The 41,671-nt window shown below is 74.5% G+C and carries 35 protein-coding genes; 12 read left to right on the top strand and 23 right to left on the bottom strand.

The genetic code is table 11. The features are described 5' to 3' along the window. Positions 1–318: 318 nt before the first annotated feature. On the bottom strand, positions 319–774 hold the full coding sequence (locus tag O4U47_RS25670) for a MaoC family dehydratase (protein WP_270680544.1): 456 nt from the start codon (positions 772–774) through the stop codon (positions 319–321). Positions 775–1,017: 243 nt separating this feature from the next. On the opposite strand from O4U47_RS25670, the gene O4U47_RS25665 reads away from it, so the two are divergent. Then, positions 1,018–1,383: a hypothetical protein gene (locus O4U47_RS25665; RefSeq protein ID WP_270680543.1), complete on the top strand. Its 366-nt coding sequence runs from the start codon at positions 1,018–1,020 to the stop codon at positions 1,381–1,383. 209 nt (positions 1,384–1,592) lie between these two features. On the opposite strand, the gene O4U47_RS25660 is transcribed toward O4U47_RS25665, so the two are convergent. From O4U47_RS25660 to O4U47_RS25640, 5 genes are all read right to left on the bottom strand, one after another. Next, entirely contained in the window at positions 1,593–2,078 is a 486-nt protein-coding gene (locus O4U47_RS25660; protein ID WP_270680542.1) for a hypothetical protein, read from the bottom strand. Between the two features lie 47 nt (positions 2,079–2,125). Then, complete coding sequence (locus tag O4U47_RS25655) at positions 2,126–3,283, bottom strand: enolase C-terminal domain-like protein (protein ID WP_270680541.1); 1,158 nt, start codon at positions 3,281–3,283, stop codon at positions 2,126–2,128. A 95-nt stretch (positions 3,284–3,378) separates the two neighbouring features. Beyond that, complete coding sequence (locus O4U47_RS25650; RefSeq protein ID WP_270680540.1) at positions 3,379–3,981, bottom strand: class I SAM-dependent methyltransferase; 603 nt, start codon at positions 3,979–3,981, stop codon at positions 3,379–3,381. A 296-nt stretch (positions 3,982–4,277) separates the two neighbouring features. Next, positions 4,278–5,393, bottom strand: coding sequence for an alanine dehydrogenase (ald, locus tag O4U47_RS25645; RefSeq protein ID WP_270680539.1), 1,116 nt, complete (start codon positions 5,391–5,393; stop codon positions 4,278–4,280). Positions 5,394–5,521: 128 nt separating this feature from the next. Next, positions 5,522–6,814: an amidohydrolase family protein gene (locus tag O4U47_RS25640; protein WP_270680538.1), complete on the bottom strand. Its 1,293-nt coding sequence runs from the start codon at positions 6,812–6,814 to the stop codon at positions 5,522–5,524. Positions 6,815–7,315: 501 nt separating this feature from the next. Here O4U47_RS25640 and O4U47_RS25635 point away from each other — a divergent pair. Continuing rightward, a complete protein-coding gene (locus O4U47_RS25635; RefSeq protein ID WP_270680537.1) occupies positions 7,316–9,349 on the top strand; it encodes a cytochrome c oxidase assembly protein in 2,034 nt (677 codons plus the stop codon). A 124-nt stretch (positions 9,350–9,473) separates the two neighbouring features. Next, on the top strand, positions 9,474–10,373 hold the full coding sequence (locus O4U47_RS25630) for a TIGR03621 family F420-dependent LLM class oxidoreductase (RefSeq protein WP_270680536.1): 900 nt from the start codon (positions 9,474–9,476) through the stop codon (positions 10,371–10,373). Positions 10,374–10,409: 36 nt separating this feature from the next. Here the strand turns inward: O4U47_RS25630 and O4U47_RS25625 are convergent, their stop codons facing one another. From O4U47_RS25625 to O4U47_RS25590, 8 genes are all read right to left on the bottom strand, one after another. Next, positions 10,410–10,811 (bottom strand): hypothetical protein, encoded by a 402-nt coding sequence (locus O4U47_RS25625; protein WP_270680535.1) that lies wholly within the window; start codon positions 10,809–10,811, stop codon positions 10,410–10,412. 12 nt (positions 10,812–10,823) lie between these two features. After that, positions 10,824–11,537 (bottom strand): AAA family ATPase, encoded by a 714-nt coding sequence (locus O4U47_RS25620; RefSeq protein ID WP_408639028.1) that lies wholly within the window; start codon positions 11,535–11,537, stop codon positions 10,824–10,826. A 1,530-nt stretch (positions 11,538–13,067) separates the two neighbouring features. Beyond that, positions 13,068–14,297, bottom strand: coding sequence for an amidohydrolase family protein (locus O4U47_RS25615; RefSeq protein WP_270680534.1), 1,230 nt, complete (start codon positions 14,295–14,297; stop codon positions 13,068–13,070). Positions 14,298–14,374: 77 nt separating this feature from the next. Beyond that, a complete protein-coding gene (locus tag O4U47_RS25610; RefSeq protein WP_270680533.1) occupies positions 14,375–14,818 on the bottom strand; it encodes an Rrf2 family transcriptional regulator in 444 nt (147 codons plus the stop codon). A gap of 78 nt (positions 14,819–14,896) precedes the next feature. Next, positions 14,897–17,875: an AAA family ATPase gene (locus tag O4U47_RS25605; protein WP_270680532.1), complete on the bottom strand. Its 2,979-nt coding sequence runs from the start codon at positions 17,873–17,875 to the stop codon at positions 14,897–14,899. Positions 17,876–17,960: 85 nt separating this feature from the next. Beyond that, a complete protein-coding gene (locus O4U47_RS25600) occupies positions 17,961–19,112 on the bottom strand; it encodes an exonuclease SbcCD subunit D (protein ID WP_270680531.1) in 1,152 nt (383 codons plus the stop codon). Between the two features lie 82 nt (positions 19,113–19,194). After that, positions 19,195–19,869, bottom strand: a complete 675-nt coding sequence (locus O4U47_RS25595; RefSeq protein ID WP_270680530.1) for an O-methyltransferase — start codon at positions 19,867–19,869, stop codon at positions 19,195–19,197. A 16-nt stretch (positions 19,870–19,885) separates the two neighbouring features. Further along, positions 19,886–20,599 (bottom strand): metal-dependent hydrolase, encoded by a 714-nt coding sequence (locus O4U47_RS25590; RefSeq protein WP_270680529.1) that lies wholly within the window; start codon positions 20,597–20,599, stop codon positions 19,886–19,888. A gap of 252 nt (positions 20,600–20,851) precedes the next feature. Here O4U47_RS25590 and O4U47_RS25585 point away from each other — a divergent pair, with 252 nt between their 5' ends. The 5 genes from O4U47_RS25585 (at position 20,852) to O4U47_RS25565 (ending at position 26,938) form a co-directional block, all read left to right on the top strand. Further along, positions 20,852–22,726 (top strand): ABC transporter substrate-binding protein, encoded by a 1,875-nt coding sequence (locus O4U47_RS25585; RefSeq protein ID WP_270680528.1) that lies wholly within the window; start codon positions 20,852–20,854, stop codon positions 22,724–22,726. A 144-nt stretch (positions 22,727–22,870) separates the two neighbouring features. Next, a complete protein-coding gene (locus tag O4U47_RS25580) occupies positions 22,871–23,938 on the top strand; it encodes an ABC transporter permease (protein WP_270680527.1) in 1,068 nt (355 codons plus the stop codon). Beyond that, entirely contained in the window at positions 23,935–24,843 is a 909-nt protein-coding gene (locus O4U47_RS25575; protein ID WP_270680526.1) for an ABC transporter permease, read from the top strand. The genes O4U47_RS25580 and O4U47_RS25575 overlap by 4 nt, the downstream gene beginning before the upstream one ends. 56 nt (positions 24,844–24,899) lie before the next feature. Then, complete coding sequence (locus O4U47_RS25570) at positions 24,900–25,880, top strand: ABC transporter ATP-binding protein (protein ID WP_270680546.1); 981 nt, start codon at positions 24,900–24,902, stop codon at positions 25,878–25,880. Next, positions 25,877–26,938 carry an oligopeptide/dipeptide ABC transporter ATP-binding protein gene (locus O4U47_RS25565; RefSeq protein WP_270680525.1) on the top strand — a complete coding sequence of 354 codons (1,062 nt, stop codon included), beginning with the start codon at positions 25,877–25,879 and terminating at the stop codon, positions 26,936–26,938. The genes O4U47_RS25570 and O4U47_RS25565 overlap by 4 nt, the downstream gene beginning before the upstream one ends. Before the next feature lie 44 nt (positions 26,939–26,982). Here O4U47_RS25565 and O4U47_RS25560 read toward each other — a convergent pair whose 3' ends face one another. The 4 genes from O4U47_RS25560 to O4U47_RS25545 form a co-directional block, all read right to left on the bottom strand. Beyond that, positions 26,983–27,561: a hypothetical protein gene (locus O4U47_RS25560; RefSeq protein WP_270680524.1), complete on the bottom strand. Its 579-nt coding sequence runs from the start codon at positions 27,559–27,561 to the stop codon at positions 26,983–26,985. Between the two features lie 96 nt (positions 27,562–27,657). Continuing rightward, complete coding sequence (locus O4U47_RS25555) at positions 27,658–28,296, bottom strand: hypothetical protein (RefSeq protein ID WP_270680523.1); 639 nt, start codon at positions 28,294–28,296, stop codon at positions 27,658–27,660. A 521-nt stretch (positions 28,297–28,817) separates the two neighbouring features. Then, complete coding sequence (locus O4U47_RS25550; RefSeq protein WP_270680522.1) at positions 28,818–29,348, bottom strand: GNAT family N-acetyltransferase; 531 nt, start codon at positions 29,346–29,348, stop codon at positions 28,818–28,820. 10 nt (positions 29,349–29,358) lie between these two features. Beyond that, entirely contained in the window at positions 29,359–30,336 is a 978-nt protein-coding gene (locus O4U47_RS25545) for a LysR family transcriptional regulator (protein WP_270680521.1), read from the bottom strand. Between the two features lie 93 nt (positions 30,337–30,429). Between O4U47_RS25545 and O4U47_RS25540 the strand changes: the two genes are divergently transcribed. The 3 genes from O4U47_RS25540 (at position 30,430) to O4U47_RS25530 (ending at position 32,572) form a co-directional block, all read left to right on the top strand. Next, positions 30,430–31,470, top strand: coding sequence for a threonine ammonia-lyase (locus tag O4U47_RS25540; RefSeq protein WP_270680520.1), 1,041 nt, complete (start codon positions 30,430–30,432; stop codon positions 31,468–31,470). A gap of 185 nt (positions 31,471–31,655) precedes the next feature. After that, the gene (locus tag O4U47_RS25535; protein ID WP_270680519.1) at positions 31,656–32,027 is read left to right on the top strand and encodes a hypothetical protein; all 372 of its coding nucleotides are present in this window, start codon (positions 31,656–31,658) and stop codon (positions 32,025–32,027) included. A gap of 125 nt (positions 32,028–32,152) precedes the next feature. Then, positions 32,153–32,572 carry a DoxX family protein gene (locus tag O4U47_RS25530; RefSeq protein ID WP_270680518.1) on the top strand — a complete coding sequence of 140 codons (420 nt, stop codon included), beginning with the start codon at positions 32,153–32,155 and terminating at the stop codon, positions 32,570–32,572. 64 nt (positions 32,573–32,636) lie between these two features. On the opposite strand, the gene O4U47_RS25525 is transcribed toward O4U47_RS25530, so the two are convergent. The 5 genes from O4U47_RS25525 to O4U47_RS25505 all read right to left on the bottom strand — a co-directional run bounded on the left by O4U47_RS25525 (position 32,637) and on the right by O4U47_RS25505 (position 40,809). Next, positions 32,637–34,733 (bottom strand): ABC transporter ATP-binding protein, encoded by a 2,097-nt coding sequence (locus O4U47_RS25525; RefSeq protein ID WP_270680517.1) that lies wholly within the window; start codon positions 34,731–34,733, stop codon positions 32,637–32,639. Beyond that, complete coding sequence (locus O4U47_RS25520; protein ID WP_270680516.1) at positions 34,730–35,647, bottom strand: ABC transporter permease; 918 nt, start codon at positions 35,645–35,647, stop codon at positions 34,730–34,732. Before O4U47_RS25520 ends, O4U47_RS25525 begins: the two co-directional genes overlap by 4 nt. After that, a complete protein-coding gene (locus O4U47_RS25515) occupies positions 35,640–36,650 on the bottom strand; it encodes an ABC transporter permease (protein ID WP_270680515.1) in 1,011 nt (336 codons plus the stop codon). The genes O4U47_RS25520 and O4U47_RS25515 overlap by 8 nt, the downstream gene beginning before the upstream one ends. Before the next feature lie 24 nt (positions 36,651–36,674). Continuing rightward, positions 36,675–38,456, bottom strand: a complete 1,782-nt coding sequence (locus O4U47_RS25510; protein ID WP_270680514.1) for an ABC transporter family substrate-binding protein — start codon at positions 38,454–38,456, stop codon at positions 36,675–36,677. A 403-nt stretch (positions 38,457–38,859) separates the two neighbouring features. Continuing rightward, entirely contained in the window at positions 38,860–40,809 is a 1,950-nt protein-coding gene (locus O4U47_RS25505; protein WP_270680513.1) for an endonuclease/exonuclease/phosphatase family protein, read from the bottom strand. Positions 40,810–41,013: 204 nt separating this feature from the next. Here O4U47_RS25505 and O4U47_RS25500 point away from each other — a divergent pair, with 204 nt between their 5' ends. After that, on the top strand, positions 41,014–41,613 hold the full coding sequence (locus O4U47_RS25500; RefSeq protein WP_270680545.1) for a hypothetical protein: 600 nt from the start codon (positions 41,014–41,016) through the stop codon (positions 41,611–41,613). Positions 41,614–41,671 lie beyond the last annotated feature (58 nt).

Here is a 41,671-nt window from a genome sequence, read left to right as displayed (position 1 = left end):
CCCGGCCCGGGCCCGTCAGCGGGGAACCAGCCGAGCCGCCCGACCACCCGGACCGCGAGGGGCCCGCCGGACGGCAGGCAGGCCCGGGGAACCGGCCCGCTTCCGCCGTCGCCGCCAACCACCCCGACCACGCACACACCCGGCGGCCGACAGCGTTACCGCTTGGGTCTCCGACCTCCGTCGTCGCCGCCTTCTACCCCGCACCCCGGTGGCCCGGCGGACGGCCAAGGCCCGTCAGCGGGGCGCCGGCCGAGCCGTCGCCTGGAGCGTGAGTAGCCCGCCGGACGGTGGGTCCGGCGGGGCCCGTGCGGGGAGTGCTCAGGGCACGATCAGCACCAGCGCTTCGGCGATCAGGGCCGGGCGCTCCTCGCCCTCGATCTCCACGGTGTGCTCCATGGTCAGCACGACGCCCTTGTCCGTGGTGCGCGTCCCGGTCAGGCGGACGGTGTCGCGCACGCGCGACCCCTCCTTGACCGGCTGCAGGAAGCGGACCTTGTTCAGGCCGTAGTTGATCCCCATGGTGGGGGCCTTCTCCAGCGTGTACACCTGCGGGCCGAAGTGGGCCAGCAAGGACAGCGACAGGAACCCGTGGGCGATCGTCGTGCCGAACGGGCCTCCGGCGGCCTTCTCCCGGTCGACGTGGATCCACTGGTGGTCGCCGGTGGCGTCGGCGAAGCGGTCGATGCGGTCCTGGTCGATCCGGAGCCAGTCGCTGCTGCCGAGCTCCTCGCCCTCGGCGGCGATGAGCGCGTCAAGGTCGGCGAACGTGCGCATGGGCGGCACCTTCCTGATCGGTGGCGGTCGGTAGGGAGTGTGTCCCGGGTCACGACTCTAGCCCGTGACCGACCGATCGGTATGCCCGGGGCGCCCCTGGCTGCCGGAGGACCGCCGGAGGGCCGCCGACCGGCCGCCGACCGGCCGCCGACGCCCGGGGCGTCTGCGGTTCCGACGGGCCCGGGGCGGTCCCGGGCCCGGTGCACCATCCGTTCGTGGGATCGTCGTGCGCATGACCGAGTCGTGGGTGATCGAGGACGGCGGCGGTGCTCCGGTGTCGTCGGGCGCGGTGCGGGAGCGCTTCGGGCGCGGGTCGCCGAAGGGTGCCATGAGACGTGGCTGGCGAGCTCGTCCGGACGCCTTCTGGCCTTCGTGGCCAACGGGGAGCGGGTGATGGTGTCCCTGCTCGACGAGGAGGGCGACCCCGGTGAGCACGCCGTTGATCCGGGAGCCGAGGGGACGAGCGGCGGCTTCGTCCTCTCCAACGGTCAGCACGACGAGTACCGGGACGAGGACACCGTTCCGCTCGAAGAGGCGCTCAGGATCGTCGGCCACCTCGTGGGCGAGGGTTCCTGGCCGCCCGACGCGTCCCGTGCGGTCGACCGCTGACGCGGCGCGCCGACGTCGGACCCACGGGTTCCCCAGGGCGACGACCTCGACGGCTGTGCCACCGAATCCGCTGGTGAGTTCGAGTGTTCAGCGCACCTTCTTCAGGCGTGCCTACCGCTGAGAGGGGTGTGCGGTCGGACTCGCCGCGTGGGCCCCTAGCCGCGCTCGCCACCTCCCCCGGCCGCCGGAAGGGCGGCGCTCACATCGGGTCATCGGGGGGTCCGTGGGTCCGGCGGCCGGTCGGTCCCGGCCTCCGCGGACGCGGTGCGGTCCTCCTCGGCGGGTGTCGGGCGGCCGCGTGGCGGCGGGACCCGGCGCAGCGGCGGACGCTCCTCCGGGGCGGCCTCGGCCGCCAGTTCCCGCACCCGGGCCAGGGTGAGGCCCAGCAGGCGGGCGGTGTCGTTCTCGTCCACCGCCGCCCCGCGCAGCGACCGCACGGCCTCGGCCACCGCGTCCGCGGCCCCTCGGCGCGCCTCGTCGGCCGTGTCCACCCGGCGCCTCGCGCGAAGGATCAGCCGGTCGGCCTCCCCGCCGACCGTGGGGACCACCTCCACCCGGGCCGCCGGGTCGCCCACGAACGCCCGCGCGACCGGAACGGCGTGCGCCAGATCCGGCGCCCAGGTCACCCCCGCGCCGACGATCCGCAGCTCCCAGCCGCCGTCCCATTTGCGGGCGTGAACGGTGTACGTCCCCATGCGTCCAGGCTACGCCGTGGTCGCGGAGCGTAGCCCCGCGTGCGCGCTCAGCCCGAGCGCTCGGGTGCCGCCGGGCGCGCCCGCACGAGGGTCGCCGAGTCCAGCGCCACCGACCGCAGCACCCGCGTGTCGACCTCGTGCCCCAGCCCCGGCGCGGCCAGCGGCACCGGCGCGATGCCGTCGTGCGCCCGCACCGGCGGGTCGACCAGCTCGCGGGGCGCGCGCACGCCCGCCCCGGGCATCTGGCTGGGGAAGGTCACCGAGGAGAGCGAGGCCAGGGCCACCGTGGCCGCGCGGCCCACCCCGGAGGCCTGCTCCTCGCCGCACCACACGTCCCACCCGGCATCGGCCGCCCGGTCGGCGGCCCGCCGCGCCGGGGTCAGCCCGCCCAGCCGCGACGGCGACAGGTTGAGGGCGCCGCCCGCCTCGGCCTGCACCGCCGCCTCCAGGGACTCGGAGGAGTCCACCGAGGCGGCCAGCGCGACCGGGGTCCCCATCTCACGGTGGAGCCGGGCGTGCGCGGCCAGGTCGTCGGCGGCGAACGGCTGCTCCAGGCAGAGCATCCCGTACTCGTCCAGCGCGCGCAGCGCCTCCAGGTCCTCGTCGGACTCGGTGTACCTGCCCCCGGCGTCGGCCTGGAGCGCCAGGAACGGGTAGCTCTCGTGCACCGCGCGCACGGGCTCCAGGTCCCAGCCGGGGCCGATGCGCAGCCGCACCGCCCGGAACCCGGCCCCGACCTGCCGGTTGACCTCCATCACCAGCGACTCCAGGGAGGGCTGGCGGCCGACGGTCACCCCCGCGGTCACCGCCGTGCGCACCCCGCCCAGGGCGTGCGCCAGCGGGGTGGAGCGGCGCCGGCTCCACAGGTCCCAGCAGGCGGTGTCGAGCGCGGCGGCCGCCGCCGGGCAGGGGGCGAGCCCCGCCCAGGCGTCCGGCGCCTCGGTCGGCCGGTGCCAGGGGTGGCGCAGCAGCGCGGGGGCGAAGTCCTCGACCAGGCGCCGCCAGGAGTCGGCGTCGGCGTCGGGCATCTCGCCCCAGCCGCTGACCCCCTCGTCGTCGGTCACCCGCACCAGCGCGTGTCTGGCGCGCGGGGGGCGCCCGCCGCCGGTGCCGCCGCCCGAGCGCGACTGGGGCCGCGGGAGCCGGACCAGGGTCGCCTCGATCCCGGTCAGGCCCGCTCCGATCGCAGATCCGGTGGGTGACACGCGCGCTCCGCCTCCAAGGTGGCTCTGGTGGTGCGAGGGGAATCCCCCATAACGAAGGTATCCGCTCAGCACCGGCGGAACCACCGCGCAGACCGTCATCGCTGTGCGAAGAACACCGCACCGTGGCGCAGATCGCGGGTGTCGGCCGTGCCGAACCGGTGTGCCAGGGCCTCCCGCACCTCGGTGCGCTCGTGCGGCGCCAGGGCGAAGCGCGCGGGGGACAGGTGCCAGGAGAGCACCAGGCGCCCGCCGGGGCGCAGCACCCGGTGCAGTTCGTCGACGGCCGCGTCGAGGCGCGGCCACATGGCGACGGTGTTGACGCTCACGACGAGGTCCATGGACGCGTCCGGGGCGCCGGTGCGGTCGGCGGACCCGACCCGCACGCGCACCCGCCCTGCCCGCACGGCCGCGAAGTTGCGGCGCAGGGCCATCCGCACCATCTGCGGGGACGGGTCGACACCGGTCACCGTCCGCGCGCGCTCGGCCAGCATCCCCAGGAGCACGCCGGGCCCGTGGCCGACCTCCAGCACCTCGTCCTCGGGCGTGACGCCGCAGTAGGCCAGGACCTCGGCGTTCTGCCTCCGGTTGCCGCGGGCCATGAGCAGCCCGGCGAGCGGGCCGAGCGGCCCGCGCGGCAGGGCGAACGGGTTGCCGCTCGGGGCCTCTCCGGTCCAAAGCCGCCTGCGCTCCGACCCCACGATGGTGCCGCCCCTCCCTCGTGTCCGCCATGCCCGCCGTGTCCACGCGGAGAATCCGTGCTCTCGCCCATACCCGCGCACGGGGCGCGCCGCACCCGACAGGCCGCTCCTTGTTGATCTCGGGAGAAACGACCCTAAAACCGCGCCGGTAGCGTCGTTTCTCCCGAGATCAACGGGGAGGGCGCGGGACGGAGAAGGGCCGTGCGTCCGGGGCGGTGGACCCCGGGCGCACGGCCCCGTGCGGCCCCTCGGCGCCGCTCGCCCAAGACCTCTTCTAGGCCAGGACCTCCTCGCTTCTAGGCCAGGACCTCCTCGACGGTGCGGAACTTCAGCCCGTGGGCCTCGCCGACCGCCTCGTTGGTCAGGTCGCCGCCGACCGTGCTCAGCCCCTTGGCCAGGGCCGGGTCGTCGCGCAGCGCGTCCTTCCAGCCCTTGTCGGCCAGCGCCACCGCGTACCGCAGCGTGTCCTTGGTCAGGGCGTGGGTGGAGGTGTTGGGAACGGCGCCGGGCATGTTGGCCACGCAGTAGAACACCGCGTCGTGCACCGGGAACGTCGGGTCGGCGTGCGTGGTCGGGCGCGAGTCCTCGAAGCAGCCGCCCTGGTCGATGGCGATGTCCACGAGCACGGCGCCCGGCTTCATGCGCGACACCATCTCGTTGGTCACCAGCTTGGGCGCCTTGGCCCCGGGGATCAGCACCGCGCCGACCACCATGTCGGCCTCCAGCACCGCGCGCTCGAGCTCCAGCTTGTTGCTGGACAGGGTGCGCACCCGGCCCCGGTAGAGGTCGTCGGCGCTGCGCAGCTTGTTGACGTTCAGGTCGAGCAGGGTGACGTCGGCACCCATGCCCACGGCGATCTGCGTGGCGTTCATCCCGGACACCCCGGCGCCGATGACCGTGACCTTGGCCGGGCGCACGCCGGGCACGCCGCCCATGAGCACGCCGCGCCCGCCGTTGGGGCGCTGCAGGGTGGCGGCGCCCACCTGCGGGGCCAGCCGTCCGGCCACCTCCGACATGGGGGCCAGCAGCGGCAGCGAGCCGTCGGGGAGCTGCACCGTCTCGTAGGCGATCGAGGTGACCCCCTGCTCCAGCAGGGCGTCGGTGCAGGGGCGGGAGGCCGCCAGGTGCAGGTAGGTGAAGAGGGTCTGGCCCTCCCGCATCCGGTGGTACTCCTCGGCGACGGGCTCCTTGACCTTCAGCACCAGGTCGCCCTCGGCCCAGACGTCGTCCGCCGTGTCGAGGATGCGGGCGCCCGCATCCTCGTACTCCTGGTCGGTGATCGACGACCCCAGGCCGGCGCCGCGCTCGACGGCGACCGAGTGGCCGCGGGCCACCAGCTCGTGGACGCCTGCGGGGGTGATCGCCACCCGGTACTCGTGGTTCTTTACTTCGCGGGGCACGCCGACGCGCACGTGACTCCTCCTTGCATCGTCGTTGATACCCCTCAACTGTGGCGCGCCCGGTGACGGGGCGATATCTCCAACATGGCTACTCATCCCAGGTCATCTTGACACCTTGTAAAGTCGGGGTGTTGCGTGCGTCACGGACTGGCCGGGAGCGGGCCGCCGTGCTCGGCCGCGCGCGCCCGCGGGGCGGCCGCCGGGGCCGGGAACACCGACCGCCCGCCGACCCACGTCCGCTCCACCCGCCCGGTCAGCGTGTGGCCGGCGTAGGGCCCCGGGTCGTCGCCGGGCACGGTCTGGGCGGCCTCCGGGGCGAACGCCACCAGGTCGGCCTCGGCCCCCGGGGCGATGCGGCCCTTGTCCGCCAGCCCCAGCAGCTCCGCCGGGTTCGCCGACGTCCACCGGGCCACCGCGGCGAGGTCGAGCCCGCGCCGCCGCGCCGCCGTCCACAGCGCCGGCAGCGTCCACCCGATCGCCGCCACCCCGGTGCCCGGCCGGTGGCCCGACCCGATCGTGCGGATCGGGCAGTCGGCGTCGGACAGCAGCGCGGACCACAGCGCGTCCCGGTTGGCGCCCGAGCGCAGCGGCGGGCGGCACCGGAACGCGGGCGAGCCCTCGGGGACCGCCTCGACCGGGAGGCACAGGTAGTGCGGGCACGTGTGCGCGCTGAGCGCCACCCCGATCGCGCGGGCCGCGCCCAGGACCGCCGCGCACTCGGCCGCGGTGAACGGGGACACGTGGGTGCGGGTGCCCGCCACCCGCGCGGCCGCGATCACCCGCTCCAGCCCGCGCCGCTCGGCCCGCGCCGGGCGTGCGGCGGGCGCCGGGGCGGGCCCGCCGGGAGGCGCCGGGTCCAGCTCCCCGGCGTCCTCGGCGTGCACCAGCAGCGGCGCCTCCATCGCGGCGACCTCCATCATCGCCTTGCGCAGCGGGGCGTCGCCGATCGGTCCGCCCCCGGGGGCGCCGCCGTCCGACAGCGAGCAGTGGAACCCCGCCGCGCCCGCCGACCGCAGCTCGGCCAGGTCGGCCGGGGTGCTGCGGTCGGTGACCGCGCCCAGCAGGGCCACGTGCAGCAGGACCCCGGCCGCGGCGCTCTGGTGCTCCTGCAGCCCGGCCTCCCCGGTCAGCGGCGGCCCCACCGGCGAGGGCGCCACCGCCACGGCGGTGACCCCGCCGCGCACCGCGTCGGCGGCGGTGCGCAGGTAGCACTCGCGCAGCGGACGGCCCGGGGCCTGCACCACCACGTCCGGGTCGACCAGGCCCGGCAGCAGCGCGGCCTCCCCCAGGTCGACCTCCTCGCGGGCGGGCAGGCGGGCGCCGGGGGGCGCGACCGCGGCGATGCGGCCGCCGCGCAGGCCGACCGCCGCGGGGGCGGTGCCGTCGGGGGTGACGACGCGGCGGGAGCGGATGACGGTGTCCAACTGGGGCACGGAAACCCCCTTCGTGGTCGGTTTCGCGTTTCATGCTCGGTGCGCGGTCCGCCGTTCCCGGCGCGCGTGCGCGACGATTGCACGACGGTACCGCGATTCCGGGCGCCCCACCTTCGCCACCAGGGATTTCCCGCATTCCGTAGGGAGATGGGGGGACAAACGGGAATTGTCGTTCTCCGGAGCGGGAAAAGGGAAAGGGATACACGGAGGCGGGCCGTGGGACGATTCTTTCGCCGGGCCGCCGCCGGGCGGGCGCGGTGCGGAACGGCGGACGAGGAGGAGACCGTGGTGCGAACGGGGCCGGAACGGACGGCAGGGGCATGTCCGACACGGCGTAGTAGTGGCCGTACCCTGGTGGCCGGTGGCGGACGCGGATGACCGACCTCGCCCCCTGGCTGTGGAGCGGCCTCGGCCTTCTGGTCGGGGCGGCCGTCGCCGTCGTGGTCATCGCCCGCGTCCTCCGCTAGCGACACCGGCACCGAACCACGACGGAGTGGCCCTGTGGCTCCCCCACAGAAACCGAAGACGACGGACGCGGCGCGGCGCGGCGGCGACACCGCCGCCATCATCGGCGTGGCCGCGGTCGCGGTGTGCGCGATCGCGCTGATCGCCTCCCTGGTCGCCGGGGGAGCGGTCACCGCGCAGGTCATCCCCGGCCTGCCCGACCCCGGCTCGCTCACCCGCTGGGGGCTGCCGCTGGCCCGCAACCTCACCGCCCTGACCGGGGCGCTGACCGTGGGCCTGCTGCTGCTCGCCGCCGTGCTGCTGCCCTCCGAGCGCGGGCGGCTGGGCGCGAGCGCCACCGGGTACGTGCGCGCCGCCTCCTGGACCGCTCTGGCCTGGGCGGCGGCCGCGGCGGCGCGGCTGGTCTTCGAGCTGTCCAACATCCTGGGCCGGGTGCCCTCCGACGTGGTCGGCAACGAGCTCACCAGCTACGCCGGGCAGATCGCCGAGGGGCGCGCCCTGATGGCGGTGGTGCTGATCGCCACCGCGATCGCCCTGTTCGCGCGCACCGTCACCTCGGCCGCCGGGACGATGGGGCTGCTGGCCGCCGCCGTCGCCGCCCTCGTGCCCCCGGCGCTCACCGGCCACGCCGCCGCCTCGGGCAACCACGAGCTGGCCGTCACCGGGCTGGCGCTGCACCTGGTGGCGATCTCGGTGTGGGTCGGCGGCCTGGCCGCCGTCACCTACCACGGGCTGGTCCGCTCCGGCGGCGACGCGGCCGAGGCGGTGCGCCGGTTCAGCGCCGTCGCGCTGTGGGCCTACACCGGGGTCGCGGTCAGCGGGGTGGCGAGCGCGCTGAGCCGCCTCTACAGCCTCGACCAGCTCGTCAGCACCCCCTACGGCCTGATCCTCATGCTCAAGGTCGTGCTGTTCGCGGTGCTGGGCGTGCTGGGGTGGCGGCACCGGCGCTCCACCGTGCCGCGCATCGCCGAGGAGGGCGGGCGCGCGCTCTTCGCCCGCCTGGCCGGGGTGGAGCTGGTCATCATGGGCGCGGTCATGGGGCTGGCCACCACGCTCAGCCGCACCGCGCCGCCCGCGCCGGACGTGAGCGAGGTCGACGCGGCCACCGCCATCCTGGGCTTCCCGATCCCGCCGCCGATGAGCCTGCAGAGCCTGCTCACCCTGTGGCGGCCGGACCTGTTCTTCATCCTCGTCATCGCCGCACTGGGCGGGCTGTACGCGGCCGGCGTGGTGCGGCTGCGCCGCCGCGGCGACGGCTGGCCGGTCGTGCGCACCGTCTTCTGGTTCGCCGGGCTGCTGACCATGGTCGCGGTGATGCTCAGCGGGTTCGCGACCTACGCGATGGTGCTGTTCAGCACGCACATGCTGCAGCACATGATCACGTCGATGCTCATCCCGATCCTGCTCGTCCTGGGCGCGCCGGTGACGCTGGCGCTGCGCGCGCTCAAGCCCGCGCGGCGGCGCGGCGACCGGGGGCCGCGCGAGTGGCTCAACGCGTTCCTGCAGAGCCGCTTCTCCAAGGTGGTCACCCACCCGGCGGTGGCGACGGCGCTGTTCGTGCTCGGGCCGTACGCGGTGTACTTCACCCCGATCTTCCCGGCGCTCATGAGCGACCACATGGGCCACCTGCTCATGAACGTCCACTTCCTGCTGACCGGGTTCCTGTTCTACTGGACGATCATCGGCATCGACCCCGGCCCGCGGAAGCTGCCCTACCTGCTGCGGTTCGTGCTGTTGCTGGTCACCATGGGCATGCACGCCTTCTTCGGCATCACGATCATGATGCAGTCGGAGCCGCTGGCCATGGAGTACTACGGCCAGTTCGACATCCCCTGGAGCGAGGACGTGGCCGGGGACCAGTACCAGGGCGGCGGGTTCGCCTGGGCGGTGGGGGAGATCCCCACCCTGCTGGTGACGGTGATGATGATGCGCCAGTGGTCCCAGGACGAGGAGCGCACCGAGCGGCGGCGCGAGCGGCACAGCAGGCGCGACGGCTCCGACGACGCCGACCTGGACGCCTACAACGCCTACCTGCAGGAGCTGGAGCGGCGCTCCCGGAACGGGGGCTGAGCGCGCGCGGGAGGGCGGGGCCGACCGGGTCCGCGCTCCCGTCTGTCCGCCGTTCTCGTGTCGGCCGTTCTGCCCGCCGCAGAAACCCTTGGGGCCGCGGCGGCCGGTGCGGTTGGCTCGGGCCATGAACAGGTTCCGATTCGGAGTGAACTTCCGGGCCGCCGACATCGGCGACTGGGCCGAGGAGTCCCGCAGGACCGAGGCCATGGGGTACGACACCCTGGTCGCCCCCGACCACCTGGGGCACCCCTCCCCGTTCGGCATGCTGGCGGCGGCCGCCGCGGCCACCGAGCGCGCGCGGCTGGGCACGCTCGTCCTCAACAACGAGTTCTGGAACCCGGCGCTGCTGGCGAGGGAGGCCGCCACCGTCGACAGGCTGTCGGGCGGGCGCCTAGAGCTGGGCCTGGGGCTGGGCCACATGAAGGCGGAGTTCGAGGCGGCGGGCATCCCGTGGCGGGGGCACGCCGAGCGGCTCGCGGCCCTGGAGTCCTCCCTCGACGCGCTGGACGGCCTCTTCGCCGGGCAGGAGCCGCAGCCGGTGCAGAAGCCCCGGCCGCCGCTGCTCATCGGCGGGCACGGGGCCGCGACGCTGCGGCTGGCGGCCCGCCGTGCCGACATCATCGGCTTCGGCGGCCTGAGGCAGCGGCGCGGGGCGCGCATGGGCGTGTTCGACATCGACGGCCCCGCGGAGGTGCTGCGCCGCGTCGAGCTGGTGCGCGAGGAGGCCGGGGAGCGCGCCGCCGAGCTGGAGTTCAACGTGCTTGTGCAGGCGGTCGTGGTCACCGGCGACGCGGAGCGCGAGGCGGCGCGGCTGGCCGAGCGCTACGCGGGCGGAGGCGGCCTGGACACCGCGGCCGACGTCCTGGCCAGCCCGTTCGTGCTGGTGGGGACGGTCGACGAGATCGCGGCCGAGCTGCTGGCGGCCCGTGAGCGGTACGGCTTCTCCTACGTGACCGTGCACGGGGAGAGCCGCGAGGAGATGGCCCGGGTCATCCCGCGGGTGCGGGAGCTGGCCGGGGAGTGAGGGCGCGGCCCGGCACCGGTGCCGGCTCCGTAGGTCTCAGCTCAGGGCGAGCGCCAGCAGGGAGGCCGCCAGAGCGAGCACGGCGCTGACGGCCAGGCCTCCGAAGAGCACGGCCGCCGACGGGCGGGGGCGGTCGGCCGTTGACCGGCCCGCGCGGCGCATCACGGTGGGCAGCAGGGCGATGTTGGCGGCGTAGATGATGATCTCCACCGCCAGGGCGCTGATGAACGCCGTCCCGTACCCGGCGCCGGCGGCCAGCTCGCCCAGGGCTGCGGAGGCCGGGACGCCGAGGAGCACCGCGACCGAGACCGCGCCGAAGGCGACCCGCACCCCCTTGCGCGGGGCGCGGTCGCCCGCGACCAGCAGGAGCCCCAGGAGGGCCGCCATCATGACGGCGCCGACGATGCCGAAAAGGACGATGTTGACCAGCGAGTTCACAGCGTCATTGTCTCAGCTCCGCGCGGACCGGCCGACCCGCCCCGAGGTGAGCTGGACCGCACTGCCGAACCGGACCCCCACCAGCCGCCGGACGTCGTGCCGGGCCAGCACGGTGAGCGAGGCCGCGCCCGGCACCAGGGCGCCGGGGCCGCGCTCGCGGGCCCGGCACAGGCGCCGCCAGCGCCGGGTCTGGGCGCGGTGGCTCCTCGCGGTGACGGCCCGCCCGCGCGAACGCTGGGCGGACAGCGCTTCGTCGGGGGAGGCGTCGATCATCACCCCGTGGACGGTGTAGCCGCGCAGGCGGCCCAGCAGGGCCAGCAGCAGGCGCACCCACCGCCGGGTCCCGCTCTCGTGCACGGCGACCGGGCCGCCGCGCAGGGCGGCGGCGACCCGCAGCAGGTGCAGGACGTGCACCAGCCACCGCCAGAGGGTGTAGGGCAGGGCGGCCAGGGCGGGGGTGAGGCGCAGCCGGGACTGGTGGGAGTCGACGACGCGCACCTCGCCGCGCAGCACGGTGCGGTTCTCGGCCCCGGTGAGCCCGAAGAGGTGCCGGAGCAGCGTGCTCTTGCCCGCCCCGGGCACCCCGCAGACGAGCACCAGTGACCGCGCGGGGAAGGAGAGCACCCGGCCGGTGGTGACCGCAGAGGGCACGACGGAGGCGGCACCGGCGGAACCGGCACTCGGCACGCGTCCGACGGGCTCCGGACACTCGATCAAGGTGCTCATGCCTCTCAACCTCGCCAATGAGAGTAAGCCGCGAATAAGCCTGCCATGGGGGAGATGGAGGATTCGCCCGCCATCATCCTGCGGGCAGCGGGCGGAGTGAAGGGCGGTTTGCAGATGGGGAGGGGGACCATCGAAACGTTTTTTGGGATGGTTCGGGTTCTATTCCACCGTCCGTGTTCGTGGGTGCGTGGTGACTGGTGCTTGGTGGGGCCCACCCCGCCCTAGGGGGCGCGGTGGTCGCGGGCGTGGGGCCGTCCCCGGCGTCCGAACGGTGCGAGGAGCCTGCCCCAGCACGGACGATCCGCGGCGAGGACGGCGACGGCGACAGCGGGCGCTTCCGGGTCTTGCTTGCCGGGCGGCGGGTCGTTCGCGGTGCGGGTGGGTGGGGCGGCTGGGCAGGTCCCCCGCTCAAGGGCCCCGGCCGGGCGGCAGCCTGCCGGGGTGTCAGGGAGGAGGCGGCGACGAGGAGAGGTCCGCGGCACGTCCGGTAGCGCTGTCGGGTGGCAGGCGTGCGGGTGGTCGCCGTGTTGGGCAGCAACGGCGACAGCCGGGCGGTTCCCCGGCCCTGCTTGCCGGGCGGCGCGCCGCTCGCGGTCGGGGTGGGCGGAGCGGCGGGCAGAGGTCGCGCTCTTCGACACCCGGGGCGACCCCCGGGACCGCACCACGACCCCTGGCAGGCCCGTGACCTGGGTAAACACTCCGCGTTAAGGGTGTCAGGGGGCGGGAAGCGCGCTCAGCGACGCCTGCGGAGGCCCCGAGCGCACTAAGACGACGATTCCAGAACAGGTTCTCGAAGCGAGATGCCCGTTTCCTGCGCGAATGAGAGGTGCGGGCCGGGCGCGGGGGCGCCCCGCGAGGCACTCGAGGGGGCACGTCGGTCCGATATCGGCTACAGGGAGTGATGTCGGGCCCGCCAATCGGGTCAGGTGCACCGTTGAGGGGCCTTCTGGTGGCAGAACGTGTTCTGGAATCGCGATGACCGCACGCCCGGCCCCCTTCCGGGCTCTCCCTGGGTGTCGGGCAGGGGGCGAGGGGAGTCCCGGCGCCCCGGGAACCAGGCAAAGCGGGCACCGGACCGGAAACCCCCGATCCGGACACCGCGGGCGGGTCAGGGGCAGCCTGCGTGGCGGAATCGCCACACGATCACGCTTAGAGTGTCGATTTCACCCCACGGGACGGCCGGACCCTCCTTGCTGTGCCCGGTGCGCCCGGAATGTCCGGGATCCCGGTGTCGTGCGGGCCGGGGGCGAGGAGGGTGGTGGTTCCGCCGCCTGATCGCCTCTGAGACGGACCTTTCACCACGCTGGGCGGCGGTGGATTGGGGCCGGTCCCGGCGGATCCGTCAGCGTCGACCCGACGGGCTGCGGATAGTCCATCAAGGCACTCATTTGCCGACCGACTTCAGGACGCGAACAACCCTGGCATGAGGGCGGGAACGGCCGGTGTCTCGCTCCGAGCTGTTCGCCCCCCGGCGATGATCTTGGCGAAAGTGCTGTCATTCCGGTGGCTTCGGCAGCACCTCTGTCGAGGTCATCGCGAGGGTGGCTCGTGCTCGTCCACCGCGCCGTTCAGGATCACCGTGGAGAGGTCGCGGAGGGCCCGGATGTCCGCGGTGGGGTCGGCGCTGAGCACGAGCAGGTCGGCGCGCTTGCCGGGGGCCACCGTGCCGAGGTCGGAACGGGCGAGCTGTCGTGCCGCGCCGCTGGTGCCCGCGGCCAGCACTTGGGCGGGCGCCATCCCTGCCGCCGCCATGAGTTCGGCCTCCTCCAGGGTGTTGGCCCCGAAGAGGCCCCGGCCGCTGAAGGTGTCGCTGCCGAGGGAGATGGGCACGCCGGCATCGGCGACCTTCTTGAGATTGCCGCGGGCGTCCGGGTGGGCGTCGTCGATCCAGAGGGTGGGCGTGTAGGTGGTGCCGTGGTCGAGCATCAGGTCGATGAGCGACCGGTCCGTGAGGGGGTCGACGGTGACGCCGTGCTCCAGGCCGTCCGCGCCGGCCTCGACCGCCTCGCGTGCCGCGGCCTGCTGGGTGGTGTGCACGGTGACCCGAAGGCCCCGCTCGTGCGCGGCCTCGATCCCCGCTCGGAGGAGGGCGAGGGGGAGCCGTTCCAATGCGACACCGTCCGGGAAGGCGGGGTTCCGCCACAGGTACTCCGGGCCGCCGGAGTGGGCACACGCGCCCTCCGACAGGAGTTTGACCGCGTCCACCCCGCGGTCGGCGAGGTCATGCACCAGGTCGCGGATCTGCTGGACGCTCTCGACCTCTCCGGTGAAGCGCTCGCGTGCCCACGGGTTGCCGCTGAAGACGGTGGAGGCGGGGTGCCCGTCGCGTCCGGTGATGCCGCATCCGGTCGCCAGCAGTCGCGGGCCCCGGAGTGCGCCTGCGGCGATTCCGTCCCGCGTGGCGAGGATGCCGTCCGTCGGGTCGCCGACCGACTTGATGGTGGTGACCCCGTGGTCGAGGAACAGGCCGAGCTTCTCGGGGAGCTCGTGCTCCTCGAAGGCCCGCATCGAAGCCGGGTCGGAGACCCTGAGCACGTCGTAGAAGTGGATGTGCGTGTCGATGAGGCCGGGCACGACCCATCCTCCGGCGGCATCCACCTCGTGTGCGCCCTGGAGCGGCTCGGTCGAGACGGAGGTGATCTCACCGCCGTCGACGGCGATGTCGTGCAGGCCGTCGAGCGTTCGGCGGCCGTCGAATACATGTGCGCGGCGGACCACGAGGTCATGGGCCGCTGAGGCCGTGCTGAACCCCTGGGGCATCGCTCTCACTCCTCATGAACTGTAATTGTTGTAGTTACAGTTTTGTCGTGCGTCGCGGTGCCGACGTCACCGCTCGGTCAGTGGTCCGCCGGTTCCTTGTCGGCGGCCAGGATCCGCTGCAGCAGGTCGGCGACCGTCGTTCGGTCGAGCCGCTCCTCCAAGGCCCGTTCGGCGCTCTGGAACTCGGCGTCGAGCAGGTCGCCGATGTTGCGCCCGACCTCGCACGCCCCGCTGGGCGGACGGGTATGCCGGGAGAAGATCCGCCCCTCCTCGACGGCGACGTACGCGTCATAGAGGGTGATGTTCCGCGGCGGGCGGGCGAGGGACCAGCCGCCCCCGCGGCCCTCGGTGGACCACACGAGGTCGGCGTCCCGCAGGCGGCCGAGGACGCGCCGCACCATGACCGGGTTGCTCTCCAGGCTGTCCGCGATCTCCGCGGAGGTCAACGAGCCCTCACGCCGGTTCGCCAGCATCGCGAGCGCGTGGATCGCGACCGCGCTCCTGCTGCTGAGCCCCGCCAAGTCCCGCTCCCGTCGTCGCGGCCGGTTTACCGCAACCATAGTAGTTGCGGTAAACCGGCCGCGACCCGGGGCCGCCCCTCACCCCGTCTGCTCCAGGCGGGAGCCGGACGGGGTCTTGTGGACTCTGAGGCGGGTCGTGATCCTTGTCCGGAGGTCCGCGACGTGGCTCACCACTCCCACCGCCCTTCCTCCGTCCCGCAGGCGGTCGAGGACGTCGAGCACCTCTTCCAAGGTCTCCTCGTCCAGGGTGCCGAAGCCCTCGTCCACGAACAGGGTGCCGATGTCGGTGCCGCCCGCCTCCTGAGTCGCCACATCGCCGAGGCCCAAGGCCAGCGACAGGGACGCGATGAACGTCTCGCCCCCCGACAGCGTCGCCGGGTCGCGCTCCAACCCCGTCCACGCGTCCAGCACCCGCAGCCCCAGGCCGCCGCCCGAGCGGGAGCGGTCGCCCGCCGCCTTGTCCACCGTGTGGCGCAGCTCGTACCTGCCGCCCGACATCGTCGTCAGCCGGTCGTTCGCCGCCGCCACCACCTGGCGCAGCCGTGCCGCCAGCACGTACGACGACAGCCGCACGCTCTCCCGGTTGGCCGGGGACGTGCCCGCCGCCAGGCGCGCCAGGCCGTCGGCGACCCGGTGCCGCTCGCGCGCCGGACGGGAGGCGGTCAGCCGCTCCGACAGCTCCCCGCGCAGGTCCGCCAGGCGCTCCGCGCGCCGCGCCAGGCGGTCACGCCAGGCCGCGGCGTGCTCCGAGGCGGCCTCGGCCCGGTCCGCCCCCTCCCGGAGGGCGTCCAGGTCGGGCGCCGGCGCCTCGGCCTCCGCCACGGGCATGTCGGCCAGCACGGCCCGCACCGCCGCCAGCTCCTCGTCGTAGGCGCGCGCCCGCTCGCGCAGCGCCGCGCGCCCGTCCTCGGCGCGGTCGGCGCTGCGCACCTCGGCCTCCTCGGCGAACCCGGCCTCCACCGCCGCCCGCCGCGCCTCGTCCTCGGCCGTGCGCCGCTCCTCGGCGGCCGACGCCCGGCGGTCCAGCGCCTCGGCCGCCGACTGCAGCAGCCCCGCCTCGCCCTCCAGCCGCGCCAGGCGCGCCTTCAGGTCGGCGTCCTGCCCGCGGGCCGCCTCCAGGCGCTCGGCCAGCCGGTCGGCCTCGGCCTGCCGGGCCGCCCGCCGCTCGGTCTGCTCGGCCAGGTCCGCCGCCAGCGCGCCCTGGTTCTCCCGGGCGCGGTCCAGCTCCGCGTCGGCCCCGGCCAGCCGCTCCGCCGCCTGGGCCGCCCGCGCAGCCGCCGCGTCCAGCGCGTCCAGGGCGGCCTCGCGCGCCTCCACCTGCTCGGCGGCGCCCTCGGTGTCCCAGCCCCCTGCCGCGGCCTGCGCCGCCGCCAGCCGCTCGGCCAGCCCGGCCTCCGCGCCCTCCGCCTCGGTGCGGTGGTGCTGGGCCGCCTCGGCCGCGCGCTGCGCCCGCTCCTCGTCCTCCTGGGCCGGGCGGGCGGCGTCTCCGACGGCCGGGGCCGGGTGCTCGGCCGACCCGCACACCGGGCACGGCTCCCCGTCGTCCAGCCCTCCGGCCAGCTCGGCGGCCATGCCCTCGATCCGCAGGCGGCGGATGTCCAGCAGGTGGTCATGGGCGGTCTGCGCCGCGTCGACCGCCGTGACGCGCCGCGCCGAGGCCGCCGCCAGCTCCCCGGCGAGCCGCGCGGCCTCCCGGGCGGATGCGAGCCGCTGCCGGGCCAGCTCCAGCGCCTCGACGGCGGCCTCCCGCGGGCCGGTGCGGGCGCGCGCCTCGTCCAGCTCGGCGGCGAGCTCGGCCCGGCGCCCCGGCAGCTCGGCCGCCCGGCCCTTCCAGTACTCCAGCTCCTTGTCGGTCTTGCCGATGCGCGCGTCCAGCACCCGCACCTCGTCGCGGAGCTCGGCGCACCGCTCCACGTCGCCCTGCAAGTGGCGCAGGCGCGCCACTTCGTCCCGGCGGGTGCGCTCGGCCGTCCGCAGCGCGTCGGCGGGCGGCGCGGCGCCCACGCCGTCGAGCCCCGACACCAGGGACAGGCGCTCGGCGGCCGCCATCTCCGCCTTCTCCAGCTCGGTGCGGCGCTGGTCGGCCGTCCGCAGCAGCGGCACCACCGCGGCCGCGCGCTCGGCGGCGGCCAGCTCGGCGTCCCAGGCGCGCCGCTCGGCCGACCGGGCGACCAGCTCGGCCTCCCGCGCCGCCGCCTCGGCCCGACGCCGCCGCCGTTCGACCGCCGACCGGGCCTCCTCCAGCGCGGCGCGGGCCCGGTCCCGCTCGTCGGCGGCCCCCGCCGCCACCGGCCCGGCCTCGCGGGCGGCCGCCGCCGTGGCGCACGCCAGCTCCGCCGCCCACGGCACCAGGGCCTCCAGGTCCTCCTCGGCCTCTCCGGGCACCGGCGAGCGGCCCGCCTCGGCCAGGCGGTGCGCGGTGGCGCGCACCTCCTCCTCGGCGCCGGACGCGGCGCGCGACAGCGCGGCGGCGCGCTCGGCCAGCCACTTCTCCACGTCGGCGAAGATCCCGGCGTCGAAGATCCGCTCCAGTGACGCCACGCGCTCGCGGGCCCCCGCCCGCAGGAACCGCGCGAACTCGCCCTGCGGCAGCAGCACCACCTGGCAGAACTGGTCCAGGGTCAGCCCCAGCAGGTCCGAGACGATCTGCCCGGCCTCGTCGGGCCGGTTGGTCAGCCCCTTCCACCCGTCGGGGGTGGACTCGGTGACGACCGCCTTGGCCTTCTCCTCGGTGGTGCCCGAGCCGCGCAGTTTCGGGCGCCGCCAGGCGGGGGAGCGGGTGATCGACAGCCGCCGCCCGCGCACGGTCAGCTCCAGCGACACCTCCGGCCGCCGTCCGGGCGGGGCGTGCGTGGAGTGCGGCGACTTGGCCGCCTCCCGCACCCCGGGCACCCTGCCGTACAGCGCGAAGCAGACCGCGTCCAGCACCGAGGTCTTGCCGGCCCCGGTGGCGCCGTGGATGAGGAACAGGCCGCCGTCGCCCAAGCGGTCGAAGTCGACCGCCGCGGTGTCCGCGAACGGGCCGAAGGCCTGGACGGTGAGGGTGTGCAGACGCATCAGGGACGAGTCTCCCGGGCGGTGGGCGGAACGGTGGGGAAGGGGGCCGCGCAGGGACGGGCGGCGGTGACGGCGGGCGGTCGCATCAGGCGGACGCCTCCCGCGCGCGCAGCTCCTCGAAGGCGGCCTGCACCAGCTCCTGCTCCTCGTCGCAGGCGCCCTCGCCGCGCGCCCAGTCCACGAAGTCCATGACCAGCTCGGGCCCCGGCCGGTCGCGGTTCCCGCGCGCCCATTCCGGGTCGTCGCGGTCGGGCGCCCCCTCGGGCGCGAACTCCAGGTTCAGCACGTGCGGGAAGCGCTCGCGCAGCCGGTCCATCGGGAACGCGGGCCGCACCGGGTCGGTCAGCGTCACCTGGAGCCAGTGCCCGGTGTAGCCCTCCCACTCGGCCCCCGCGACCAGGTCCTCCAGCCGCCCGGACAGGCGGGCGAGCGGGCGCGGCACCGGTGCCTCGGCGAAGTCCGCGCGCACCGCCCCCGAACGGTCGATCTCCACCAGCCAGGACCCCTTGACGTGGCGCTCCTCGGAGAAGGAGTAGGCCAGCGGGGAGCCCGAGTAGCGCACCCGGTCCGACATGCGCTGGCGGCCGTGCAGGTGCCCCAGCGCCACGTAGTCCGCGCCGTCGAAGAGCGAGGCGGGCACGTGCGCCGCGCCGCCCACCGCGATGTCGCGCTCGCTGTCGGAGGGCGCGCCCCCGGTCACGAACGCGTGCGAGAGGACCACCGACCGCGTCCCCCGGGGCCGCTCGGCCAGGTCGGCGCGGACCAGGTCCATGGCGTGGCCGAGCACCGCCGGGTGGCCGCGCCCCTGCAGCCCCCAGTGCCGCCGGGCGATCTCCGGCTCCAGGTAGGGGATGCCGTAGAAGGCCACCGGCCCGTGCGCGTCGTCGAGCACCACGGGCGCGCCCACGCCCTCCAGGGAGCTGCGCAGGTGCACGCCCGCGGCGTCGAACAGGCCCGACCCGTAGTCGAGCCGGGCCATGGAGTCGTGGTTGCCGCTGATCAGCACCGCCCGCGCCCCGGTGCCGCGGATCCGGCGCAGCGCCTCGTCGAGCAGGCGCACCGCGTCCACCGGGGGCAGCGCCCGGTCGTACAGGTCGCCGGAGACCGCCACCGCGTCGACCCGCTCGGCGCGGACGGTCTCCACGAGGTGGTCGATGAAGGCGGCCTGGGCGTCCAGCAGGTTCTCCCGGTGGAAGGAGCGCCCCAGGTGCCAGTCGGAGGTGTGCAGGATCCGCATGTTCCGGGAGCGTACTGCAGGCGGCCGCCGGTGCGCGGGTGCAGTGCCGATCCTGGGGAGGACCGGCGCCGGGAAGGGGGGGTCAGTCCTTCTTGCGGGCCATGGTCAGGCCGTCCCCGACGGGCAGCAGCACCACGTCGGTGCGCTCGTCGGCCAGCGCCGTGTCGTTGAAGTCGCGGATGCCCTGCACCGCCGGGGCGTCCTCGGCGGGGTCCACCACGCGCCCGTGCGAGAGGGTGTTGTCGACCAGGATGATGCCGCCCGGCCGCATCCGCGGCACCAGTTCCTCCCAGTAGCCCACGTAGCCGGTCTTGTCGGCGTCGATGAAGGCGAGGTCGAAGGCGCGGGAGCCGGGGAGCGCCTGCAGCGTCTCCAGCGCCGGGCCCAGCCGCAGCTCGATCCGGTCGGACACGCCGGCCAGGTCCCAGTACCGGCGGGCCACGTCGGTCCACTCCTCGCTGACGTCGCACGCCAGCAGGGACCCGTTGCGCGCGTCCAGCCCGCGCGCGAGGCAGATGGAGGAGTAGCCGGTGAAGGTGCCGACCTCCACCGCGTCGTGGGCCCGCAGCATGCGGGCGACCATCGTCATGAACGTGCCCTGCTCGGGGCCGATCTGCATGCCGACGCTGTCGGGGAACAGCCGCGCCGTCTCCTCGGCGAGGTCGCGCAGCACCGGGTCGACCGGGGCGCTGTGCGCCACCAGGTATTCGTACAGTTCCGGGGTGAGGGACTCCGTGGTTCGCGTCACGGCGGCCATGCTATCGGGGGCCCGGTCAGGTGCGCGGGAGCAGCTCCGGCCAGTCGAACAGGTAGAACCCGTACAGCACGACCGCGATGGTCAGCGCGGGGGTGACGACGTTGCGCTCGACCTTGCCGTCGGTCTTGAAGCCCACGTTCTGCCCCACCCGGTAGCCGGTGAACGGCCACAGCAGCGGCACCCCCATGTGGGTGGCGATGTCCCCGGCGAAGTGCAGCAGGCAGCCCAGGGCCACCGCGGCGCCCAGCCACGTGTAGTCGGTGCCCGCGCTGTACAGGGCCAGGGTGATCCCGGCGGTGACCATGGCGTTGATGACGCCCGAGGCGGTCCGGTTCTTGTCCATGCCGAAGCCCAGGCCGTTGAAGGCGATGCCGACCAGCAGGAACACGAAGATCTGCGCGGCCATCTCCGACCAGAGCGTCGTCCCCTGCGCGATCGCTCCCATGAGCAGCGCGAACAGCAGGGAATGGGTGCCGTTGCGGTGGCCGCCGAACGCCCAGTTCAGAAAGGCGCCCAGGGTCTTGGTGAGGATTCCGTAGGTCTGGGTGATGGTGGCGCTCTTGTGGTCCAGGTCGGGGACGAGCGCGGCCCCGGCGCACACCAGGGCGCCCGCGATGATCTCTCCGGGACCCATGTGGAAGGTGATCCCCAGCACCTCGGTTCCGTCGAGAACGGGAACCAGTGCCATCCAGCCGACCGCGCCGCTGAGCGCGTGAGAGTGCCCCATCATGTGCGGCAACGCTAGCGGCCCCGGTCATTCATGGCGAATCGGCCCGGAAAAGGCGGTTTCGGTGTGCGGTTTCCTCCGATCCGAAAATGGCGCCCGCGGGGGAGGGGGGACCCGGAACCGAAGATCGTGAACATCCTGTGACGGTCAGGGTGTAAGTCGTTGACGCTTTTCTGTGCACGCTGGTAGACAACCAACAACCGGCCGCCCGGTTCGAGGTCCCCCCGTTTTCCCAGCGTGAAGGGGTCGCCGACCATGCCCACCGCTTTCCCCCCGATCCCGGCCCGCTCCTCCAGACCCTCCCGGCGGCCCGGCGGCCCCGGCCGCCCGCGCCCGGCCGCCCTGCGCGGCGCCGCCGCCGCGGCCGCGCTGGCCCTGGCCGCGGGCGCGGCCGCACCCGCCGCGGCCGACGCCGCCTCCCCCGAGGGCGACACCCTGACCGTGGCCATCTCCCAGCCGGTGGACACCCTCAACCCGTTCCTGGCCCAGCTGCTCATCTCCACCAGCATCCACAAGTCGGTCTACGAGCCGCTGGTCGCCTACGACGCCGAGACCAACGAGCCCACCGGCGCCGTCGCCGAGTCCTGGGAGACCTCCGAGGACGGCCTCACCTGGACCTTCACCATCCGCGAGGGGATGACCTGGAGCGACGGTGAACCCGTCACCGCCGAGGACCCCGCCTTCACCTACACCGCGATGATGGAGGACGAGGAGGCCGCCACCGCCAACGGCAACGCCGTGGCCAACTTCGAGACGGTCACCGCCGTCGACGACTCCACCCTGCGCATCGAGCTCGAAGAGCCGCAGGCCACCATGCTCTCCCTGGACGCGCCCATCGTCCCCGAGCACGTGTGGTCCGAGGTCGACGACTTCGGCGACTTCACCAACGAGGACTTCCCCGTCGTGGGCAGCGGCCCCTTCACCATCACCGGCCACGAGCCCAACCAGTCGATCACCCTGGAGGCCGACCCCGACTACTGGCGGGGCGCCCCCGAGTTCGAGCGGCTGGTCTTCCGCTACTTCGCCGACAAGGACGCCGAGGTCGAGGCGCTGCGCAAGGGCGAGGTGTCGCTGGTCGCCGGGCTCACCCCCGCCCAGGCCGACTCCCTCGAGGGCCAGGAGGGCATCAGCGTCAACAACGCCACCGGCAAGCGGTTCCAGGGCTTCACCATCAACCCCGGGGCCGAGACCCAGGACGGCGAGGAGTTCGGCGACGGCCACCCGGCCCTCCAGGACAAGACCCTGCGCCAGGCCATCATGATGGCCATCGACAAGGACGAGCTGGTCGAGAAGGTCTACGGCGGCTACGCCGAGCCCGCCGAGGGCTACATCCCCGCGCGCTACGACCGCTACTACTGGGAGCCCGAGGGCGAGGAGCGCCTCGACTTCGACGTCGACGCCGCCAACGCGATGCTCGACGAGGCCGGGTACGAGACGGGCGACGACGGCGTCCGCACCTCACCCGACGGCGACCGGCTCGAACTGCGCATGCACGTCCACAACGACCGCCCCGACTACGTCGCCATGGGCAAGATCTTCGTCGAGCGGCTGGCCGACATCGGCATCGAGGTGGACAACCAGACCGTCGACCCCGGCGTGCTCAGCGACGCCCTCTACAGCGCCGAGTACGACCTCATCTGGACGGGCTGGTCGGTCAACCCCGACCCCGACTACGTGCTGGGCATCCACACCTGCGACGCGCTGCCCGAGGAGCCGGGCACCATGCGCGGCGACGCCTACTTCTGCAACGAGGAGTACGACGAGCTCTACGACAAGCAGCTCGCCGCCTGGGACGACCCCGACCAGCGGGCCGAGTACATCAAGCAGATGCAGGCCGTGCTCTACGACGAGGCCGTGGTCAACGTCGTGACCTACGCCAACACCATGGAGGCCTACCGCTCCGACCAGATCTCCTCCATGCAGGTCCAGCCCGACCCGGGCGGCAACCTGTGGGGCCAGGACGGCCACTGGAGCTTCTCCACCGCCGTGCCCGCCGAGGGCGGCCAGGGCGGCGGCTCCCTGTCCGGCGGCGTGATCGCCGCGATCGCCGCGGCCATCGCCGTGGTCGCCGGAGGCGGCGGCTTCCTGGTGTGGCGCCGCCGCGCGGCCACCGCCGAGGACCGGGAGTGAGAGCCCGACCCTGACACGGACCGGGGCGGCGGCGCGGGATCCGCCGCCCCGGGCGCCCCGCCCGGCGGAACCGCCGCCCGCCCGCGGCCCCGCCCCGCCGACCACCCGCCGACTCCGACCCGCCGACCAGTGAAGGGGCCCGCGTTGACCCGATCAGCGACCGCCGCGGCCGCGCCGCCCGAAGAGCCGGGCGCACCCGGCCCCGGCGCCGCGCCCGGCGGTCCCTCCCGAGCCGCCCGCGTCCTGCGCTACCTGGGCGGCCGCCTGCTCACCGCGGTGGTCTCCCTGGTCGCCGTGATGGTCACCAGCTTCTTCCTGTTCCGCATCCTGCCCGGCGACCCCGTCCGCGCGATGACCGAGGGCCGCGAGGTCTCGGTGGCGCAGCTGGAGGAGCTGCGCCGCCAGTTCGGGCTGGACAAGCCCCTCTGGCAGCAGTTCACCGACTACTGCCTGGGACTGCTGAGGTTCGACTTCGGCACCTCCTACCAGTACCGGGTGCCCGTCGCCGAGCTCATCGCCGAGCGCATCGGCCCCACCGTGCTGCTCGCCGGGACCGGGACCCTCGTGGCCGCCCTGCTCGGGCTGGTCCTGGGCACCCGGGCCGCCTGGCGCCGCGGCTCGGCGGGGGACCGCGCCACCACCGCCGTGGCGCTCACCCTGTGGTCGGTGCCCTCCTTCTGGCTGGGGCTGCTGCTCATCGTGGTGCTGGCCTCGGGCGCGGGGTGGCTGCCGGGCCTGTTCCCCACTTCGGGCATGTCCACCCCCGGGGTGCAGGGCGGGTTCGCGTCCGCGGCGGACGTGGCCCACCACATGGTGCTGCCGGTGGCCACCATGGTCGCCGTCGTCTACGCCCAGTACCTGCTCATCATGCGCTCCTCGGTGCTGGACGAGATGGGGGCCGACTACCTGACCACCGCCCGCGCCAAAGGGCTGCGCGACGCCCTGGTGCTGCGCCGCCACGCGGTGCCCAACGCCCTGCTGCCCACCGTCACCCTCATCTTCCTCAACCTGGGGCGGGTGATGGGCGGCGTCATCCTCATCGAGACCGTCTTCGCCTGGCCCGGGCTGGGGTCGCTGTTCTACTCCGGCCTGCGGGTGCCCGACCTCCCGCTGGTCCAGGCGCTGTTCGTCCTGTTCGCGAGCGCGGTGATCGTCATGAACCTGCTGGCCGACCTGGTGTACCCGCTGCTCGACCCCCGGGTGCGCACGTGAGCGCCCCGGCGGCGCCCTCCCGCCGCGCGCTGCTGTGGGCGCGGCGCCGCGCGGCCTGGGGGGAGTTCGCCCGCACCTACGCCCAGAACCGCGCGGGCCTGTTCGGGCTGGCGGCGCTGGCCGCGGCCGCCCTGACGGCGCTGTGCGCGCCGCTGTTCATCGACTCCGCCGAGCTGGCGGTCACCGGTGGGCCGGGCGGGCGGTTCGAGGCGCCCAGCGGCGAGTTCTGGCTGGGCACCGACGCCTTCGGGCGGTCGGTGCTGGCGATGGTGGTGTGGGGCGCCCGGATCTCGCTGACCGTGGGCTTCCTGGCGGCGTTCGTGTCGGTGGCCCTGGGCACGGTCATCGGCATCCTCGCCGGGCACTTCGGGGGCTGGTCCTCCAACGTGCTGATGCGCGTCACCGACTGGTTCCTGGTGCTGCCGTCCCTGGTGGTGGCGGTGGCCCTGGCCGCGGTCATGGAGCGCAGCACCCTGACCATCATCATCGCCATCGGCGTGACCGCCTGGCCCGCCACCGCCCGCGTGGTGCGCGCCCAGACCCTGTCGGTGGAGGCGCGCCCGTTCATCGAGCGGGCGCGTGCGCTGGGCGGCGGCCACCTGCACGTGATGAAGCGGCACGTGCTGCCCAACGTCATGCCGGTGGTGCTCGCCCAGACCACCCTGCTGGTCGCCGAGGCGATCGTGATGGAATCGACCCTGTCCTTCCTCGGCCTGGGCGACCCGTCGACGATCTCCTGGGGCGGCATCCTGCAGGAGGCACGCAACGCCGGGGCGATCAGCTCCGGCATCTGGTGGTACATGGTCCCGCCGGGCCTGGCCATCGCGCTGGTCGCGCTCTCGTTCACCCTGTGCGGGCGGGCGCTGGAGGGCGTGTTCAACCCCAGGCTGAGGGAGCGCCGGTGAGTAAGGACGACGGGGCGCGGACGCCCGACGGGGCGCAGGCCGATGAGGGGCGGGCGGTGGGCCCGGCCCCGCTGCTGCGGGTCGACGGCCTCCGGGTGGACTACCGCACCGCCGGAGGCCGGGTGCCCGCCGTGCGCGGGGTGTCGTTCACCCTGGAGGCCGGCAGCAAGCTGGGCGTGGCGGGGGAGTCGGGGTGCGGCAAGTCCACCATCGCCCTCGCCCTTCTGCGCCTGCTGCCCAAGTCGGCTCGGGTCGGCGGCTCGGTGCTGCTGGACGGCGAGGACGTCTCGGCCATGCGCTGGGGGCGGCTGCGGGCCGTGCGCTGGGCGGGCGCCTCCATCGTGTTCCAAGGGGCCATGCACGCGCTGAACGCGGTGCGCCGCGTCGGCGACCAGGTCGCCGAGCCCATGCTGCTGCACGGCACCGTCCCGCCCGGCGGGGCGCAGGCGCGGGTCGGCGAGCTGCTGGAGGACGTGGGGCTGCCGCGCTGGCGGGCCCGCTCCTACCCGCACGAGCTGTCCGGCGGGCAGCGCCAGCGGGTGATGATCGCGATGGCGCTGGCCTGCGAGCCCCGGCTGATCATCGCCGACGAGCCCACCACCGCCCTGGACGTGATGGTGCAGGCGCAGATCCTGCGGCTCATCGACGACCTGGTGGCCGGCAGCGGCATCGGTCTGCTGATGATCAGCCACGACCTGTCGGTGCTGGCCGACACCTGCGACCGGCTGGCGGTGATGTACGCCGGGCGGGTGGTCGAGGAGGGGCCCGCCGCCGAGGTGGTCGCCGCCGCCCGCCACCCGTACGCGGCGGCCCTCAGCGCGGCCTTCCCCCGCGTGGGCGACCCGGAGTCGCGGATGGCGCCGCGCGGGCTGCCCGGGGACCCGCCCGACCCGGCGGCACTGCCCGAGGGCTGCTCCTTCCGGCCGCGCTGCGCGGTGGCCGAGGAGCGGTGCTCCAGCACCGACCCGGACCTGTGGTCGGCCGGGGACGGCGGCCGCCGCGCCGCCTGCGTCAAGGTGCTGGAGGAGGCCGTATGACCGCCGAACTGCAGAAGAGCGGCCCGCAGGACGGCCCGCAAGGCGCGTCGGGGGACGCCCGCCCGGAGGGGGAGCCGCTGCTCAGCGCGTCCGGGCTGAGCGTGGAGTTCACCGGCCGCGGCGGGCGGGGCACCGCCCGCGCGGTCGACGGGGTCGACCTGGACCTGCACGCCGGGGAGGTGCTGGCGCTGGTCGGCGAGTCCGGGTGCGGCAAGACCACGCTGGCGCGCACCCTGCTCGGGCTGGAGCGGCCCACCGCCGGGCGGGTGCTGTTCGAGGGGCGGCCGCTGGCCTACGGCGCGCGGGCGCTCAAGCGCTACCGGCACCGGGTGCAGCTCGTGCAGCAGGACCCGGCGGGATCGCTCAACCCCCGGCACACGGTCTACGACGCGGTCGCCGAGGGGCTGCGCATCCACGAGGGGGCGACCGCCGACGAGGAGCGCCGGGTGGCCGGCGCGCTGTCCCGCGCCGGGCTCCGCCCGCCGGAGCGGTTCTACCTGCGCTACCCGCACGAGCTGTCCGGGGGGCAGCGCCAGCGGGTGGTGATCGCCGGGGCGCTGGTGCTGGAGCCGGAGGCGCTGGTGGCCGACGAGCCGGTGGCCTCCCTGGACGCGTCGGTGCGCGGGGAGATCCTGCGGCTGCTGCTGGACCTGCGCGCGGACCTGGGGCTGTCGGCGCTGGTGGTCACGCACGACCTGGGCATGGCGTGGAACATCGCCGACCGGGTGGCGGTGATGTACCTGGGCCGGGTGGTCGAGGCGGGCCCGGTGGAGGAGGTGCTGGCCGCGCCGCGCCACCCCTACACGCAGGCGCTGATGTCGGTGCTGCCGGAGTCCGGCGCCGAGGAGCCCCAGGTCCTGGCGGGCGAGCCGCCGGACCCGACCAGGATCCCGGGCGGGTGCCGGTTCCACGCCCGGTGCCCCGTGCTGGCCTCGGGCGAGGCCGAACGCGCGGGGGTGGCCGACGCCTGCAGGACGCAGGACCCGGGGGTGCTCTCCGGCAGCGGCCCGGCGCGGGTGGCCTGCCACTACGCGGCGCTGGGGCGCACCGGGGACTGAGCGGCGGGGCCGCGCCCGGTGCCCGGCGTCAGAGGTGCCCGGTGTCAGTGGGCCCCGCCGACCGACTCGGCCGTGCGCATGAGCCAGGTGCGGAAGCCGTCGGCGTCGCGGAGCAGTCCGGCGGACACGGCGGCGTGCAGTTCGCCCTCGGTGCGCCGCTCGGCCAGGGTCTGGGCGTCGGCGAGGGCGACGGCGTGCACGGTCAGGCGGTGGCCGTCGGGAAGCGCGCGGCGGGCGTCGGCGGCGGTGCCGCGGACCCCCGGCTCCATCAGCAGGTCGGCCAGCGCCCGCTTGGCGCCGCCGTCCCACCAGGCCTGGAAGGGCGGCCAGGCCCCGCGCAGGTGCGCGGCGAGCGGGCCGGCGCCGCCGAGTGAGGAGAAGTGCGGCGGATCACAGCCGGTAGGCCCGTGCGGGAGGCCGCCGCGGGCGGCCTCCCGCCACAGGTCCCTCCGCCATGCGCGCCACTCCTCATGGACGGCCTCCCCGGCCCGGGGCAGGGCGCTCCGGCCGCGGGGCTCGGGTGTGAAGTCGGTGCCGCCGCGGTCCGGCTCGGCGAACCACAGCCAGTTCAGGCTCCACGGGGCGTCGAGGGCGATCTCGGCTGAGGAGGGGCGTATCCGCATGGCGTCACGGTCGCTTCCGTCGGGGCGGTCAGGGGCGGCGGGCGGGCGCCCGCCGGGGGGCCTCCGGCCGCGGGGAGCGGCAGGAGGCCCGGCCGGTCACTGGATCCACTGGGTGTCGTTGGGCCCGAGGGCCGTGCAGACCTGGAAGTTCGACAGGAAGGCCCAGCCGTTGTCGACCATCCCGTCGTAGAGGTCGGTGGCCGGGACCATGCCGTAATAGTCCTGGCTCCAGTCCTGGGAGTCCAGGACCCCTCCGTCTTCGAAGGTCTGCTCGTACCGGGTCTCTCCGGCGCCGATCACGGCCGACTCCCAGCCGTAGAACCAGGCGTTCTCGTTCACGTGGAACCCGGTCCAGACCATGTAGCCCTGGTTGCCGGTGCTGAACAGCCACAGGAAGGAGTAGCCGCAGTCGCCGACGACCAGGTCCTTGGTGTCGACCTCGTCCTTGTTCTCCGTCCAGCGGTCGTAGGCCTCTTCGGACAGCTCGATGCTCTGCCCGTTGTCCAGCCGGGCCGTGGCCCCCTCGCCGTCGGCGGCCGGCTCGGCCGAGACGATGTTCGCCGCCTCCATGGGGACCTGGACGACCTTGTCCGGGACGCCGGCGGGCAGGTCCGCGTCGGGGGCGGAGGGGGCGGGCGAGGCCGAGGCCGGCGCGGCGGCCGCGAGGGCCAGGCACGCCCCGGACAGGGTGACCGCGACGGCGGACCTGGAAGCGGGGGATTTCGGTGAGGGCATCGGGGATCCTCTTCTCGGTCTCCGAGTGAATCGCGTCTCTTCGGTCGTGTGAATCGGAGAAGGGGTGCTCCGGTCCACGCCGACCGACCCTAAGAGGGTCCTGCGGAGCTGTGGAGACCTAGGCGCCTTTCCAGGGAAAAGAAGGGTGATCAGTGTTTTTTGGGTGCGTTGTTCCAGGTCGTGACGGTATCCGTGTCGACCTGGAGGTTCAATATCTCTCCTTTAGAAAGGAATGTGAATTGAGTGGAAGGCGGCGATGGGGGCCTTTTTCGTGAATGCCCGCACGTTGGTCGGGGCGCCGTGAATCGGACCCGCCGCCTCGGTGGCCGGATGCGGACGCGAATTCCGCCCCGCCGGGGTCGCCGGGGGCGCCTGGGGCCGCCTGGGCCGTCCCGGTCTAGGGGGTGTTTCTTGGAGGCTTTTCGATCAGCGAGCGTCGTTCGGGCCCCCGCTGCGCGATAATCGCGAAGCGGCGCAGTAGGGGCGTGGCCGCGAGCCGAAAATGATCCGAGAAACACGCCCTAGTCGTCTTCCGTGGCCAACAGGATCCAGGTGTCCGGTGGCAGCTCGGGGCGGCCGGGGACCTCGCGGCGCTCCTCGCGCCAGTGGTCTCCGGCCGCCGCGTCGGCGACGCGCCGCCAGAAGCGGGCGGCGCCGGGGTTGTCCTCCTGGAAGGCGATCGACCAGCGCCCCGGCCGCAGGCGCAGGAGGGCGAGCGCCGCCCGTATGCCGACCCCGCCGCGCCGTAGGCCCCGCAGGACGAAGAAGGACCCGATGGACGTGGACCCGTCGGAGAGGGGCCGGGTGAGGGCGAACCCGGCGACCGCGCCGTCCGTCCGGATCAGGAGCACCTCACGATCCGGGTCGTCGAAGAAGAGGGGGAGGCGCGGGAAGGGGAAGACGCCCTCCTCATCGGGGACGGCCCCGCGGAACTCGGACATGTCATGCCGCTCGAACTGCCCGAGCCGCTCGATGAGGGCACGGGCCTCGTCCCCCACCGGTTCGACGGTGACGACGGGGGCTGAGGTGCCAGGGGGTACCGGAGTGTCCATCGGTGAAGGATCACATGCCTCGGACGGTGCCCGTGGCGGCGGCGCCGGGGGAGGACCGGCCGTGCCGCCGCCTCCCGGAGGCGCGGCCCCCCATCGCCTCCGCGACCTCCGACAGCACCTCCAGGAACGCCTCCACCGGTGCCGGGAGCGGGGGCGCGCCGAAGGTCACCGCCTCCACCAGGCGCACCCGGCCCGTCGGCTCGGTGTGCAGGCCGTCCCCGTGGTGCGCGCGCAGGGCCAGCTCCGGCAGGGTGCTCACGCCCAGGCCCGCCGCCACCAGCGCCTGCACCGCCACATAGTCGTCGGTGGCGTAGGCGACCTCCGGCTCGAAGCCCTCGGCGGCGCACGCCCGGAGGAGCTGGGCCCGGCAGCGCTCGCACCCGGTGATCCACCGGCGGTCCGCGTGGTCCCGCAGGCGCGCGGGGCGCGCGCCGGTGCGCGGCCCGTCCGCGTCCCGGTCGGCCGCCGGGACGACCAGGTGGATCGGGTCCTCCAGCAGGGGCACCGCGTGGAACCCCTCCGGCGGCGGCTCGTCCTCGTGGCGGAAGACGACCGCCGCGTCGGCCTCGCCCCGGCGCACCGCGGCCAGCGCCTCCGGCGGCTCGGCCTCCACCAGGGCCGCCTCCACCCCGGGGTGACGATCGCCGAACCGCGCCGCCGCCTGCGGCACCAGGACCGCCAGCGCGGAGGGGAAGGCGGGCAGCCGCACCCGGCCCCGGGTCAGTCCGGCGTGCGCGGCCAGCTCGGCGCGGGCCTGGTCGATGCGGCCCAGGATCTCCTCGGCGCGGGCGGCCAGCGCGGTTCCCGCGTCGGTGAGCCGGATGCCGCGCCCGCTGCGCCGCACCAGCGCCACCCCCGCCTCGGCCTCCAAGCGGGCCAGGTGGTGGCTGACCGAGGGCTGGGCGTAGTGCAGCGCCGCCGCAGCGCCGGTCACCGACCCCTCGCGGGCGATCGCGGCGAAGACGCGCAGCCGGGTCTCGTCGAACACGCCCCCACGGTACCGGGTGCCATAGACGCCCCCTATGGATCCACTCGGAACCGGCATTTGTCCTATGGGACGGCCCGGCCAAGGATGGAGGGCATGACCAGTGCGCACGCAGCCACCGAATCCGACGCCCCGCGGACGGCCGCCGAGGGCCCCGCCACCGGGCCCGCCGCCGGCGCCTCCGCCCCCGGCATCACCGGCGTCCTCCGCGCCCGGCGGCTCCTCCGCGGCCTCCTCGACCCCACCCCGCTGCGCTCCTACCCCGCGCTCGACCGCCGCCTGGGGGCGCGGGTGCTCGTCAAGCACGAGAACCTCCAGCCGACCGGCGCCTTCAAGGTCCGCGGCGGCCTCGTCCTGCTCTCCCGGATGACCCCGGGGGAGCGGTCCCGCGGCGTGGTCACCTACTCCACCGGCAACCACGCCCAGTCGATCGCCTACGCCGCCCGCGCCACCGGCGCCCCCTGCACCATCGTCGTCCCGGAGGACCCCAACCCGGTCAAGGCCGAGGCCGTCCGCGCCCTCGGCGCCGAACTGGTCGAGGCCGGGAGCGACCTGGACGGGGCGCGGGTCCGGGCCGAGGCCCTCGCCGCCGACCGGGGCGCCCGCCTGGTCAGCCCCGGCGACGAGCCGGACCTCGTCGCCGGCGTCGCCACGGCCTACCTGGAGCTCTTCGAGGAGGCGCCCGACCTGGACGCGGTCCTCGTCCCGGTGGGCGGGGGCAGCGGCGCCGCGGGCGCCTGCATCGCCGCCCGCGCGGTGGCACCGGGGTGCCGGATCATCGGCGTGCAGTCCGACGCCTCCCCGGCGGCGCACGACTCCTGGCGCGCGGGCGCCTGCACGTCCCGCCCGAACCGCACCCGCGCCGAAGGGCTGGCGACCGGGCGCGGGTTCGCGCTCCCGCAGTCGGTGCTCCGCGACCTGCTCGACGATTTCGTGCTCGTCGGCGACGAGGACATCCGCCGCGCCCAGTGGTGGGCGATGTCCGAGGCCAGGACGGTCGCCGAGGGGGCGGGCGCGGCCGCCTTGGCGGGCGCCCGCGCGGTCGGCGACCGCTTCCGGGGAGGCCGCATCGCCGTCGTGTGCACCGGGGGCAACGCGAGCCCGGAGGAACTGCGCCGCTGCACCGCCCCCGGGTGAGGCGCCGGGCCGGGGCCGCGGGCCCATGTTCACCGGACCGTTCTCCGCTCAGGCGCCCGAATCGGTCCATCGCATGATTCGATGGGGCGAACGGAGAATAGAGGACGGTCGCGCCCGGAGCGATGTCGGCCCGGCGCGCGCCGGGCCCTGACCGACCATCGGTGATCGATCACAAGGGAGCGCCTGTGCCGGCCGACACCCCCATCATCCCGCAGCCGGATTCGACCCCCGAGGCATTGCGGGAGGCGGTGTCCGTACTCGCGCCCCAGCGGCTGGGGGAGTTCCAGCGGGACCTGTCCCGAGCCGAGGCCGACCAGCGCGCCTCGCCGGGCATGCAGCCGATGCGGGTCTTCGCCGCCAAGTGGTCGCAGTTCGCGGCCCTGCACCGGTTCCCCGAGCGCAGCGAGCGGCTGCGCCGCCTGGAGGCCAGCCTGGCCCGGGAGGCCGACCCGGCCAAGAGCCGTGAGGCGATCCGCGCCATCTCCGACCTCCTGGCCGAGGTCGACGCCGAGATCAACGCCCGCGGCGCCCGGAGCGCGCAGCCGAACACCCACTGAGACCCCGCATCCGGACGGGGCGGCTCGGACCGCGCTGAGGCACGGCCGAGGAGCGGCGGGCGGCAGGGCCTCCTGCGCGCCCGGCCCCGACCGATGTCACAGAACGCGCGGACGGAGCGTCGTTCATGGGGACGGCATCCCGCGACGGGGTGCCCGGCACCGCCGTCCCCCACGGAAACGGAGAAGCCGTGTTCGCCGCCTACACCACCGTCACCGTCCTCGGAGCGCTCTTCAACGGCGCCGCCGCCGCCGTCTACCTGATCGGCCACGACTACCCCAAGACCCAGGCGGACATGAAGGGCGTCCCCCGGACGTGGGTGCCGGTGCTGGGCCTGCTCCTCGCGGCGGGCGCCGTGGGGCTGCTGGCCGGGTTCGCCGTGCCGCTCCTGGGGACCCTGGCCGCGTCCGGACTCGTGCTCTACTTCATCGGTGCGATCACCGCCCACCTGCGGGTGGGGTCCCGCGACATCGCCGGCGGGATCGTGTTCCTCGCCATCGCCGCGGCCGCCCTGGTGCTGGGCCTCGCCGCGGGCGGTACCGGGTGACCGCCTCGGGGCCGGTGGACCCGGGGCCCTGGCCGGACGCCTCGCACGACGTTCACGCCGGCCCTCACATCAGCGACCGCTCCTCGGCGTAGTGGCAGGCGGTCAGGTGGTCCGGCGCCCTCGCCGCCAGCGGCGGCTCCTCCTCCACGCACCGGGTGCGCTCCCCTTCGCTCAGTTCCGCGGCGAACTTCGGGCACCTCGTCCGGAAGCGGCACCCCGACGGCGGCGCCGACGGGCTCGGCACGTCCCCCTCTACCAGGATCCGCTGCCGCCGCCGCTCCTTGCGCGGGTCCGGCAGCGGGATCGCCGACACCAGCGTCTGCGTGTACGGGTGCGCCGCCGACGCGAACACCCGGTCGGCCGCCCCCGTCTCCACCACCTTGCCCAGGTACATCACCGCCACCCGGTCGGCGATGTGCCGCACCACCGACAGGTCGTGCGCCACGAACAGGTACGCCAGCCCGTACTCCTCCTGCAGGTCCTCCAGCAGGTTGATGATGCCCGCCTGGATCGACACGTCCAGGGCCGACACCGGCTCGTCCAGGATGAGCGTGCGCGGCCGCAGCGCCAGCGCGCGGGCGACCCCGATCCGCTGGCGCTGCCCGCCCGAGAACTCGTGCGGGTACCGCGCCCCGTGCTCGGGGCCCAGCCCCACCGTCCTCAGCAGGCGCTCCACATCGGCCGCGCCCCCGCGCTCCCGGTACAGGCCGTGGATGCGCAGCGGCTCCGCCACGATCTCGGCGACCGTCATGCGCGGGTCCAGCGACGCGAACGGGTCCTGGAACACGATCTGCATGTCCTGGCGCAGCCGGCGCAGCTCGGCCCGGGGCAGCGCGGAGATGTCGGCGCCCTCGAACTCCACCCGGCCCGCGTCCGGGACCAGCAGCCGCAGCAGCAGCCGCGCCGTGGTCGACTTCCCGCAGCCCGACTCGCCGACCAGCGCCAGCGTCTCGTGCTCCCGCAGCTCCAGCGACACCCCGCACACCGCGTGCACGTCGCCGATCCGCCGCCGCACCACCCCCTTCGACCGCACTGGGAAGTGCTTGACCAGCCCTTCCGCGCGGAGCAGGGGGGTGCCCGGCGCGGGGGAGGGGGCGGGGGCGCGCTCCCCGGGATCCCCGGCGCGGGCGAACACCTCCTGCGGGGTGCGCCCCTCCAGCCGCTCGGCGAAGTGGCAGGCGGCCAGGTGCCCGCCGTCCACCTCGCGCAGGGGCGGCTCCTCCTCGGTGCACCGGGCCTCGGCCATCGGGCAGCGCGGCGCGAACGGGCACCCCGGCGGCGGGGCGAGCAGCGTCGGCGGCGCCCCGGCGATCGGCGCCAGCCGCAGGCCCCGCCCCGCGTCCAGGCGCGGCTGGCTGCCCAGCAGCCCCAGCGTGTACGGCATCCGCGGGCGCTCGAACACCTCCTCCACCGGCCCCCGCTCCACCAGCCGCCCGGCGTACATCACCGCCACCCGGTCCACGTGCCCGGCCACCACCCCCAGGTCGTGGGTGATCAGCACGAGCGCCGCCCCGGTGCGCCGCCGCGCCGCCTCCAGCGCCTCCAGCACCTGCGCCTGCACCGTCACGTCCAGCGCGGTGGTGGGCTCGTCGGCGATGATCACGTCCGGCTCGTTGGCCATGGCGATCGCGATCACCACCCGCTGGCGCATGCCCCCCGACAGCTCGTGCGGGTAGCTGCGCACCCGCTCCTCCGGCCGGGGGATGCCCACCTCCGCCAGCAGCTCCACCGCCCGCGTCCGGGCCTCCGGCTCGCCGACGGCCCGGTGCGCGCGCACCGCCTCGGCGATCTGCCGCCCCACCGTGTACACCGGGTTGAGCGAGGTCAGCGGGTCCTGGAAGACCATGGCGATGCGGTCCCCGCGCACCCGGCTCAGCTCCTCGTCGGGCAGGTGCAGCACCTCCCGCCCCACCACCCGCGCCGAACCGCTCACCTGGGCCCCGCGCGGAAGCAGCCCCATGACCGCCAGGGACGCCACCGACTTGCCCGACCCCGACTCGCCGACCACGCCCAGCGCCTCCCCGGGCCGCAGCCCGAGGCTCAGCCCCCGCACCGCCCGCACCCGGCCGTCCTCGGTCGGGAAGGACACGCGCAGGTCCTCGATCCGCAGGACGTCCTGCGCCTGCTCCACCGCTCCGGCCACCGCTTCCTCCGACGTCATCGGCGCACCATCGTCTGCCGGGGGTCCAGGGCGTCCCGCAGCCCGTCCCCGATGAAGTTGATGACCAGGGCGATCAGCACGATCGTCAGGCCCGGCGGGTAGAAGAGCCACGGCCGGGTGAACGCCGCCGTCTTGGCGTGCTGCACCATCAGCCCCAGGCTCACGTCGGGCGCCTGGATGCCGAACCCGAGGAACGACATCGCCGCCTCCACCAGGATCGCGACCGCGATCAGCAGGGTCGCCGCCACGATGATCGGCCCGGCGGCGTTGGGCAGCAGGTGGCGCAGGATGATGCGGGCGTGCGAGGCGCCCGCCGCCCGCGCCGCCTCCACGAACTCCTGCTCGCGCAGCGACAGCACCACCCCGCGCACCACCCGGGAGATCGGCGTCCAGGAGAACGCGGCGATCACCAGCGCCACCCCGTACCAGGTGGTGCCGCCGCGCACGTTCCCGCCGACCGCCGCCACGACCACCAGCAGCGGCACGATGAGCAGCACGTCCACCAGGCGCATCATCACCGCGTCGACCCACCCGCGGAAGTACCCGGCCACCGCCCCCCACACCGACCCCAGCACGGTGGCCAGCACCGTGACGCTGAAGGCCACCTTGAGCGTCTGCTGCATCCCGCGCATGAGCTGGCCCAGCACGTCGTTCCCGGCGCTGGTGGTGCCCAGCGGGTGCGCGGCGCTCGGCTCGGCGCTGCTCGGGATGTCGGAGGAGACGGTGTGGTCCCACTGCCACAGCAGCGGCCCGGCGAAGGCGAAGGCGGCCAGCGCCGCCAGCACCGCCAGGCTCGCCACCGCCGGCCGGTGCCGGGAGAACCGCGCCGCGACGGTGCGGAGCTGCCCGCGCGGCGCGGGCGCCGCGCCGACGGTGCCGTCCGCGCCTCCTGGGGCCGTGCCGCGCTCACTCATAGCGGATCCTCGGGTCCAGAACGCCGTACAGCAGGTCGGCGGCGAGGTTGGCCAGCACCACCAGCGTCCCGGCCAGCATCAGCCAGCCCATGAGCACATAGGCGTCGCTGGTGCGGATGGCCTCCACCAGCAGGGTGCCCAGCCCCCGCCACTGGAAGACGGTCTCGATGAGCACCGTCCCGGCCAGGATCTCGGCGATGGTCACCGCCGCCACGCTGGTGAGCGGGATGAGCGCGGTGCGCAGCGCGTGCCGCCGCATCACCGTGCGCCGCGGCAGCCCCTTGGCGTGCGCCAGGCGCACGTAGTCGCTGTTGAGCACCTCCAGCATGGCGGTGCGCTGGTAGCGGCTCCAGGCGGCGTACCCGGTGAGCATCAGCGCCAGCGTCGGCAGCACCAGGTGCCCTCCGGCGTCGGCGATCCGCTCCCACAGGCCCATCCCGCGGGTGTCGGCCGAGCTGTCGCCGATCGTGTAGAACACGGTCGTGCCGAGCCGCCCGTTGGCCCACACCCCGGCCTCCTTGATCAGCGCGCCCAGCCAGAAGGTGGGCATGGCCAGCGCGAGGAATCCGATGAAGGTGAGCGTGTAGTCCACCGCCGAGTACTGGCGCATGGCGCTGACCACGCCGGTGAACACGGCCAGCCCCAGTGCCAGCAGCACGGCCGCGGCCACCAGCCGCAGGGTGACGCCCATCCGGGCGGCGACCTCGGCGCCCACGTCGAAGGCGGGGCCGCGCACCGACGGCCCGAACTCGCCCTGCAGCAGGCCGATGTCGCCGTTGCCGCCGATCCCGGTCAGCCACAGCCAGTACCGCTCGTACACCGGCCGGTCCATGTACAGCCGCTCCCGCTCGGCCTCGATGACCTCCTGCGAGGGCGGCGGCTGCTGCACCAGCAGGTCGGCCAGGGGGTCGCCGGTCACGTCGATGAGCAGGAAGGACAGCAGGGAGGCGGCGAGCAGCACCGGCACGGTGACCAGCAGCCGCCGGATCACGAAGACGAGCATGGCTCCGCTCCTGGAACGCCGTCGTCAGTTCGCCGCCATCCCCCACTGGCCGATGTTGTACGTCGCCCGCAGGCTGTGCTGGCGGTTGTCGCGGATGTTGGTGAACCCGTCGGTGACGAAGGAGTAGCGCGGCTCGTCGACCAGCGGCAGCACGTAGGCCTCCTCCACCACCTGGCGCCCCGCCTCGTTCGCGGCCGCGGCGGCCTCCTCCAGCGTGGTGGCGGTGCCCATGCCCTCCAGCGCCTCGTCCACGTCCGCGGAGTCCAGCCCGCCGAAGTTGCTGCCCGACCCGCTGTGCCACTGCTGGCCGGGGTTGATCACGAACCAGGGGCTGCCGCTCCAGCCGAACTGGACGATGTCGTAGTCCTGGTCGCCCAGCACCCCGCCGAGGTCGTCGATGGTCTCGATCTCGGTGGCCACCCCGATCTCCTCCAGCTGGGCCTGGATGATCTGCAGCGAGTCCTGGCGGACCTGGTCGGCGGTGGCGCGCAGCCGGAACGGGCCCACCTGTTCGCCGTCGCGCCTCAGCGTGCCGTCGGAGAGCTCGTACCCGGCCTCCTCCAGGATGCGGGTGGCCTCCTCGACGTCGCCGGTGCCCTGCGGGGAGTCGGCGAACAGGTCCTCGTGGTGGGGGCTGTCGGCGGGGAAGGTGTGGTTGGTCTTGCGCTGGACGTCGGGGAAGGCGGTGCCGTACCCGCGCTCGGCGATCTCCTGGGCGTCGATGGCGGTGAAGATCCCCCGCCGCAGCTCCACGTCCTGCAGCCACTCGTTCTCGGTGTTCAGGTCGATGTGCTCCCAGCCCGCGCCGGGGCCCACGTCGACCGAGACCTCGGGCATGCCGCGCAGCTGCTCGATCACGTCGTCGTTGATCTTGGCGGGGCTGCCGCCGTCGATCTCGCCGTTGGTCAGCGCGGGCACCCAGGTGTCCTCGGCGTCGTTGAACTGGATGACGACGGTGTCCAGGGTGGGCTGCACCTCGCCGTACCAGTTCTCGTTGGGCTCCAGGATGACCTGCGTCTCCAGGTCGCCCTCGACGATCTTGTAGGGGCCGCCGGAGTACTCGGGCACGGTCTCGTTCAGCCACTCGAAGTACGCGCCGACGTCCTCGGGCTCGTCCAGGTCGTAGCCCTGCTCCTCGGCCAGGTGGGCGGGGAGCAGGCCGCCCGCGATCTGGTGCGCGTCGAGGAACCCCTGCCACTCGGGGTTGGACCGCCCCTCCTTGAGGGTGACGGTGACGGTCTTGCCGTCGTCGGAGGCCTCCATCTCCTCCACGTCGTCGTAGATGCCGGGCTGCCGGGAGCGGCACCCCTCGCACCAGCCCTCGTCGTCGCTGGTGGACATCTTGACGGTGGCGATGAAGTCGTCGGCGCCGATGGGGGTGCCGTCGTCCCACACGGCCTTGTCGGTGAAGGTGAAGGAGAAGGTGAACGGGTCCTCGGAGACCAGCTCCGGCTCCTCGGCCAGCAGGTCCATGTTGAACTCGTAGGTCGTGCCGTCGGGGGCCCACTGCCCGGTCTTGGGCATGATCCCGGAGAGCATCTGCAGGGTGTACACGCTGCCGCCCTCGGGGGAGACGGTGGTCCAGGCGCCGGGGAAGTCGCTGACCACCCAGGTGATCTCGCCGCCGTCCGCGCGCTCCCCGGAGTTGCAGGTGTTGGGGTCGGCCTCGCAGTCCTCCCAGACGCCTCCGCCCCCCGTCCCGCCGTCGCCGCCACCGCCGCCGGTGCAGGCGGTCGCGGCCAGGGCGAGCGCGGCCAGGGCGGCCGCCGGACCGGTGGGTCTCGAACTGTTGCGCACGGTCGCCATCCTTCTCCTCGCCGGTCGTACACCCGGGGGCGGTGCGCCGGATCCGGGCGGGGTCACCGACAGCAGAACACCGGGGGCGGCGCGGATATAAGACCGTGGGTGCGATTTGTGACGAATCTGAAACCGCATTATTCGCGAAATGTCGCGCCCGTCCCTTCGTGGCGAAGACCGGGTGTTCAAGGAGGTGGGCGCGGGGCTGGTTCCGTATTTCCGTCCGAAAGCGGCGTTCGTGGGCGGGCGCCTTTTTCGGGGGGTCTGAGGGATCCGGGAGGGCCGCGGGAAGAGGGGTGGGTGTTTCCGGCGGTGTTCGTGGGAAGAACGGGGGTGCGCGGGAATGGAGAATGGAAAAGGGGCGGGTGCGTTCGCACCCGCCCCTTCCCGGGGGCCTCTCCGGCCGCCCGGCTCAGCCCCGGCCGGGCCGGTCGTGCCCGTGCCCGTGTCCATGTCCGGGCCCGTGACCGTTCCCGTGGCCCTTGCCCGGGCCGCCGTACCAGCGCTTGTGCTCCTTGCGGTCGGTCTTCGGGTCCCCGCTCAGCGGGCGGAACCGGACCACCTGCGGGTCGTGGTCGCTGACCTGGTCGTGGAACTCGGAGTTGAGCCGCACGATGTCCAGCCGCGCCCGGTCCGCGACCGCGCCCGACACCAGCACGTGGTCGAGCGCCTGCGAATTCCCGTCGTAGACGTAGGTGTAGCGCTCCTCGGCCGGAAGGTCCTCCATCGGGTTGTGCAGGGCACCGCCGTCGGTGAGCGTCCCCAGCGTCTCGGAGAACCAGAAGTCGTTCAGGTCGCCGACCACCAGCACGTTGGCGTCGGGGTCGGCCGCCTGCAGGTCGTCGACGAACCCGCGCACCAGCTCCGCCTGGGCGTGCCGCTGCACCTCGGAGGAGCGCTCCGGCGGCTGCGCCGTGCCGTGCAGCGCCTCGTCCCCGCCCTTGGAGGCGAAGTGGTCGGTCACCACGAACACGGGCCGCCCCTCGAAGGAGAACTCGCCCACCAGCGGCTTGCGGCTGTTCTCCCAGGCGGCGTCCTTCGGGGCGATCCGGCCGGGCGACACGCTCAGGTGCGTGTCGCCGCCCTCGCCGACCACCTCCACCGGCGTGGTGGCGTCGCCGCCCGGCCGGTCGGTGAAGGACACCCGCTCGGGGTCGAACAGCAGTGCGTTGCGGATGTTGCCGCCCGGCTGCCCGCCGTCCCGCTTGTCCTCGGGGTCGATCAGGCGCCACTCGTAGGACGGGCCGCCCGCGGCCTCGACCGCGCCGGTGAGCATCTCCAGGGTCCGCTCGGCCGACACGGTGCCGTCGTCCGTTGGGCCGCTGTCGTCCTGGACCTCCTCCAGGGACACGATCGCGGGGGCGGCCAGCCCTTCGGCGATCCCCTCGCCCAGCCGGTCGAACTTGGCCTGGTCGTCCTCGGGGGACAGGTTCTCCACGTTGTACGCGGCCGCCGACAGCTCCCAGTCCTCGGCGGGCTCGGCCGCCGTGCGCTCCAGGCCGTGGTCGACGTGCTCGCCCAGCTCGGCCGCCTTCAGCACGTAGCCGCCGAAGCGCGTGTAGTACAGCGGCCCCTGGGTCGGCCCGGCCAGCTCGTCGCCCGTGTTCACCTGGGGGAAGGGGCGCTCGGAGGAGGGGATGAGCGACTCGACCTTCAGCCGCCCGGGGTTGGGGTCGTCGTAGCCGCTGTAGACGGTGCCGCCCCGGGGCGAGGCGTTCCGGTCGGGCTCGGTGGTCACCCACAGCCCGTTGTAGTCGTCGGTCGGGCCGACGGTGCGGGCGTCCTCCACCCGCACCACCATGTGCTCGCGGGACTCCCAGTAGTCCAGTGCGAACGTGCCGGGCTCCAGGTCGTATCCGCTGATGTCGTCGCCCTCGGGGGCGTACCCGGCCGGCACGGTCCCCGGCTCCAGGGCGACCGGAGCGGGCACCTCGGCCCGGCCGGTGACCTCCCAGGAGGCGTCGGCGACCTGGGTGACGGTCTGCAGCCCGTCGCCGGGGGAGTACTCCTGCACCCGGCCGCCGACGGCGACCGTGTCGCCCGGGGCGACGCCGGGTGTGGTGCGGCCGGTGAAGACGAACAGCGCCTCGCTGGTGCGCGGGTCGCCGTCGCCCTCGGGGTCCTGGAACCAGAACCCGCGGGCCGACCCGAAGGCGTTCACGGCGGTGACGGTGCCGGTGACGCCCGCGACCTCGCGCCCGTCGAAGGGGGAGAGGCGGGTGGTGCCCTGGATCTCGTGGATGCGCGGCGCCGCGTCGGCCAGGGCGGCGGCGCCGCCGGACGCGGCGAGGGCGGTGGACAGCGCGACCGCCGTCAGCGGGCGTACGGCACGGGGGAGGGGGAGGCGGGGTGTGGGGGCCACTCCGATCGGCCTTTCCGGATCGCGGGAAGAGCGGGCGTCCGATCATGCCGGACGCCCGTTACGGCACGGAAGCCCCCCGGTGAACGGCCCCCGCTCGCCGACCCCGGGGAGAGCGGCCCTGCGAACGCGGATTCAGGGGCGCTTCTTCCGAGATCAACGGTGAACGCGCCGAACCGCTGCGCGCGGGTGCGCCCGTGGTGCACCATGGGCTGCGTGGACGCTCGACACGTCGCGCTGCTGCGCGACCTCCTCGCCTCGACCCCGTGGGTGGAGCGCGCCGAGGACCTCGCGCGCGGACTGCGCCGCACCCGGAGCCCCGGCGGCCTGATGCTGCTGGGCACCCCCGACGACGAGCCCTGGCACCTCGCCGCGCACCTCGACGACGAGGCGCGCTACGCCGACCTGCCGCAGCTCTCGCCGTCCCTCGTGCGGTGGGAGCCCCCGCCCGGCGCGCCCGCGCACCTGCGCATCGGCCTGGAACGGCTGGAGGACGCCCGGCGCGGGCACACCCTGTTCGTCGTCAACGAGGCCCCCGAGGCGCCGGTGCCGCTGCTGGAGCGGGTGGACGACGCCCGCCGCTCCGGGGCCACCGTGCTCTCCCTCGACCAGGGCGACCCCGAGCTCACCTCCATCGCGCACGAGGCGGTCAGCCTGAGCCCCTCGGGCGACCCGGTCACCTTCGAGGGCATGCAGCACCTGGTCTCCAGCGCGGCGGGGCAGGCCGAGGACCGGCGCAGGGGCGGCCTGCGCGACCGGCTCTCACGCCTCCTCGACCTGGTCAGCGGGCCGCGCCCGGCGGACTAGGGGGTGTTGTGCGGATCACGACCTACTGCGCGACGCCCAGGCACGCCCCTCGCTGCGT

It is taken from the genome of Nocardiopsis suaedae (genome assembly GCF_027706745.1).
Classification (GTDB): domain Bacteria; phylum Actinomycetota; class Actinomycetes; order Streptosporangiales; family Streptosporangiaceae; genus Nocardiopsis_A; species Nocardiopsis_A suaedae.
This window is presented reverse-complemented; position numbering and strand designations above follow the sequence as displayed.

What these genes read in the sequence shown, in the direction of transcription:
- O4U47_RS25525 (WP_270680517.1), bottom strand. Translation starts at nt 34,733, where the DNA reads ATGACGTCGGAGGAAGCGGTGGCCGGAGCGGTGGAGCAGGCGCAGGAC.
- O4U47_RS25600 (WP_270680531.1), bottom strand. Translation starts at nt 19,112, where the DNA reads ATGCGGATCCTGCACACCTCCGACTGGCACCTGGGGCGCTCCTTCCAC.
- O4U47_RS25615 (WP_270680534.1), bottom strand. Translation starts at nt 14,297, where the DNA reads ATGCCCCAGGGGTTCAGCACGGCCTCAGCGGCCCATGACCTCGTGGTC.
- O4U47_RS25530 (WP_270680518.1), top strand. Translation starts at nt 32,153, where the DNA reads ATGGGGACGGCATCCCGCGACGGGGTGCCCGGCACCGCCGTCCCCCAC.
- O4U47_RS25550 (WP_270680522.1), bottom strand. Translation starts at nt 29,348, where the DNA reads ATGGACACTCCGGTACCCCCTGGCACCTCAGCCCCCGTCGTCACCGTC.
- O4U47_RS25605 (WP_270680532.1), bottom strand. Translation starts at nt 17,875, where the DNA reads ATGCGTCTGCACACCCTCACCGTCCAGGCCTTCGGCCCGTTCGCGGAC.
- O4U47_RS25565 (WP_270680525.1), top strand. Translation starts at nt 25,877, where the DNA reads ATGACCGCCGAACTGCAGAAGAGCGGCCCGCAGGACGGCCCGCAAGGC.
- O4U47_RS25630 (WP_270680536.1), top strand. Translation starts at nt 9,474, where the DNA reads ATGAACAGGTTCCGATTCGGAGTGAACTTCCGGGCCGCCGACATCGGC.
- O4U47_RS25670 (WP_270680544.1), bottom strand. Translation starts at nt 774, where the DNA reads ATGCGCACGTTCGCCGACCTTGACGCGCTCATCGCCGCCGAGGGCGAG.
- O4U47_RS25585 (WP_270680528.1), top strand. Translation starts at nt 20,852, where the DNA reads ATGCCCACCGCTTTCCCCCCGATCCCGGCCCGCTCCTCCAGACCCTCC.
- O4U47_RS25620 (WP_408639028.1), bottom strand. Translation starts at nt 11,537, where the DNA reads ATGAGCACCTTGATCGAGTGTCCGGAGCCCGTCGGACGCGTGCCGAGT.
- O4U47_RS25595 (WP_270680530.1), bottom strand. Translation starts at nt 19,869, where the DNA reads ATGGCCGCCGTGACGCGAACCACGGAGTCCCTCACCCCGGAACTGTAC.
- O4U47_RS25660 (WP_270680542.1), bottom strand. Translation starts at nt 2,078, where the DNA reads ATGGGGACGTACACCGTTCACGCCCGCAAATGGGACGGCGGCTGGGAG.
- O4U47_RS25590 (WP_270680529.1), bottom strand. Translation starts at nt 20,599, where the DNA reads ATGATGGGGCACTCTCACGCGCTCAGCGGCGCGGTCGGCTGGATGGCA.
- O4U47_RS25560 (WP_270680524.1), bottom strand. Translation starts at nt 27,561, where the DNA reads ATGCGGATACGCCCCTCCTCAGCCGAGATCGCCCTCGACGCCCCGTGG.
- O4U47_RS25515 (WP_270680515.1), bottom strand. Translation starts at nt 36,650, where the DNA reads ATGCTCGTCTTCGTGATCCGGCGGCTGCTGGTCACCGTGCCGGTGCTG.
- O4U47_RS25555 (WP_270680523.1), bottom strand. Translation starts at nt 28,296, where the DNA reads ATGCCCTCACCGAAATCCCCCGCTTCCAGGTCCGCCGTCGCGGTCACC.
- O4U47_RS25540 (WP_270680520.1), top strand. Translation starts at nt 30,430, where the DNA reads ATGACCAGTGCGCACGCAGCCACCGAATCCGACGCCCCGCGGACGGCC.
- O4U47_RS25500 (WP_270680545.1), top strand. Translation starts at nt 41,014, where the DNA reads ATGGGCTGCGTGGACGCTCGACACGTCGCGCTGCTGCGCGACCTCCTC.
- O4U47_RS25510 (WP_270680514.1), bottom strand. Translation starts at nt 38,456, where the DNA reads ATGGCGACCGTGCGCAACAGTTCGAGACCCACCGGTCCGGCGGCCGCC.
- O4U47_RS25520 (WP_270680516.1), bottom strand. Translation starts at nt 35,647, where the DNA reads ATGAGTGAGCGCGGCACGGCCCCAGGAGGCGCGGACGGCACCGTCGGC.